Genomic DNA, 57,671 nt, shown 5'->3' with positions numbered 1-57,671 from the left:
TGTCTTACATCACTTATATCTGAGGCTTTTCTGGTCTTTCTTGCATTAATCTGCTTAACCTTTACATCCTCACCTGCTACATTAATCTTAGGCACAGCCTTTACATAATAATAGTATTCGTCATCTTCATACTGTACATACTCTGTTCTTCTGAAATCAACTGCAAAGAACATAACATTACAGATATAACCTGCAAGTGCACCTAATATAACTCCGATTACAATAAGAACTATATTAAATTCAGTCTTAAATACAATCTCGCATACAACAAGAATTATGAACTGTAATACACTTCCTATTCCTATAGCGTAACCCCATGCATAGTCAATCTTAAGTCTTCTTATTATGTATACAACAATTACTGTAACTGCAAGTGCTGCAATTAACACTATCATCTGCTTGTCCTTAACAAGACTTTCTATTAAATAAGAAACCTGTAACATACTCTCTGTTAAAGATTTGTTAGTAACTGCTGCTTCGTAAGCACTGGCTGTATTAATTATATAATAAATTATTACACCAAAGCTTACAGGTATTGCCGCAAGAAATGATGAGCATAAACCTACAGCAACCGGTATAACATAAGGTATCTTAAAACCACACATAATTACTGTTAATATTAGCAGATATCCAAGCTTTGGTGTAAATCTGAAATATAACAGATACATAAGAAGCACTACGCACAATGCAATAAGTGCAAATTCTACTGATATTGCATACAAGTGTGCAATCATAAATATCGAAAGCATTACTATTGTAAAGCCATTAGGCAGAAATGCACATATAACCGATACTAATACTGCTATTATAGGACTATTAAGCTTATCCATATAGCCGATAGAGGCATTAAGCATAAGAAATGAAACCAATGCTGCTATAAACTTAGCCACCGGTACAATATATATATCATATTTGTTGTAAAATCTTTTAAAATTCTCTTTTAGTTCTAATAAAACCGCCATTATATCCTCCATATTTACTTTCTTTTCTTCTGGCTGTTATAAAATCTTTCAAGCTTATTAAGTCTTGAAAAATATTTCTTAAGACCTTTTCTTGAACATTCATACTGGACATTATATACAACAGCTGCTATTACTGTAAATATAACTAACATTCCTATATAGTATATTGCCACTCTCCTGCCAAATGCAAGATAGTCCATTGAATTAATATTCTCAACAAGTCCCTCTGCATTGCATAATACATACATAATTGCAACTATCATAAATGCAAATGTTGTAGTTATTAATGTCTTTAAAATACCGAAAGCAATGAAATCACCTTTGAAATATTTCGCTGTACGAAGCATTTTCCTGCCCTCGTTCTTTTCATATATAGCCATCTTAGTCATCATCTTAACTTTATTCTCATTAAGCACAACTTTCACCTCATTATTCATTTCATAAATATGCTATTGGTTATATAACAGCATTTTATTAAATATAGCATATTTGACATTAATTGTATATTACAATTTGCGAATGTCCTCCGCCTGCTGCTGTTACAATTCTTACTTTTCTTCCCTCAGCAGTAAATGTTCTGTCACTTGAAGCAGAAAGATAATTGCTCCATACCTGACTATATTCTGATGGGAGGAGCTCACTTAATACACTATTAATCTTGCTGTCAAAACCGCCGCTTCTCTGCTTGATATATATAATAGAAACTTCTGGCTGTATTATTATTTCTCCATAATAAGTATCATTTTCTGTATATATGTATACATTAGAATATTCTCTTGTAAATCCCTGATTACCAAGTATGTATGGCAGATCTGTACTCTTCATTCCGTCACTGTTTCCAGTTGATGAACTGCTGCTTCCTGTGTTAGTGCTATTGGTATTCAATGAATTAGAGCCTGAATTGTTAGAGGCATTGCCTGAATTATTGTTATAAGACCCATCTGAATTATTAGATGAATCATCTGCAATATAGCCTCCGTCAGAACTACCATTATCTGTACCACTGCTGTTACCATCATCATAGCTTCCTGCCTCACTGTTATATGAGTAGCCCGTTCTGCCTGATGTGCCACTATTAGAAGCCCCTGATGAGCTGCTGTTAGATGAATTAGAACCCGTAATGCTTCCATTACCTGTGTATACAACATATCCATTGGCTGAACCTGCTGATACACTCTTTATTCCCTCAATAGCTACGGCATCTGACACATCTCCTACTGTCGCTGTAAGTGCCGCAACACCTACATTATTAACAGTTACAACACCATCTGAATCAACCTTCATAATATCCTCATTACTGCTTGACCACACAAGTGCCTTATCAGTATTCTCCGGCTCTACAACTGCAGCTGCTTTAAATGTTGTGCCAACAACAACAGCTGTATCATCCATTAATATCTCAACCTTAGTAAGTGACCTGTCAGCTACACTGTTGTTAGATGAATTATTCTGTGGTTTCAAATTCTTCTCTGTCAATGTCATTCCAACAGTATTATCCCCACTTTTCTTATTATTAGAACTTACAGCTCCTGCTATAATAACTGAAAAAAGAGCAATTACAGCTATTACAATAAGTACAATTGCAATTGGGGACAGCTTAGTTCTTGTATTTGCTGTGCCTTTTGAATTATTATCCTTTTCGTTGTGCATCTTTATCTCCATTCTTAAACTATCTCATCAGGAAGCTTCCATTGCTCTGCCTGATACTTATAATCTTCCGCCATCTGTCTGAACTGTGCTATCTGTTCTATATCTTCTGATGTTTCTGAAAGCTTGTCATAACATCTGCTAAGAGCATACAAAGGCTTATTACCTCCGCTTGTAATATCTAATACGCTTGAAGTTTCATATATTGCATTATAATACCACATTGCCGCTTCTGCATAGTCATTTATATCATAATAATAATTGCCAAGTTCATAACATATCTCTGAGCTTGGATTATCAGCAACACACCTTAAAGCAAGCTTAAAGAATTCTCCCATATCACCTGCTATGCGGTATATTTTAACAAGTACACAGTTCACTTCCTGTCGAATGTCGTCACTTCTGTTCTCATTAATAAGAATATCGGCAAATATATCTTTAAAATCCATAAAATCTTTATCTGAACCAGAAATATAAAGCTCCTTGCATAACATAGTTATAACATAGTCCTCCAACTGTGTTCCCCTGGCAAATGCTTTAATATATGTAGAGAAATCCCTCCTGCTGTGGTCTGATACTGGTCTGTGCAGTATCTCTATATCACTGTCATATACCACAGGTGTAAGCCTTACTGTTTCATGAATTGGTGATGTCCATACGAAAGGCCTTAACCTCTTAAAAAGCTTTGGCCTTAATTCTCTGTGTACATTGTACACAGAGTTATAGTCATTATCATTAACATAATACATCTGTACTATATCTATCTCTGGAAGAAGCATTGATTTCAGGTCTTTTAATGCCTGATTATTGCGTTCATCTAATATCTCATCTGCATCTGCACTGAATATATAATCGCAGGAAGCTAATGAAAATGCGTAATTTCTGGCAGCGGCAAAATCGTCACACCATTTATAATCATATACTTTATCTGTGTATTTATGTGCTATATCTTTGGTTGAATCAGTCGAACCAGTGTCCACTATTATTAATTCATCATAAGTTCCTGCGTATGAAATAAGACAGCGTTCTAATATTGACTGTTCATTTTTTACTATCATACATAAGGTGATTGATATCATTTTCGTGGTCTCCTTATAATTGTTTCCTGTTCATAAGTATACCATATCAGTTTTTATGTGGATAGATTTTTAATTAAAAAAGGAGTTTGTGTTTGATATGTCACCTGTCTACTGGTACGGGTGGCAATCTAGCACAAACTCTTTTTAGGTTTTCATTATTATTTTTTTATCATTTCAATACTTGAATTTATTTATTCCAGCTATTTATTTTAAGCCTTTTTCAAGGTCTGTAAGCATTATGTCTAATGCCTGTATTCCACCTTCGGCTGTGTACCATACATTTGAATGTTCAAGATATATTATATGGTTGTTTTTGTAGGCATCTGTTGTCTTTACAAGTTCATTTTCCACTATTTCTTTAGCAGTCTTAGCACCTGCTGTTGATATTGCGCTATCTCTGTCCATAACAAATATATAATCAGGATTCTGCTGTACTACTGTTTCAAATGAAGATTCATTGCCGTGTGTTGATGTTGAGCCTGCGGCTGTAAGATTGTTAAAGCCTGCTTCTACACCTATTAAAGAGCATCTTCCATCATTTCCAAGAAGATTAAAGCTTCCGCTTGTTGTCATACCTACTAATGCTGTCTTTCCTGATGATATCTTCTTTATTGCATCTATTCTTGCTCCAAAATCAGACATAAGTGAATCAACTTTATCTTCCATTCCGAATATTGAAGCTATTGTCTTTGCATTTTTAGATACGCTATTTACAAGTCCCTCATTAGTATCTGTTGCAAGATATACTACTGGTGCTATTTCACTTAAAGCATCATAGCTCTTTGATAAACGTCCACCAATAAATATAATATCTGGTTCACACTCCATAACTGCTTCTAAATCAGCCTCTTTTATTGTTCCAAGATTTTTAATTGATGCATCATTTGAATATTTTTCAAGGTAATCAATACTTGTTGATGCCATTCCTACTACTCTGTCACCTACGCCAAGTTCATCTATAATATCTAAAGATGCAAGGTCAAGAATTGCTATTCTCTTAGGATTATAAGGAACTTCTAATTCAATTTCATTCTTTGAAGCATCAAGCGAAGTGATTGTCACGCTTGTCTTTTCTTCTTTAGTACTTTCATTATCAGACTTATCAGTACCACACGCTATAAGTCCTACTGCCATTACTGCCATAAGTGCCATTAATAATAATTTCTTAAAATGTTTTTTCATATTTTACCTTTGTGGCTTACTGCCACTTCATCCTTTCTTTAAATTATAATATATCCCAAGCCGTATACATTACTAAACCAATACCAGTAATAAAAGTGAATGGAAAATTCCACTTTTGACATCCTGCCATTATTTAATAAATTTAATAATATATAGACAATGGTTTGCCCTTAATCTGCATAATCTCAAATTCTACATTATATATAGAAGATAAGTTTTCCTTAGTTATAACTTCTTCAACTGTACCAAATGAAGCAATCTTTCCGTCTTTAAATGCACATATATAATCAGAATAAAATGCCGCATAATTAATCTCGTGCAATACAAGTATTACTGTTTTTCCAAGTTCATCACATAATCTTCTTACTATCTTCATAAGATTACTTGCGTGATAGATATCGAGATTATTAGTCGGCTCATCTAAAAGAACATATTCTGTGTCCTGTGCTATAACCATAGCTATATATGCTCTCTGCCTTTGTCCGCCTGAAAGTTCGTCTATAAATCTTTCCCTGAAAGTTTCTAATTCCATATAGTCAATAGCTTTGTCAATCATTTCCTTATCTTTACTATTAAGTCTTCCTCCTGAATGAGGAAATCTTCCAAATGCAACAAGTTCTTCTACAGTAAGCTTCATCTGGATATTATTAGTCTGTGTAAGTATTGCCAGATGCTTTGATAATTCCTTGCTATTCCATTTGTTTATATCTTTCTTTTCTATAACAACTGAACCATTATCCGGTGCAATAAGTCTTGATATTATACTCATAACAGTTGACTTGCCTGCACCATTGGGTCCAATCAGCGATGTCACCTTCCCTTTTGGAAGTGAAAAGCTCACATCATTGACAACTGTCTTTTCATCATATTTTTTAATAATATGGCTAATCTGCATAACTGTAATTCCCTTCAAATTATTTTATGAATTATGCCTGCTTCCCTTTAATATTAAATATAGAAAATATATACCACCTGCAACTGTTATAAATACACTTATTGGAATAGAATACACAAACACTCTTTCAACTATAAACTGTCCTCCAATAAGTGCTATTACACCCATCAACGCCGCACCAGCTATAAGCTGTGTATGCCTGTATGTTTTTAACAGTTGTCTTGAAATATTAGCAATAATCAGCCCCAGAAATGATATCGGGCCAACCATAGCTGTTGCAACTGCTATACACAAAGTTACAGCCAGTAACAATCTTCTTATACATCTGTCATAATCAACACCCAGGTTAATTGCCTGTTCTTTTCCAAGAGTTATTACATCAAGCAGTGCAAGTTCTTTTCTAAAAATCACACCTATAAGTGCAAGTATAATCACCGAAAATATAATTATCTCTGAATTAATATTACTAAAGCTTGCTACAAGTGAAGTCAGAAGCGTGTCATATTCATTAGGGTCCATAACCCTTGTCAATGTACTCTGGATACTTGAGAAAAATGAAGTCAATACTGTTCCAACAAGCAATACATACAGCACATTATGTCCTGTCATCTTAAAAAGCCAGCTATATACAACAGTCGCTATAATTCCCATAAGTACAAGGTCTACAAGAAAACTAAGATTATCATTGGTAAATAATATACTTCCTGAACCTAACACAAAGACAACTGATGTATGTATAAGTGTGTATAAGGCATTCATTCCCAATAGACACGGTGTAACAATTGTATTATTAATAACAGACTGAAATATTATCGTTGCCGCTCCTATTGCAAATGCTGTTATTATCATCGCAATCACTTTAGGTATTCTTAATTTCATTGCATATCTTAGAAGTTTATGATTATGAAACTTAATACCTATAAAAAGAAATGCCGCAACAATAATAATGGCTATTAATGCAATAACAATAAGCTTTATAATATTTTTTCTATAAGCTCTTTTGTTCATAACCTGCTCCATTCGTATCTTTAAATAAAATTTTCTTTATATCAATTGCTTTTCTTCCATATCTTAATCTGTATAAAAGCATTCCTATAAATATAATGCTTCCTAATATTCCAACAATCAGCTCAATTGGTAATTCATATGGTTTAATCACAATTCTGCCAATCATATCGCAGACCAGAACAAATATTGCACCAAATAAAGCGGTATCAATAAGCGTTCCTCTTATTTTGTCACCCTTAAACATTGCCACTATATTAGGAACAATTAAGCCTATGTAAGAAATTGAACCAACGACAACAACAACAGAAGCCGTTATCATTGCGGCAATTGTAAGTCCTCCAAACAACACAATATCATATGGAACACCAAGATTTTTAGAAAAATCTCTTCCCATACCAACTATATTAAAATGATTAGCAAATACAAATGCTAATATAATAAGAGGCACAACCATATAGACTATTTCATATCTTCCTTTAAGTACTAATGAAAAATGTCCAACAAGCCAGGTGGATAACGCCTGTGTCATTTCATACTTATATGCAAGGAAATTAGTTATACCGCCTATAACGTTACCAAACATAATTCCAACGAGAGGAACCATTACCACATCTTTATATTGAACTTTCTGAATAAACCAGACAAATACCCAGGTACCCAGAATAGCCGTTACAAAAGCAAAACCCGCTCTCTGCCATAATGTTGAATTAGGAATAAATAATAATGCCAGAAGAATTCCAAGCTGGGCTGATGAAATTGTTGCCCCTGTTGTTGGTGATACAAACTTGTTCATACAGAGTTGCTGCATTATAAGTCCTGCAACACTCATTCCCATACCTGTACATATAATTGCTAACAATCTAGGTAATCTTGAAACAACAAATATCATCAATGCATTATTATCATTTGTTAATAAATCTTTGATATCTATATCAATAACACCAACAAATATAGATATTAATGATAATGCAAGCAGAATTATTGCAAGAATAATTTCTGTACAGTACTTTTTCAACCCATAGTTCCTCCTTTCCTTACTTTTGTTAGTTATTGCTAACTTGCGACCAGCAAATTATATTACATACTAATTTAGTATGTCTATAACTTACTTTTTTGTAACTTTGAGCTCTATTTTTCATACCTTATATTCTCAGTTGCTATATCATTTCTATTACTATAACCTTTAGCAAATTGTTCTAAATTATCAACTATATCAACAATATCGCTATATTCCTTATTGATTTCATATACTACTATCTTTGGCGGCATTTCCTTTATTACATTTCTGTTAATAAGTCCGCTTGCCTCTAACTCCTTTAACTGTGACATCAATACCTTTGGTGTTATATCATCAATTTTTTTCTGTAATATAGAAAATCTGTTGTCACCGTTTATTATGTGTGCAACTATCCTAAGCTTCCACTTTCCACCTATCAGGTCATCTATAAGATTAAATGGGCAATTATAATTATCTTTTATTTTGGAATAAGTATCTTTCATAAACACCTCCTGAATTAATTCCAATAAAAATATTCTAATAAAAACAAAAAAGCAGTGAGATAGCCAATCTGACATCAGTCGGATTTATGCAAAATGCTACTCACTGTTTAATATCTGTATTATATTTAATTGTATGCTGATTTTTTTCTTTTGTGCTCATTATATCATAATTTTTGTGCAGCTTTTCAGCACATATAAAGTTCTGTAAGGAACTTTTAAGATGAGCACTTTTGTGCTCATTATATCATATGCCCTGCGTTGCTTTTCCACGCATCCGAAGTTTCGAAGAAACTTCTAAGTGACTACGAAGCAGTCATATTATATCATAATTTTTGTGCAGCTTTTCAGCACATATAAAGTTCCGTAAGGAACTTTTAAGATGAGCACTTTTGTGCTCATTATATCATATTCTCAGAATTCTTCCAATTATGCAGTTAATTATGAAAATGAGAATATATATCGTTACGATTGTCGAACCTACTGGAGTTGAGGTAAATATTGATATTATTATTCCAAATACTGCCCCAAATACTGAAAGGATTGCTGAGTATATTATAACTGATTTGAAGCTTGTCATTACTCTCATCGCTGACAAGGCCGGAAATACTAAGAGGGCTGTTATAAGCAGTGAGCCTACGAGGTTCATTGCAAGCACGATTATTACTGCTGTTATAACTGCTATCATAAGATTGTATACATTAGTATTTTTGCCCATTGAGCGTGTAAAATTCTCATCAAATGTCACTGAGAATATTCTGTTATAAAATATTATAAAAAATGCAACGACTACAAGTGAGGCTATTACACACATAATAACTTCTGAGCCTGTAAGTGTAAGGATTGATGTCGAACCAAAAAGTGTGGAACACACATCTCCTGATACATTTGAGGATACTGAGAACACATTTAATATAAGGTAACCAACTGCCATTGAGCCTACTGAAAGCATAGCTATTGCTGCATCACCCTTTAATTTCGTGTTAGTTCCTGTTCTAAGAAGCAATATCGCACACACTATTGTTACAGGCATAATGAATATATTTACATTAGCAATCTTTAACACTGTAGCTATTGCAAGTGCACCAAATGCAACGTGTGACAAGCCATCTCCTATGAAGGAAAATCTCTTTAACACAAGTGTCACGCCAAGAAGTGATGAGCATAAAGAGATAAGCACGCCTACGATAAGCGCATATCTTACAAATGGATATGACATATAAAACTGAAATTCCTGTATAAAGCCACTCATTACTCCTCATCTCCTTCCATCTGTCCAAATACATTGGCTTTGTCGCTTTGCATAAATTCTTTCTTAGTACCATAAAAGCTGTCTTTACTGTCAAGATAAAGAATATGTGTCGCATATGATACCGACTGAAGGTCGTGGGACACCATAATTACTGTTATTCCTTTATCGTTAAGCTCCTTTAATAGCTCGTAAAATTCTGCTGTCACCTTAGGGTCCAAACCTGTAACAGGCTCATCTAAAAGTATTACCTTGGAAGTTGCACAGAGTGCTCTTGCAAGTAAGACCCTCTGCTGTTGTCCGCCTGAAAGATTGCGGTAACATTTTTTCTTAAGTTCTGTAATATCAAGCTCTCTCATCTTCTCAATTGCAAGACTTTTCTCTTTCTTTCCGTAAAATGGCTTAAATCCGCTTCCTGCAAGTGTTCCTGACAGAACAACTTCCCATACAGTAGCTGGAAAATCCTTCTGTACAACTGTCTGCTGTGGAAGATAACCTATCTCATAATCCTTAAGGCCATCACCATATTCTATCCTTCCTGATACTTTATCTATAAGGTTAAGCAGTGTCTTTATAAGTGTACTTTTTCCAGCTCCATTTTCACCAAGCACACATAAATAATCGCCTTTATTGACCTTGAAATTAAGACCTGATACAACTGCCTTGCCCTCATATCCCAAAGCCAAATTCTCACATTCTATATATGACATTTTCTTTTCCTTTCTCAATTCCTATTTATCAATTGTTATTGATAAACATTCTCTTATAAGCATAATAAACACAAAAATTATCGTTCACGTCTGACATTAAAATCTATTGTAAAGCCTGTTTTAATACGACAAGGTTATTACTCATAACATTCAGATATGTATAATCTGCATCATCTATCCCTGCCGACTGCATTGAATCCATAGTAAGTATCTGCTGATTCTTCTGGCTTGTATTGCCCTTAATAGTGTTAGCTATTCTTTTATCGGAACCATCAATTACAAGTATGCTTCCTGTTCCTATCTCGTCTATCTTGCCAGAAAGGAATGTAACTGTCTTAAAACTTGCCTCTGTTTCTGCTGAACAGCCTGCAAATGCGGCATAATAATCAATTCCGTAATCATCAACAAGATACCTGAATGGAAATCTGTCGCCAAATATAACTGTCTTAAGCCTTGAATTCTCACATACATTTTCATAATCACTGTCAAGTCCAGCAAGCTTATTTATATACGCATCAGCGTTATCCTGGTATAACTGCGAATTATCTTTATCCAAATCCTTGACTATATCCGCAAGATACTGTGTTAATACAGCCGCATTTTTTAATGAAAGCCATATATGCTCGTCATATTCAATATCCTCGTCTGTGTGACTGTGCCCTGCCTCCAAACTGTGGTCGTCTGCGTAATTATCTTCGCTATGGTCACCTGCCGTATATTCATCTGCGTGGTCATCTGCTGTATGGTCATCACTATGCTCATCTGCGTGGTCATCACTGTGATCGTCTGCACTATGGGAATGTGTGTGTGTATGCCTGAACTGGAAACGGCTCTCCTGCATACCTTCTATTACCTCTTCCTCTTTAGTCCTGTCGCTTATAAGCTCCATCATATTGACTTTTATCATATCATTATTCTTAGTTTCCCTTACCGCATCAAGAACCCACGCATCAGACTCGCCTCCGACATACACAAACACGTCTGCTGATGAAATCTTAGTCATATCCTTAGCTGAAGGCTGGTAACTGTGTAAATCCACTCCACCATTAATAAGAAGTGTCAGCCTGAATTTATCGGAATTATCACCTATTATCTGACTTAGCCAGTCGTACTGTGGGAATGTTGTACACACAATGCTTATCCTGTCATCATCATACCCTGTATCTGATGAACAGCCTGTTAATAACAGCATTGAAAATGTACCAATCAGAAGAACAGTACTCATAAATAATGCTTTTATTCTTTTTCCTGCCATTTTTATATCTATATTAAAATGCTTATTCTGCATATTATCTTTACTCCATTCTAACCCTGCTCATCTTTGCAATTCCTGCAAAGACCGCTTAAAGTTGAGCCATTACATTCAAGTGTAAATCCATATTGTTTCATAAGATTTTTTCTTATTTCGTCCATAAATGCACAGTCAAGGTGCATAACCTTTCCACACTTACGACACTGCATATGAAGATGTGCATCACAATTATTATGTTCATCTGATATTCTATAATAATAATTACCACTGCTTGCTGTCTTAAAACGCACAAGCACTCCATTATCTGTCATTCTGTCGAGCGTACGGTACACTGTTGACTGGTTTACATCTACATTGTTGCTTTCAAGGTAATGATATACGTCAGCCACGCAGAAGCTCTTGTCTTTCTGGAGTGAAAGATATTGTTCGATTTCCTGGGTAGCTTTGGTGTGGTATGTTTTAGGCATTGTGTACGGCTCCTTTCTTGTGAGGGAGGGCATTAATTGCTAATTTACTTTAATGACTTCCCTTTTTTATAAAAAATGCGAAATGCATTGTAATTTGCATTAAATTTGCAAATCATTTGCATTTCGCATATTATCATTTAACTATTGTTCTGTCAATATGTTTATATTTATTTAACAATATTTACTGGCAAAGAAGTAAACTCTCTCATTCCTGCCAATAAAGTAGATTGAGATTGGGGAGAGCTGGCACAGGCATAAGAAGACGATGGGGAGCCGCCGGCACTTAAGTGCTGTCCTTTAGCACTTTAGTACCGTTGCGAGCGACACTTAAGCGCAAGCGTGTCGCCGTTGCCTGTGCCAGCTCTCCCCAATCCCTCACAACCTACATTCCTCTCTCCCAATTGCCCAATCAAATATTCTTTATCATATTCTTACAACTATTATAAGTTATAACAAAATACCCTCCATATATCAAAAGTATAAACACTCCGGTCATTATTATTGACTGTACCATATATTCCGTACCAAGCAGTTCCATCACCATATAGCTTACCCTCATTCCGAATATTGAGTGTATTATTGCAAGAGACATTGGTATTCCAAAGAATATCGCTGTCTGCTTTAATACTGCGTGATTGATTTTGCTATTGTCTGTTCCAAGATTTTTAAGTATCTTATATCTGCCAAGATTGTCGGCACTTTCTGACAGTTCTTTTAATGCAAGTATTGCCGCTCCTGATATAAGGAATATAAGTCCAATGTACAATGCTATAAATGCTATCATAGCACCAAGTCCCATTGAATTCTCTTTTACTGAAATAAGCGTATTAATATCCATTATAATACCTTCTTTACCAGCACCATTCGCTATCTTTACAATCTTTTTATCAACTGCCTCACGTTCATCCCCCTCTGGTATATTATAATTACCAATATAATATTCACCTGTTGGAAGCATTGTTTCAAGTACTTCGTCTGGCACAACCACAATTCCTATATTTATATGGTTAGATGACATCTGGACAAAACCATCCGAACAACGATTATATTTTGGCTTTAACAATTCCCCATTTAAAGCAATCTTTACTCCCTTATCTAAGGCTTTGTTTCGCACTTCTGCCATCGACTTAAAGTCTGCAACAATTATATATTCATCAGAACTAAGACTGTATTGTTCATTACCATACAGAGCTGCCACCTTGTTATAATCACTAAGTTTCATAATATCTTCAGAATAATATGCATCAAAATATGATGAATCAATATTATCTGCGATATCCGGATTATTAGCCTTCGCTGCTTCTGTATTTCCTAAAGTATCATTAATTGTAAGTTCACTTGTATTGTATACATACACATCTACTATATCTTTAAGAATATCTTCAAGATCAATATCTTTTCTCTTATAATAATCTTTAATCAATTCTGCCTCATCATCTGAATAAAGTTCCTTCTCTATCTGCACATCTGCTGGTGATAGCATATCAATATTGTGTACAAGTGAATTACGCACTGTAAGTCCGCTTGATAATACGCATATTGTTATAAACATCATAAGGCATATAACTGTCATTGCGAACACGTTGCTGTTCATACGGCTGCTCATCTGACGGAACACAAAGCTGTTAAGCCCCTTATAGTACACCTTTTTCATAGAATGTACTGCTGAGAACATAATTCCTGATAATGACCAGAAGAATAAAAATGTGCCTGCACAGCCCATCACTATATATTTGGCAAGGTCAGTAACTAACTCAAGATTCCTGCTATCTGATACCTTATAGTAGGCAAATGCAAGCAGTACAACTGATATTATCCATACAACTGCACATATATATGGATTTTTGTTAGTTGCTTTTTCTGCCTTTCTGCTTCCTGTAAGAAGGTCTATAAGCTTATATTTGTTAATGCAGAACATATTAAAGAGTATTACGATAACATATATAATTGCAAAATATATCAATGTCTTTACAAATGCCTGCTGAGAAAATACAAATCTGTATTTCTCAATGTTAACCCCAAACATATTGGCAACAAATATACTTGTAACCTGTGAAAGTCCTATTCCTGCCACAAGTCCTATTCCTAACGATATAACACCTATAATCAGTGTTTCAAGAAACAGTATAAGTGATATTTTCCTTTTTCCCATTCCAAGAAGAATGTATAATGCAAATTCCTTTTTTCTCTTCTTCATAAGGAAATTACTTGCATATATAACAAGAAATCCAAGTATAAATGCAACAAATACACTTACTCCCGAAAGTGTTGTATTAATAAGCTTTACTATCTCTCTTGTGTCTTCTGATATTTTAAGCATAGTTGTCTGTGTTTCGATTGCATTAAAAAGATAAAATATCACAACACCGAGTATTAACGTGAAGAAATATACCGCATAATCCTTCAGGCTTTTTTTCATATTAGAAAATGATAGTTTAAAGAGCATCGCCCGCGTCACCTCCCAATAATGAAACAACATCTATTATCTTGTTAAATAAGGTCTTCCTGTCATCATCACCACGGTTAAGCTCGTGGAATATCTTACCGTCCTTGATAAATATAATTCTGCTTGCATAACTTGCAGTAAATGAGTCGTGTGTTACCATAAGTATTGTCGCCTGCAATTCCCTGTTAAGCATATTAAACCTTTCAAGAAGAAGCTTAGCAGCTCTTGAGTCAAGAGCTCCTGTCGGCTCATCGGCAAGCACCAGACTTGGACTTGTTATAATTGCCCTTGCAGAAGCAACTCTCTGTTTCTGTCCACCTGACATCTGGTAGGGATATTTATTTAATATCTCTGTTATATCAAGCTGTTCTGCTACATTTTTTACTGCCCTGTCAATTATCTCAGGAGAATCATTTCTGATTGACAATGCAAGTGCAATATTCTCATATGCTGTAAGTGTGTCCAGAAGATTAAAATCCTGAAATATAAATCCCAGCTTATCTCTTCTGAATCTGTTAAGAGCACTTCCTTTAAGCTGTGTGATATTATTGCCGTCTACATATATATTGCCACTTGTAACCTTATCAATTGTAGATATGCAGTTAAGAAGTGTTGTCTTACCGCTTCCCGAAGCACCCATAATAGCAACGAATTCACCCTTATTTACATCAAACGATATGTCATCTATCGCTTTAGTCAGGTTATTCCTGCTGCCATAGTATTTCTCTACATTTTGAATTCTCAAAATATTCTCACTCATATAAAATCCTCCATTTCTGTATACGAAACCTCTAAGGCTCATATCTGCCAATCACTTGACTTCCTCTACATTGTAATAAGGATTTTGTTATCTGTCGTAATTCTAATATTACGCAATGTTACATTTTTGTAATATTAGCTTTCTATAATATTAACTTTTTAAATATCAGTTTTCTATAATATCAACTTTGTGTAATATCAGTCTTTTCAATATTAACCGGGTTGTAATAGCTGTCCCCGTAAAATATTATTTCAACCTCTGTATATTCTCCCTCAATTGACTTTATCTCTATATTATGTCCAAGCTTGCCACACATATTTTTAGCAATATACAAGCCCATTCCTGTTGATTTGGCGTTATTTCTTCCGTTAGAACCTGTATAAGATTTAATGAATACTTTATCTATATCTTTAGCTGGTATTCCAATTCCGTTATCCTTTATATGAAGCACAGCCTGCCCCACTTTGTCTGTGCCACTGTCCTGTCTTTGCTCTGAATATACTTCGATATAAGCCTCTCCTGATGTCTTTTTGTATTTAATACTGTTGCTTATAATCTGGTTGACTATGAATTCAAGCCATTTGGCATCAGTATTAACATAAGTATCTATGTCGTGGACATTAAGACTTATGTTGTTGCTTAATATTATGTCTTTATTCTTAACTGCTGTCTTGTTAATAATTGTTTTGAGATTAACTTTTCCAAATGAGTAGTCTTTCTCTGCATTTTCTGACCTCACATAATAAAGTACATTGTCTGCATAATCATCAAGCCTGTTAAGCTGTGTAATAAATTTCTTATCTATATGCTCTTTGTCATTGTGGCACATAAGCGTAAGGCTTGCTATTGGAAGCTTTATCTCGTGAACCCACATTTCTATGAAATCTTTAAAATCCTGCTGTCCCCTCTCGTACTGGTTAATATGCTCAATCATAGATTTATTAATGTCATACATCGCTGTATACACAAGGTTTCCCTCATAGAATTCCGGCTCATCCAGTGTTTCAATAACAAGATATTTCTTATCAATCCTCTGTGTATTATCAATAAGACTGTTATAGAAATTCCGTTTTCTGCAAAAATCCCATATGAACATTATAATAAAAAATATGGCTGCAAGTACAGCCATAAGTGCCGCCATCTGTACTCCGAAGTTAAATGCACACAGAAGCCCACATATAAGTATTATATATACAATAATAAGTATAATTTTAAACAACTCATCTTTTATATATTCTTTTAATTTCATACAAAACAATACCCCTGTTTCTTTCTTGTTTCTATCGCATCTTCGTATCCGAAATCCGAAAGCTTCGCTCTTAACCTGCTTATATTAACAGTGAGTGCATTATCATTAATATATTCCTCGTTATCCCACAGTGCCGTCATAAGTTCATCTCTTGATACAATCTTTCCTATATTGTTAAGCAGACTTAAGAATATTATCATCTCATTCTTGGTAAGCACGAGCTCTTTCTCCCCACGGCTTAATGTTCCTTTCGCAGTATTAACAGCTGCTTGCCTATACTGGTATATTCCCTTCTCACCTGTATCTGCCTCACTGCTGTCCTGCTTTCTTGTCCTCTTTATTACAGCAGATATTCTAAGCATAAGTATTGTCGGGTTATATGGCTTGGTTATATAATCATCTGCCCCATAACTCATTGACAGCACCTCATCACTCTCTGATGTTCTGCTCGTCACCATAATTACCGGTATATCCGTCTCTTTTCTTAACTTTCTTAATACAAGCTCTCCGTTAAGCTCTGGAATGTTAATATCCAGAAGCACAAGATCTGGCTTTGATTTTATAATCTGTCCTGCCGTATCTGAAAATGTACTTATATATTCTGCCTCATATCCTTCATTACGCAAAAGTTCAATAAGCTCATTTCGTAATACCTCATCATCCTCAACAACTAATATCCTGCTCATTATTCTTCTCCATTTCCGCTCACATTTCTGCCACGCTTATGTCACACTTATATGTGGCTTTTCCCTGCTTTAAAAATGTAATAAATAATCCCTGCCGCATCTGCTAAGAACCAGCCGATAGGAATAGCCACCCAAATTCCAATAACCCCGATTGCTGATATTCCAGATAAAGTGTATGCAAGCACAACTCTTGTTCCAAGTGATATCACTGTAAGCACAACTGACATCATCGGCTTATTGATTGCCCTGTAATAGCCATACAGCATAAATAATATTCCAATTCCTATATAAAATGTTCCCTCTATTCTAAGATACACAGCTCCCGCATTAATTACGTCCACGCTGGAATTATCAACAAATATGCCCATAAATGTGCCTGCAAATCCACATACAACCGCACTTATGCACACGCAGAATATAATAACGCTTACTACTGACTGCTTTATCCCTTTCTTAATACGCTGTCTCTGCCCTGCCCCGTAATTCTGTGCAACAAATACTGAAAACGCATTTCCAAAATCCTGTACCGGCATATATGCTATGGTATCTATCTTTACAGCCACTGCAAATGCTGCCATAATCACTGTACCAAAACTGTTTACTATTCCCTGTACGCATAATATTCCAAAATTCATAACTGACTGCTGAAGACAGGTAAAGCCTGATAAAGAAAATATATTCGTTATATTCTCTTTATTAAACTGCATATCATCTTTATGTATCCTGTATTCAGGATAAGCCGCAATCATATATATAAATATTCCTATTCCAGATATATACTGTGCTATCACTGTTGCTGCTGCCGCACCCTTAATTCCCATATTAAAACCTGCCACAAACAATATATCTAAAAATATATTAAGCACAACAGACACTGATAGAAATACAAGGGGAACTACCGAATTGCCAATTCCCCTTAATATATTAGACACATAATTATATATGTATATTGCAATAAAACCTATAAACACATATATAAGATATTCTTTCATATCTCCGGCAATTTCATACGGAACCTGCAAAAGTAATATAATCTTATCAACTAATATATAGAACAATGCCATAATCACAACAGCAATTGCACCTATCATAGATGATGATAAGAATATTCCATTACGGATAGCCTTAACATCTTTTCTGCCATATGCCATAGACACAAATGAACTGCTGCCAAGACACAAGCCTATAATTACTGATGTAAGAAATGTCATAAGCGTATATGACGAACCTACTGCCGCCAGTGCATTATCACCTACATATCGTCCAACAACCCACGTATCTACAAGATTGTAAAGCTGCTGTAATACATTTCCTAACATAAGAGGAAGTGCAAATCCCCATAAGCCTCTCGTTATATTTCCTTTTGTCAAATCCGTACTTCTTGCCATAATACTGCTCCCTAAGCAATTAATAGTTACCCGAAATCCAAGCCCTTAAATCACTATTCTAAATTTAATTTCTTATCAAGTATATATATTGAGGCAACCACAAACGCAATAAACATAACTACTGACACCACAACCGAACCTGTCATAATATGTCCGAATTCTTCAAACGTAAATGCCACATCACTTCCCGTTACAGATTCCTTAATCATCTCTTCAAACATATTACCATTCCCCTTTATTGGCGTAAGTAAAAGCACAATAACATTCAATATCTGTCCAACAATATACACTGCAATATATGTTACAAATGAGAATGCATCCCTGTTGCCATTGGCTGTATATCCCATACACATACAGAAAAAGAACATTGCATACATATATATCCCTGACAATATAATCAATATAATTATTAATGTGCAGAAACTGCCTTTATATCCTAACACATTTAACTGCTCATTAATACTCTCTGGCACTCTCCATATCCAGTCCACCCTTGCAATTGATATACATACAGAAACAATAATCACTACAAAATTAACAAGATATATAATATATCCTGATATAAGCTTGCATACATATATAAGCCATACAGGAACTGGAAGTGTGTGGGTAAGATAGCCCTCATCTTTTAACGTGCTTCTTCTAAAATATAATATCACAAATACTATGCTTACAATAAATAAAACTACGCATACAATTACATAAACTGCTATCATAACCGGATATGCCACTGGTGTAATGCCATTATCCGGAACATATTCTGACAACATATGTAATGCCCAGCACCCAAATGCTGCAAGTAATGTAACTATATATAATGCAATGTGCTTTTTAAATAATTCTTTCAAATCATATTTTATTAATCTGCCTGCTGTTAATAACATACGAACACCTCCCTGAATAATGCGTCAACACTCTTATTGTATTTGGTTCTTATATCATCAACTGACTCCTTAAGATATACCTCGCCCTGTTTTATAAATACAACCTCGTCAAGAACATTTTCTATATCACTGATAAGATGTGTTGTTATAACAACTGTCGCATCTTCATTATAATTGCTTATTATTGTCCGTAAAATGTAGTCTCTTGCCGCAGGGTCAACACCTCCCATAGGCTCATCTAAAAGATACAGCTTTGCTTCCCTGCTCATAACAAGAACTATCTGCACCTTCTCCCTTGTTCCCTTAGAAAGTGACTTTATCTTATCCTGCTCATTAATTCCGAACTTCTCAAGCATATCAAGTGCTTTCTGCTTGGAAAAGTCCTCATAGAAATCCGCAAAATAATCAACTGCTTCCTTTACCTTCATAGATGGATTAAGGTATGTTCTTTCTGGAAGATATGACACTATCTTCTTAGTATTAACACCAACCGGATACCCATTAATTATAATCTGTCCTGAAGTTGGCTTAAGCACGCCTGCCATCATCTTAATAAGTGTACTCTTGCCACTTCCGTTAGGACCTAATATTCCTACAATCCTGCCACTTTCCAGGGAAAGTGACAGATTATTCATAACCTTTTTCTTGCCATAGCATTTGCCTAATTCTTTAATCTCCACCAAATTGCTCATATATCCTCCATTCCAAGATAAATTAAAGCACTGTTATAATTTCCCTGTTATAACTTTTATTCCTCTATACGGCTGATATATTCCTTATACTCTGCAATTGCTTCTTCTGGAGTAAAACCTATCTTTTTCATTCCATTATGAAAGCTCTCACAAAGCTCCAGAGCCATATCCTGCTTTAACCTGTCTATCTGTTTACCTCTGTCTGCAACGAATCTTCCAGATGTTCTCTGTGATTCAAGATAACCTTCTCTTTCAAGCTCTGATAAAGCCTTCTGCATTGTGTTAGGATTAACTCCTGCCTCCAATGCCAGCTCCCTCACCGGCGGAATCTTATCGCCGACCTCAAGCTTTCCGCTGGCTATCTGAACTTTAAAATGCTCCATTATTTGCAGATATATAGGGACATCGTTACTAAAGTTCCAACTCATAACTTATTCCTCCTGCTTATAATCAATATTGATAATTCCCATATGGTAGTAATGCATAAACAATATATGTGCCTTACATTGTATTATTGTATTACTCTATTAGTACAATAATACACAGTTAATAAAATGTCAATATATTTATTTATCATCTCTGTGCTCTCCGCCCCACTTGCACATTGCAACAAGAACCGGTACTAAAGACTTTCCTCTTTCTGACAGGCTGTACTCTACTTTTGGTGGAATTTGAGGATACTCTTTTCTTACAATAAGCCTGTCCGCCTCCATCTCCTTTAATGTGGCACTAAGTGTCTTATGTGATATATTTCCCATACATCTTTTAATCTCACTATACCTCATAACCTCCTTATGATTAGCCAGCCAGTACATAATCACAAGCTTATACTTCCCACTTATAAGCGACAAAGTATACCCAAAATCCGTATCACCAATCCCCTCCCCCGTCTGACAACACAAACTACACATCTCTTTCATAAATCCAACTCCTTCCTAAGTTATCAAAAAACTTAGCGGCTGTCCTTTAGCCGCTTAGTACCGCTACGGTTTCAAGTAGCGAGAGCGTGCCCAGCGGTAATACAACACGTCCTCCACAACGTCCGTCCGCCATTACCCCTCCCCGGAATTTTTTCACACCACGCTAACCTAAAGGAAAGTATATAACCTAAATATGCGTACTTCCCATTTATACAATTATAAGTTATATTCTAAATTGTAACAAGAATTATTATACAACCACACCTATTAGATGTACCCTATTCATCAGATTGGAGGATTATGAAATTTAGTATTGAAGAACTTCGCCCGATAAGAAATGGTATGACTATCTCAAGAGATTCCAAGCTTGGCAATTCTACCAAAGTAACTTACTTCTCTATGGGAAAGGATACTTCCATAAGTCAGGAAAGCTATGACAGAATGACTATGTATATTGGAGCTTCCGGCTGGGGAGAATTCATTATTGGAGAAGAACCAGAGATTATTAAATTACAGCCAGATGAACTACTTATTGTACCAGCTGGTACATTATGTGGAATGCAGACATCTAACGGAATTGTGTATACAGAAATTATATGTACAGGAAAGGATATTAATATGAACGCTAATGTAAAAACTAATGAAGTATTTGCACTTAAGAACCTTATATCTTACGAAGAAGGCAGTATTGCCAATATGGACGTGGTAAGCACTCCTGATATGAAGTATGTCCTTATGGCATTTGATGAGGGAACAGGTCTTACACCTCACAGAGCACCTGGTAATGCTATTGTATTTGCACTTGAAGGCAAGGCAACTATAGGATATGAAGGTAAAGATTATGAGCTTTCAGAAGGTGAATGTTTCCGTTTTGAAAAAAATGGACTTCATAGCGTGACAGCTAATGGAAAGTTTAAGATGGCGCTTTTACTTGTGTTAGAGTAATTCCAAAAAACAGTGATGAATGACGGACAGCTATTACTAACGGACGTTGCGAGGCTCTGCTATATTACCGCTGGGCACGCTCCCGCTACTTGAAACCGCAGCGGATACTAAGCGGCTAAAGGACAGCCGCTAAGTACCGGCGGCTTCAACAGTACCCAGCTTGCAATATAGCATAGGCTCGCAACTTGGTGCAGATTGTTGTGACGTGTGGACACTGTTCTTTGTAGATGAACTCTGTAGAGTGTTATGACTATATCGTATATTATTCGCTTTGGTATGATATTTAAAAATGCCCCTTTCCAGATGATTGGTGAATTGGGATTTACCTGTTAGCTGGATGGGAGCATTTTTTCATATGTTATATGTGATTTTTTTGTTATTGCTTGACTGTTGGTTTGGTTTTCTTGCGCTTTATTATTATTATTGTGGCAAGGAGTATTATGGCTATAGTGGCGGCGGCTATGTAGTAGATTATTTTGTTGGAGCTCTTGTGTATAAGGGCAAAATCGGCTTCGTATGGGATTACGGCTGTTATGTAACTGCCGTTCTTTTTCGCGTCTGCTTTGACCCAGTTGTTGCCGTCTTTATCTACATACCATATTTCATTGCTGCCATCACTATCTTCTACAAGAAAATGCCCTGTAACAGTATCCTGCTGGCTTGTGTGAGAGCTTAATATCTGCCAGCTATAAGCATATACTACATCTCCTGACAGACCGCTTATGTCACAAGTCCTGGTTACAAGCTTGTCATCGTTGTAGAACTTACCTTCTGCAAGGAATAATATTTTGCCATCTGCATTTTTCTCATTAGATGCAAGACTTTCTGTCCAGAGGTGATATTCTGCCTCAACAACTTTATTCTGTGTTATAGGACTTACTGTAATATCTGCCGGCCATTCGCCATAATATCCGTCTTTCTTTGGTATTGATGGCAGGTCTGATGTTGTAATATTGCCATTGTAGGCTATTACCTTAGTTCCAGCAACGTAATCATCAGCTTTAAATGTTATTGTTATCTGATGAAAGCCTTCTGGAATATTATCAAGTGACATAACATAATCATAAGTCACCTTATCAGCAATACCGCTATAATTAATATCATCTATGCCACCTAAAATGTCACTCACAAATATGTTATTTCTTACGCTTCCTTCTGAATCAGTAGTTCCGGCAATCACACCTTTTTTCTCACCATCACCGCTGATTGTTGCAATGGACACATTATTCTTAACTGTGTATCCCTGTCCGCATATTCCACCTGCATAACTGTCACTTTCAACATTGCAAAGGCTGTAATTATCTGATACTGAACTGACACTGTTACCAGCTATTCCACCTGCGTAATCACCAGTTTCAGACTTAACACTTCCATAGCCCTCGCAGCCATATATAAGTCCTAATTCCTGCAAACCAGTTATTCCGCCTGCACAATCTTTTCTGGAAGTAACCTCTCCATAATTAACACAGTACATTACTATGTCATTGACTGTTGAACGGAGCTTGACATTTGTTGAACTTCTTAAATCCAGATCATACTCAGGGTCTACATCATATTCAATGTTCATAGTTCCTGTTATTCCACCTACATTAAGGTCACCGTATACAGTTCCCCTGTTCACTGATTTAGTTATAACACCGTCTGTATTCTTTGCATTTTCCGCCGTGGAAATATCTTCTATATGACTGTCATCACTTGTAACAAGCTGTGCTGTATCATTCACTGTACTTCCTATATTGTTAATCTGTGAAGAAATGGTATTGATACTGTCAGAAATATTCTGTATCTGTTCATCAAGAACATTTACAATCCCCTGAATATCTCCTGTAATATTGCCTGTTCCAAGCTGGTCTGATACATCTTTCACAAAATCTCCTGCTGTATCACTCGAATCTGCCATTGTGTTACTGATGTCCTTAAGATTATCATTAATGATATCCCACTGCTCATCAATAGCATCTTTCTGGGAGTCTGATAAAATTTTATCATCACCCTGAATGTCTTTTATCTTATTAAGTGCATTATTAATATTGTCAAAATACTCTCTTGTATCAGGGTTATCATGCATAGAGTCAGATACTTCCTTTAAAGAGTCCGATAATACATCAACATCTTCCTTATACTGGTTCGTAATGCTTTCTGCATAATCTCTTGTCTTAGATGAAGCACTGCTCATTGAATCTGACAAGCTGTTTAATGTATTGCTTATATTATTAACAGAGCCCTGAATTGTATCAATTCTGTCCTGTAAATATTCAGACTCTATATAAGGCTCTGCCTGTCCGACAATACCGCCGACATCTTTTCTGCCGTATATATCGCCTTCGTTGGTACAGTTAAGTATCTTTCCATTCTGGCTTCCTGCTATACCACCAACATTATAACCTGTATGGTTATATCCAATTGTTCCATAATTTGTACACGATGAAATAACACCAGATGAATTACCTGCTATTCCACCCATATCGTTACGGTCTACAACGTGCTGTGTAATATTAAATGTTCCAACATCAACTCCACCGACATCAAATGATGAATCTAATTCATCTGTATTAACGCGGCTTCTTGATACACATTCACTTATAAGTCCTTCATTCTTGCCTGCTATTCCACCTGTCTGGTTAGTCGCTGTAACAACAGCATCACTAAGACAGTTAGTTATATTAGCACCCGGCTTATTAATTCCTGCAATTGCACCTACATATGTTGTACCATTGACTTTTCCATAAAATGTGCAGTTAGTTATTGTACCATAATTAACACCGGCAATTCCTCCTATATTCTTCTGTGAACCAGATGTATTAACGCTTCCTGATACACTAAAATTGCATACATAAGCATTTTCTCCAAGGTAACGGAAAAAGCCATAATCTGAACCCTTATAATCGACATTAAAGCTTCTTATAGTATGGTTAGCACCATCAAATGTTCCATCAAAATATGGTATTCCATTAAAATCTGTATTAGATAAATTGATATCTGTAGCAAGTCTTACTGTCCTGCCCCTGCTGTAACTGTCATATTTACAGTTATTGGCAAATTCAATAAGTTCCCTGGCACTGGAAATTACTATAACATCACTGTCAGCTTCCTCTGCCTGTACCACATATGGAATAATATTTCCAAATGCCGCAAAGATAATGAGCAGTGACAGCATTACTGCAAGTATTTTATTAAATTTTGTATTAAGCTTTACCATTACTGCTCATCTCCTTTCTCTGTATTATCATATGTAACCTGTCCCTGACGTCCTGGAATTACTGAATCAACTGATACCTTCATCTGTCCCTGGAATGTTCCCTGTATGTCAGCATCAATCTCACCCTGTACATAACCTTTGACGTGTCCTGTAACTCTTACCCTGCCGGCAACTTCTTTCTGTGGTCTTGCAATATTCATTGTAAGAGCTGTCTTTTCGATAATAATATCTCCAAGTAAAAGTATCTGTGGAAGCACGAATAATACAAGGATAATTGATATTAATGTACCTCGTCCAAGTGCAACACCTATTGAAGCAACTGTCGCATCTGAGGCAATCTCACCTATAAGGAAGCCTGCACAAGTAAGAATTGAACCTGATGTAAATATTGTTGGGAATGACTGGTTAAGTGTCTCAATCATTGCATCTTTAAGCTGCATTTCCTTCTTTAACTGCAAATACCTGTTAGATATAACAATCGCATAATCTATTGTAGCACCCATCTGTATTGCTGATACAATCAGGTATGCAATAAAGAATACTGTCTGCCCCTGCAATGCCGGTACAGCAAAGTTAATCCATATACTTCCCTGAATAGTAAGAACAAGAAGCACTGGAAGTCCTGCTGACTGGAATGTAAAGAACAGAATTATCATAACAAAAAGTGCAGTAAGTACGCTTATAATAATATTATCTGATGCAAATGATGACTCAAGATCGTGGTCACTTGTAGAATTACCAACAAGGACTACATTATCTGTGCCATAATACTGAGCTGCAATACCACGGATTTCCTCCAATGCATCGTATGTTTCCTGACCTTCTACAGGAAGTGAAAGGTTAAGCACAAATCTTGAATAATCGCTTCCCTGAAGCTGTAACTGTGCATCGTGGAGTGTATCATATAATGTATTAAGCTTATCGTCCAAATCTCTATCTAATGTTACATAACCTTCCTTATACTGGTCATAAAGGAATAAGAACATATCAATAATAGGAACCTCATAATCATTAACTCCTGTAAATACAGGACCATACTGCTCCTGATTATAAGCATATGCCATATAAAGCACATCAACTACTTCTCTGTCTATATCAATCAATTCAGCAAATTGCCTTGGATTTAACTTATCCGTAAGCACATAATCATCATTAATTGACACATTTGCAAGACCAAGTGTTGATGTAACATAGCTTAGATTATCTAATTTGCCTAACACTCTCTTCTCTGACTCATAATCGCCCTTTGGCACCATAACAACTAACTGGTTGCTCTTGCCAAATGTATCCTCTATTCTTTCTTCTGCTATTTTAGCATTACTCTTTTTCGCACTCACAATTGAGCTTGTATCATAAATATACTGGCAGTTATTTGAAAATATAGCTGCTGCTATAAGAAATACTATAAATAAAGGTGGAATTATATATTTGGTCTTATTAGCAAATTTACCAACAATTGTAATCTTTGGCACATAACATTTGTGATGTGTATTATCAATTCCCTTGGCAAATATAAGCAGCACTCCCGGCATAAGAAAGAATACTGATATAAGACTTATAATAATGGCCTTAACCAATATAATACCCATATCATAACCAAGCCTGAACTGCATAAACATCATTGCAACCATACCTGATACAGTTGTAAGTGATGATGAACTAATCTCTGGAATAGCCTTTGAGAGTGCAACCTTTACCGCTTCTTCTGCATTAAGCGTTTCGTGCTCCTCCATAAATCTGTCGCAGAGAATAATCGCATAGTCAATAGCCAGTGCAAGCTGTAACACTACTGCTATCGAGTTGGTGATAGACGAAATAGTACCGAACCAGTAATTAGTTCCCATATTAAGAATTGCCGCAACACCAAATGTTATGAGTAATACTGGAATTTGCAGATATGCCTTTGTTGAAAGCATTAACACAACTACTATAATAATTACTGCCAGTACAAGAATAATGTTCATATCCTTTGACAGTGATTCCGCACTATCTTCTTCCGAACCAACCTCCGTTGAAACATATACGTCATAATCTGATAACGTATCCTTGACATCATTCAATGCCTGTTTGCTTATATCCTCATCTTCCGTTCCATCAAATGTAATATCAAACAAAGCATCTGTACCTTTATAATGGTCTGATGAGTCATCAAATGTTACCTGCTTAACTCCATCAATGTCCTCAAGTTCGCTTACAAGCTCGTCTGCCTGATTATAGGTGACATTGGTAAGCATAACCTTAGCACTGCCATATGTAACAAACTGTTCGTCCATAATAGACAATCCCTGTCTTGTCTCACTATCGGCTGGCAGGTATGATGTAATATCCTGATTGACCTGTACTTTATTGATAGATAACACACTATAAATAATCGCAAGAATAAAAAGAATTTCTATTGCTTTACGTTTATTCACAATAAATGTGGCTGCCGTAAGCCAAAAATTACCCTTTTGCTTTTCTTCTTTTTCCTTCATAAATTCTTCTGTACATATAATTCACTAAATATCCTAATAATCTTCAATAAACTTTAATTATTAATCAGTTTCTTAAATGTACCGTCCTTTCTTCATTTTGCTTATTGTGTTTATAAACATAGTGTTGATTATTTTTATAGAATAATTATAATTATCATATAATATTTGCTCAATAATCAGTTTTGCACAAAGTGTTGATTAATAGACATTGTGTTGATATATGTCAATTAATTAAGAAAGATTTAAGAAAGGGTAATATATGGAAAATAATATAGACAGACGTGTAATGAGAACTAAAACACTGCTTATTCACAGCCTTTCCACTCTGATGAAACAAAAAAACATCAAAGACATAACTGTAAAGGAATTATGTGAACTGGCAGATATTAACAGGGGCACGTTTTATCTGCATTACAAAGATATATACGATATGCTCGCCTCTATAGAACAGGAGCTTAGCGACAAGTTCATACAGATATTTCAAAAATATAATGCTAGGAATACAAAGGATTTTCCTTATCCTTTATTCTTAGATATATTTGAATTTGTAAGCGATAATGCCGAACTTTTCCGCGTGCTTATAGGTCCTAATGGTGACATTTCATTTATTATGAAAATACACCAGCTTTATAATATGTACTGCATACAGACCGAAATCAGTAAATTATCGCCTGAACTTTCAATTAACTGTAAATATTACGGTAATTTTATACTTTACGGCTGTGTCGGTCTTATCGAACAGTGGCTCTCAAGCGATAATCCTGAGTCCCCACGCGAAATGGCTAAGCTTGTAACCAAGCTTGTATCAACTGGAGTTTTATCTTTAATAAAATAAATACTTAAAAGGTCTTCTTCTGTAATCAGAAAAAGACCTTTTATTCTTAGTACTCACGAATTCTTCTTTTCTTTCTCAGTCATAACTATTTCGCCCATGTAAGCTCTTCATTATCACTATTGTAATTAAATCTGCCATCGTTCTTTTCTTCAATAGCTTTTATCATATGATAAGTGTACTCATTATATGGTGTAGGAATTCCAAGCTCTTTTCCCATTCTCATTAATGCACCTGAAAACATATCTATCTCCGTATGTCTTTTGGCATCAATATCCTGCAATGTTGAATATCTCGCTGTTGGAAGGACTGCACTGCCCCTGCCGGAAGAACCCTCAACAATGCTTATGTCAATTCCTTTTGCAAGTGCAACTGCCTCAAGCTCCTTACGAAGACCTTCACTGATTGCCTTCATATGAACACTATCCCTGTAACAGCCAACACCTGCCCCAAGAATAGCCTGCGGAAGATTATTGCACACATTAAGTCGGAACTTACACCATATCTCCTCTTTAATATGCTTTGTTACCCGAAAATGTATATTACCTCTTTCAAACAGTTCCTTAACCATACGTACTCTTTCACTGTCAAATGGTGCGTTAAGCTCTCCATATATAATTCCAAGAGTTGTGTCTGGATTAAAGACATACCCATTTCCTTCTTTATATGCTGAAGCTACCTTGATAAGTGAATACAGCATATGTGAAGAACCTATCTTACCAGCAATAATCTCCTCACTGTCCACGCCATTCATAAGGCTCATAACTGTAGTATTATCACCAGTTGCAGCTTTTATATCATCAAGTGCCGCTGGAAGTGCTCCGTATTTTAATGATACTATCAATAAATCAACACCTTTGGCTTCGTCAGGTGTCCATACTTCTGGACGGTATACATTACCATTAATCTTACAGCCATCAGCCTTAAGCTTTTGATTTCTCTCACCTGAGGCTATAACTCCAAGCTTTATATCCTTAACATCTGAAAGTCCCCATATAACATAAGAACCTACCGCACCTGCACCTATAATTCCAACTGACTTAATTGACATAACAACCAACTCCTGCTTTATTACTCACTATAATTCTTATTTACATAGTCTTTAATCTCATTGCTGTCCTCTGGCATTCTACAGCCGACAATATAATTACCCTCATCATTAGAACATCTTATTATACAGCCCTGTATTTCTTTGTCTTTAATAACATCGAAATTATCAATCTCGATAACAATATTCTTACCCTTCATATTTTCAAACGATGAGTCATTAACTGAAAAAGCAAAACCATTAGCACTAATATTAACCATGTGTCCATAATATGTTATATCTGTACCATCAACGCTTATTGTACACTTATTGTCAAGTGGCATTCTTGGATACTTTCTTCTGTTATATACCTGTGGGTTAGTATCAATAGTAAGCTTGAACTGTCCCTTTTCTCCTGCCTTGACATTATGTATTGCTATACCATTCCAGCAATATAATACATTATCTACAACAGCGTTAAATGAACACTTAAGATTTCTTCTCTTATCATCAAATGCTGCTCTGTTATTAATATTTATGTATACATTATTGTCTTTTCTGTCAACAACTTCACCTGTGTATTCTTCCTTGGCATTAGTCTGGTCTTCAATAACCATTCTGAACTTCATACCGCTCTTTATATCGGAAACATTCATAAATCCACCGATACCAAGTTCTTCCATAAGTTCGCCGACAACAGACTCAATATCCGTTGCACTCTTGGCACTTGCTTCATATTTGCTAAGCATCGTCTTAGTTGTCTGTTCTGCATTATTAATGCTCTCTGTCATTATCTGCATTATTTCGCCAACCTGATTCATATTAGCAGTAAGTGTCTCATTAGAATTCTCAACCTGCTTAACTGCACTGTCAACAACCTTTATATTATCACCAAGGCTTGTTGCATCACTCGTTATATCTGATACTGACTTATTAACTGTTGATACCTTCTCAATGTTAAGCTGTATAAGTTCAACTGTTTCTGTAATTGATTGAAGCATTTCATCTGATGTAGCCTCAAGATGTGAAAGTGCTTCCATAATACTGTTAGAAGAGTCTTGAGTTCCACTGCTTAAGCTTCTTATCTGGTCAGCAACAACAGCAAAGCCCTTTCCTGCTTCTCCTGCTCTTGCCGCCTCTATTGAAGCATTAAGTGCAAGAAGATTAGTCTGTGAAGTAATTCCTTCAATAGTACTTGTCTCCTGCTTAACATTTTCAAATTCCTTCTTAAATGTTTCAAGAATAGTCTCAATCTTGCTTGATAATGCTGACATTCTGTTAGTAATTTCAACAACCTCTGTAAGCTCATCAGCACTTAAGTCAGCATGTTCAACTGACTTCTCAATAAGCTTTGAGAATTCCTCCATAAGATCTGATACATCTTTCACCTGAGTATCAATAACCTTAGTCATCTCTATTGATGAAACTGTCTTATCATTAAGGATACCATTGTTCTTTGCAAGTGTTCCCATATCCTTAACTACATTGTTAGCACCCTGTTTATTCTCATCTGCAAGTTCTCTTACAACTGTAACACCATCAACAATTGAATTACTTGCATCTTTAACCTGCTCAACTGTCTGTACAACCTGTGCCAGCTCCGATTCAATCGACCCCGTCAGTGCACCATCTGACTCAACCAGATGTCTTATCGCCATATTAGTACAAGCAAAACAACATAATACAATCGCAAACTGAAGTGCACACTCCTCACTTGCAACAAAATCCATCATTCCCTTAGCCACACCTTTGTAAATATTACTGCTGATTAATACAAACAATGTAAACCACATAATCATCTTTATAAACTTAGGATCTTTGTACAATATAAGAATTGATAATAATGGAAGAATAAATATATAAGAAATCTTATCGAGTGCTGTCCATGCTATAACAGCGTAGAATAAAAGATAACATATACCTAATACCCATTTGTACTCTTTAGCTGCCTTACCCTTAATCATAGATACTATATATCCTGTTATGTAAGTAACCCAGCCTACTACTGTAAATGCTATAAAATATCCCCTTGCAATTTCCCCATTCTTTGTCTTGATACCATAATATATGGTCGCAATAAAAATAAGAGCAAGCCAGGTTATACCTGCTCTTTTGTTGGCTTTCGCCCTGAAAAATGATTCATCATACTCCTGCATATGCATTGTCCTTTCACTGATGTTAGTTTATCATTGATTTCTATATTCTATTGTCGTCACAAATACTTAAATGATGTTTTTATAATACCACATTTTTATCTATATTCATAGTACATTATTGCTTTCACAATTTATATTTTATAATTAGTTGTTGACAGACAATTTGTCCATATACTATTATATTAACAAAGGGAGTAGTTAGCATCTTTAGATGTAATAATAATCGTCATCACGCTGCAAGGCCGGTTATTATTAGTGAGTAACGAGACTTTTATCAATCATTTTTTTGATGTGGTAAAAGGCTTTTTTTGTATAAAGATTAATAAATGTTTCTTTTGCCGCAGGAAAGGACTTAATATGGAATATTTATTACTACTCATTGGATTCGTGCTGTTAATCAAAGGAGCTGACTTTTTCGTAGATGGTAGCTCGTCACTTGCAAGAATTATGAAGGTACCAAGCGTTATTATAGGACTGACGATTGTTGCTATGGGAACAAGTGCCCCGGAAGCTTCTGTAAGTGTTAATGCCGCACTCGCTGGAAGCAACGATATTGCAATAAGCAATGTTATAGGTTCTAACCTTTTTAATGGTCTTGTCGTTGTCGGTGTATGTGCATTTATGGCTGGATTTAAGACTAATCCTGAGATTTTAAAAAGAGATATGCCACTTAACATTATCGTAACAGCAATTCTTTGCATTATGCTTCTTGACAGACATATTAACCATATTGAGGGAATAATCTTACTCATCAGTATGGCTGTATACATTGCAGTTATGGTTATATCAGCACTTAAAAACCGTGAAACTGCTGATGAATGTAAAATACTTTCTCTGCCTAAGAGTCTTATATTTATCATAGGCGGACTTATTGCTGTAATATTTGGTGGAACACTTGTTGTTGATAATGCCTGTCTTATCGCTAAAGATTTCGGTGTCAGTGAGAATTTTATAGGACTTACAATAATCGCTATTGGTACATCACTTCCTGAACTTGTTACCTCTATCACAGCGACACGAAAAGGCGACAGCGGACTTGCACTCGGTAATGCCATAGGCTCTAACCTTTTTAATATACTATTCATATTAGGAATGTCTGCAACAATCTGCCCGCTGAATGTATTATCAGAGTCAATTATCGACTGTATAATACTTCTTGTGTCAGCAGTCATTCTTTATGTATTTGCAAGAACCAAAAAGACTATGAACAGATGGGAGGGAATTGTATGCGTGTTTCTATATGTAGGATACACGGCATATCTTTTAATAAGATAATACCTGTCATTATCTCCTACTCTTCCATAATCATCTTTTTTAATTCTTTTGCCGCTGAATTTAAAGGATGCTGGTAATCATATACCATACACACATTTCTTTCAGGAATCGTTTCTTTTAACGATATCTTTACAATTTCACGCTTGCTAAGGGCTTCCTGTGCCATAAGTTCAGGCACGAAGCCCAGACCAAGCTCATTTTTCACAAGTGGGAGTATCTGGTCTGTTGTAGCTACCTCAGTATCTGGCAGTAATTCAATTCCATTTTTATAGAATAATTCATTATAGAACTGAAATGTCATTGTTTCCCTGCCAAGACATATCAAAGGATAATTCTTTAACTCCTTTAATGATAATTCCTGACTTCCCAATGCAGTAAACGTAGTACCTCCTACAAGAATTTCTTTAAATGTCTTTAACATTATCTGCTTAAGAGGTGCTTCTACATTGACAGGTGAAGATGCAACAGCGAAATCTATAATTCCCGATCTTACAGCTTCTATTGCCTGAGGTGTCGAATGGTTATATATTTTAAGACGTATTCCCGGATATTTAATATGGAACTTTTTAAGCTTATCTAACAGGAATATATTAAGTGCTGTCTCACTTGCACCAATTGATACGCTTCCTGTTGTAAGGCTTGAGCTGTCAGATAATTCTTCCTCTGCTTCTAATAACTGGCTCATCGCAACGGATACGTGTGTATACAACTTCTCACCCTCAGGAGTAAGCTGAATTCCCCTGTTATTTCTTATAAATAACGAACAGCCAAGCTGCTGTTCAAGACAATTCATAGCCCTTGTTATATTCGGCTGGCTGTTACCTAATGCGTGTGCAGCTTTAGTAAAGTTACTGTATTTGGCTACATAATAAAATATCTTATAATATTCGTAATTAACATTCATATAATCTGACCCTTTCACTAGCTATAAGTATCACAGTTATATCAAATAATAATCAAAACCATATCAATTATACTTTTTACTTATCATTGTTTCAATAGTATACTCCTTACTTGGTAATAAAAGCAACTAAAATTTATTATCATTATTAAAAGTTACATTTTACCAACTACAACCTATACTATATTTTAAAGGAGATGCTTATATGCTTACTGCTGTAACAGGAATTAACTGGGGTGATGAAGGCAAAGGCCGCGTAATTGACTTGTTAGCTGAGCAGGCTGATATTGTTGTCCGTTATCAGGGCGGTAATAACGCCGGTCACACTGTAGTCACTGATAAAGGGAAATTCGTTCTTAATCTTCTTCCATCTGGAATACTTCACCCTGATGTTGTATGTGTTCTCGGTGATGGAATGGTAATTGACCTTGAACATCTTTCAAATGAAGCTGAACAAATCAAAGAAAAAGGAATATCTGTAACTCCTGATAATCTGAAGCTTTCAAAACATGCCACTATATCTATGCCTTGGCACAAGGTTCAAGATGAACTTGAAGAAAACCGGTTATCTGCAACAGGCAGTGCATTTGGTTCTACACGCAGGGGCATTGCTTATGCCTATAGCGATAAATACCGCAAGAAGACTCTTCGTCTTGCCGACCTTCTTCATCTTGATAATGAAAATGTTAAAGCAAGGCTTAGAACCATATTAGATGCAAAAAATCTTGAACTTGCCGGCTGTTATCATCAGGAACCAATGTCATATCCTGCCCTCTTATCGTGGTGTGAAAAACAAGCAGATATATTCAGGGATTATATATGTGATACAGGCATTTTCTTAAATAATGCCTTGGCTGATAATAAAAAAGTAGTTCTTGAAGCCCAGTTAGGCGCTATGAGGGATATTGATTATGGTATATTCCCCTACACTTCAAGCTCATCTACAATAGCTGCCTATGGTCCTTTAGGTGCTGGCATACCTTATGCTCCACTTAACCATATTGTCGGTGTCTTAAAAGCTTATTCAACCTGTGTAGGTGCTGGTCCATTTGTTGCAGAAAATGCAATGTCTGAAGAATGGCAGAAGCTCCTTCGTAAATACGGCGGCGAATATGGTGCTGCTACAGGACGACCAAGACGTGTCGGACCATTTGATGCTGTTGCCAGTGCTTATGGTCTTAAATGCCAGAATTCAGATTTAATAGCATTAACCAAATTAGATATCTTAAGCTATATGAGAGAAATCCCTATTATAACAGGTTATAAATATAAAAATACTGTCGTAACAGAATTTGACCCGACAGACAATATAGATATGTACAAGCCTGTTGTTGAACTTATGCCAGGCTGGCTTACAGACATATCAAAATACCGTACATATGATGAACTTCCTGATAATGCAAGAAATTATATTGAAAAGCTTGAAAAGCTGCTTAATCACGAAATCCAGTTCATATCTGTCGGGGCAGAGAGAAACCAATATTTAACAAAGGGAGAATGGCTATGAGAAATTTAATTGACCCTCTTGATTTTACACTTGATGAAACAATAAACATTTTAGACTTAGCTGACAGGATTGCTTCTAATGAAGAAGCCTACAGCCACGTTGCTGACGGCAAAAAGCTTGCTACTTTATTCTATGAACCAAGCACAAGAACTCGTTTATCCTTTGAGTCAGCAATGTTAAGCCTTGGAGGAAAGACCTTAGGCTTTGCCGGTGCTAACCAGTCAAGTGCCACCAAGGGCGAAACTGTCGCAGATACCGCCCGTGTTGTAAGCTGTTATGCCGACATTATTGCAATGCGCCACCCAAAAGAAGGTGCACCTTTAAGAGCTTCTATGTATTCATCAATTCCAGTTATCAACGCTGGTGACGGAGGTCACAACCACCCAACCCAGACATTAATTGACCTGATGACAATACGCCATAGAAAGGGACGTCTTGATAACCTGACTGTTGGTTTCTGCGGTGATTTAAAATTTGGAAGAACTGTACATTCTCTTGTGAACAGCCTTGTACGTTTCAATGACAATAAGTTCTATTTTATATCACCAGAAGAATTAAAAGTTCCCGATTATCTTATAGAAGATACTCTTATTCCTAATAAATCAGTATATAAAGAAGTAAGAAGCCTTGAAGATACACTCCCAGAGCTTGACGTGCTTTATATGACAAGGGTACAGCGTGAGCGTTTCTTTAATGAAGATGATTATATAAGATTAAAAGATACTTATATACTTAATAAAGAGAAATTACAGCTTGCCCCTGCCGATATGCCGGTTCTTCACCCTCTGCCAAGAGTTGATGAAATATCAACTGATGTTGATACCGATAAGCGTGCCGCCTATTTTGAACAAGTGCAGAATGGCAAATATATCCGTATGGCTCTTATTATGAGTTTACTTGAACTTACAGACCCACTCACAGGAAAAAAAGTACTATAGTAAAATAGAATGGAGATTATAATGTTAAATATAGATTCTTTGCAAAATGGTGTAGTAATCGACCATATCCCTGCTGGACAGGGGTTAGATATATACCGCCTTTTAAACCTTGATGCACAGTCACATTCTGTTGCACTCCTTCAATATGTAAAAAGCGAAAAGTACGGCTGTAAAGATTTAATCAAGATAGAAGGAACCAAGCTTCCTGAAAGATTAGATATTGTTGGTTACATTAATAAACAGATAACTCTGATTATAATTAAAGATGGAAAAGTTGATAAAAAATATCATCCTCTTCCACCTAAAATCTTAACCAATGTTATAAAATGTAAAAATCCACGCTGTATTACAAGTATCGAAACAGGTTGTGAACACATTTTCAAGCTATATCCATCAGGCAAATACCGCTGTCTTTACTGCAATGAAGAAATCTCTGTAAGATAGATTGGATTATCCCCTTACTTCTTCTGCGATTTCTTTTACAAGCTTAAGCTTTGCCCACTGTTGTTCCTCTGTAAGCTTATTACCTATTTCACAATATGCAAATCTGCACTGTGGACTTAAGTATAATCTTTCAAGAGGAACAGGCTCTGCCTATAACTTATTTATCTGTTTCTTATTATCTTAGCCGCCTCAACCATATTTCTTAAGCTGGCATCTGTTTCCTTTACACCTCGTGTCTTTAAGCCGCAGTCTGGATTAACCCAGAGTTTGTCCCTGCTGATTTTAGTAAGCATTATATTTAACGCATTAACAATTTCATCAACTGATGGAACTCTTGGAGAATGTATGTCATATACTCCCGGTCCTACTTCTGTCTCAAAATTATTCTCTCTTAAAGAATCTAATATTAAAAGGTCTGAACGTGAAGCTTCAAATGTGATAACATCAGCATCCATATCGTCTATTGCTGGAATTATATCTGTGAATTCTGAATAGCACATATGTGTATGTATCTGTGTATCCTTCTTTACTCCGCTGTGTGTAAGCCTGAAAGCTGGAATTGCAAAATCAAGATATTCATTATACCAGTCTGACTTTCTAAGTGGAAGCTTCTCTCTTAATGCTGCCTCATCAATCTGTATTACCTTAATTCCTGCCGCCTCTAAGTCAAGAACTTCATCTCTTATTGCAAGTGCAATCTGCAATATTGACTCTTTTATAGTTATATCTTCTCTTGGGAAAGACCAGTTTAATATAGTTACAGGTCCTGTAAGCATACCCTTCATCGGCTTATTAGTTAATGACTGTGCATACACTGACCAGTCAACTGTCATTGGCTTCTTTCTGTATACATCACCCCATATTACTGGTGGCTTAACACATCTTGTACCATAAGACTGAACCCACGCCTTCTGTGTGAATAAATATCCCTCAAGTGCCTCGCCGAAATACTCAACCATATCATTTCTTTCATATTCACCGTGTACAAGCACATCAAGACCAATCTCCTCCTGCCATTTTACGCAATCAGCAATCTGCTTCTTAATATACTGTGTATACTCTTCTTCTGATATTTCATTCTTTCTGTAAGCCGCTCTCTCTGCCTTAATCTCCTTAGTCTGAGGAAATGAACCAATAGTTGTAGTTGGAAATTCCGGAAGACCCAGTTTCTCCTTCTGAAGCTTTTGTCTTTCACTTCTTAATGGAAGACGTACATAATCTTCTTCCTTAATATTAGCAAGTCTTTCCTTAACCTCTGCGTTATGGCAGTTTCTTTCTTCCTCAAATACCTTCTGGTTATCAATATAGGCATTTTCACTCTTAACCTTATCCTGTTTCTTATCAGCAAGAACACCTAACTCGGCAAGCTCTGTAAGCTTTTCTTCTGCGAATGAGAAATGTATTTTATAGCTGTCAGCTAATTTATCCTCGTGCTTTAATGTATATGGAACGTGTAATAATGAGCAGGAAGTTGATATAACAACATTTATATTATTGTCACAGGCATTTTTAATACTGCTTATTAAATCTAATGTCTTCTTATAGTTGTTCTTCCATATATTCTTTCCATTTACAACACCAGCAAATAAAAGCTTACCAGCTGGAAAACCATATTTTTCTACTAATTCAAATGTCTTTCTTCCCTCATTAAAATCAAGTCCAACACCTGCAAATGGCTTATTAATAATGTCCTCATATATATCCCTTACATCTCCGAAATATGTCTGAAGAAGTATATTGCAGTTACCCCTTTCCTTAAGAAGTTCATCATATATCTTATTAAATAAAGCCTTGTCAGCATCACTCAAATCATATACAAGTGCAGGCTCATCAAGCTGTAACCAGCTTATGTTATTATCGTTACATAAAGCTATAAGCTCCTTGTAAGCTGCAATAAAATCATCTAAAAAATCATCAATGCCCTTGTTCTCTGTAAATCTGCATAACTTAAGAACTGTATAAGGACCAGCGATTACCGGCTTTGTTGTAATGCCCAGTTCCTTAGCTTCTTTGTATTCATTAAGGAGTTTGTCTGCTGAAAGCCTAATAACTGTATCATCTTCAACCTCTGGTACAATATAATGGTAATTAGTATTAAACCATTTCTTCATTGCCAGTGCCTTAACATCACCAGACTCTCCCTGATAGCCTCTTGCCATTGCAAAATATGTATCAAGACCTGATAAATTAAGCTCCTTATATCTTCTTGGAACAATTCCAAGTGCAGCTGCTGTATCAAGCAATGTGTCATAAAATGAGAAATCATTACTTGGAATGAAATCTATTCCTTCATTCTTCTGTATAGTCCAATGTATCTTTCTTAAATTCTTAGCTGTATCTAATAATTCCTGTGAACTAATCTCACCTCTGAAATACTTTTCACTTGCAAATTTTAATTCTCTTAAAGTTCCAATTCTTGGAAACCCAATAACCGATGTCTGCATATATATCCTCCAAATTAATTAACCTCAGGCTGTTCGACTAATATACTGAACAACCTGAGGTCATATTATCATTATATGAATTTTTAATAAAATACTTAATTTATTACGCTTATCATAGTTTTAAACTATGGATAAGTTATTTTTCAATGCTTTTATATAGAATTCTGCGTATCTGCTAAGCATTATATTCTTCTTTCTGACAAGTCCTATCCTCATAATGCAATCGGATTTTAACGGCTTGGCAATGATTTCTGAGCCATTGAGCTTCTCATCAATAATCCCCGAACTTACGGTAAATCCATTAAGTCCTATTGCGAGATTAAATAAAGTAGCCCTGTCACGCACCTGTATATTCTTAGGGAAATCAAGCACGCTTAAGAATTCTTCTGAGAAATAAAATGAATTTCTCTCGCCCTGCTCAAATACAAGATATGGATACGGTTTTAAATCTTCAATCGTCACAAAATCCATATCTGCAAGCGGGTGCTTCTTGCATATAAATACATGCGGCTTTGCTTCAATAAGCTGTTCGTATACAAGGTCATTTTTCTTAAGAAGCTTGCTTATTACTTCCTCATTATTATCTGACAGATATAGTATTCCAAGTTCACTTTTGCCATAAGCAACATCATCTATAATCTCGCCTGTCTGTGTTTCCCTTAATATAAAACTGTATTTATCTGCATCAAATTGATTAACAACATCAACGAAAGCATTAACGGCAAATGAATAATGCTGGCATGATACTGAGAACTTCGGATCTCTTTTATTAACAACCCCGAAATGCTCTTTCATAATATCCGCCTGCTCTAATAACATTCTTGCAAACGACAATAGTTCTTCACCCTCGTGGGTTACTATAACGCCCTTTTTCGTTCTTATAAAAGCTGTAACACCCATCTCTTTTTCAAGATTGCTTATTGCCGTGCTAAGACTTGGCTGTGATATATATAATTGTTCCGCAGCCTCTGTTATATTGCCGCACTCAGCAACTTTTATAAGATAAGACAGCTGTTGTAATGTCATACCATCTCTCCTTTATAATACAATACGTTTAACTACAGCAACTAATGCATCAACAATAAATATGGCTATCGCAATTGCCCCTGCCGCACCAATTGTTCCAACAAGACTTGATAATGCCTGCTGTGTATCTGATGTGAACAGGTAATATACCGTCTGGTACATTCCAGCTCCAGGAACTATTGTTAATATCGCCGGTATAAGTGTTGTTGTAACCGGTGTCTTTAAAAGTCTTGCCAGTATGTGGGAGATTATTGCAAGAACAAGTCCTGACATAAAGGTTGCCATAAGAACTGATGTGAACTGTTCTGTATACAAATAGATTGCCCAGCCCGCAAGACCTAGTATGCCGTTAACTAGCAGGCATTTTCTTGGGGCTTCTATTATTACTGAAAATGTTATGATTGCGCCGAAAGCGAATAGGCATTGAAATAGCATATGGATGGCCTCCTGAATTTTATCTTTTCCTTGATGTGTGGGTGATATTATTTACGTTGTGGCTGGATTGCCAGCTCCCAGCAAATACAACGGCGACACGCTTGCACTGAGTGTCGCTCGCAGCGGTACTCAGCCGCCAGCTTGTGCGGCCGGCTAAGGACCGGCGGCTCGTTTTTAGGATATTATTACCAGGCCTATGTAGACGCCCAGGGCTATTAGGGCGGCTTCGGTGAAGGCTTGGAGTATATTGGCATTGCCGGAGGCGTAGTCGCCGTGGAGAGTATCTCTTATTGCGTTGGTTATTGCAGCCCCGGGAACAAGTACCATTATCGAACCTATTATTATTAAATCAAGATGGGCAAGGGGATTAAGATGAATGAGTACCCTTGCCACAACTGATAATACAATAGAAGCTGTCAGGTCTTTTATAAGTGAATTAAGCTTCATACTGCCAGCGGCATGTAACCATATAGCCAAGAATACGCCAACTATTCCTGTAAACAGCATATCCACGCCATTGCCGCCGTACATTCCCGTAAAGAAAAGCCCCACGAATACTGTGCATATATCCTTTAACCACCACGGATACTGATTCTTCTTTAAATGCTTTAACTGCGAAAATGCCTCCTCTAATGATATTATTCCTTTATAAAACTTTCTTGATATGTCATTGACCTGAGCTATCATATTAAGGTTGGTTGCCCCTCTGTCCACTCTCCTGACAACTGTCAGTGCATCTATTGACGGATCATCTAAAGAAATCATAAATCCCGTTGATACAACAAATGCCTGTGTAGTCTTTAAACCTGATGTTTTAAGCATATAATCGATTGTTTCCTCAACCCTGTATATCTCTGCTCCATTTTCTAACATAATCATACCCGCAAGAGCCGCTGTATCAATAAGAAGCTTATAATCCATATATTGTTACTCCTTTACACACACCTTCTACGCATTTTCTAAGCATTTTTATCTTTAAATTCATACTTTTTAAGTTCACAGTTCTTAATTCCAAAGCCTGAAAACTCATCATTGCTCATATTTCTGAAATATGACTCGACAATCCTCGAAATACCATTATGCGCAACTAGAAGATATATTTTATCAGAATTGTCATTTCTTATATCATCTATAAGATTATATATCCTCTGGCTCAGATGAAGCATTGTCTCTCCGCCGTCAAAATCATCAACAAAGTTCATCTTAGCCGCGGCAAATTCCCTGCCATCTCTTGGTGTAGACTCGTATCTGCCAAAATTCTGCTCCTTTAACCGTATTTCCATTCTGCACGGTATGCCAGTGGTTTCTGATATATGCTTTGCTGTGTCAGCCGCTCTTATAAGTGGAGAATATAATATCTCATCAATATGTATATTTCCCATTTTGATACACTCACCTAATTCTATTGCCTGCTTATGTCCAAGCTCTGTAAGTGCAATGTCTGTCGCACCACATATTTTATTCTCTACATTCCATATAGTCTGTCCGTGTCTTGTAAAATAAAAATAACTGCTCATATATTATTCCTCTGCTATCAAATATTATATACCTATGCACTGTCACGATATATATCTGTATCATTTATATACACCATGTTTTCACATATCTTGTATATATTTCATATTTTTACACACTATATACGCTCTATTCTTCCCAATTCTTTCAAAGTTTCGTCTGTCATATTGTATACAGCATCAATTATATAATTCCTGTAGCTTGCATTGCCATCCACTTCTGCCATTCTGCGGTATGCAAGCTCTCCGCTTATTCCCATTACGCTAACAGCTGCACATACACTTTCTAATATATGCTCTTTATCCGCTGCTACATATGCTGATGTAAGAGCTGACAGCTGACAACCGGCACCGGTAACAAGGCTCATCATCTTATGACCATTCCTTATTGCATATACGCGGTTCTCATCAGCAACCATATCAATTCCGCCTGTAACCGCAATCACAGCACCTGTCTTTTGGGACAGCTTATTAATAAAATCTGCCATTTCTTTTATATTATCATCTGTAATTTTATCGGCAATCCCCGCCTCAACACCCATAGCAGACTTATTTTTCTGCATAGTTTCATATACTCCAGCTGCTATATTATGAATTCCCTGCTTTGCGGCTATCGCTTTTATCTCGGATACATTTCCTCTTATAACACCAAACTGTACATTGGACATAAGATTTTGGACAGCTTTAATTCTGTAATCTGATGAACCAGCACCAACAGGGTCAAGTATTACTGGTATTCCAAGTTCATTGGCTGTAGCACCTGCTTTAAGCATTGATGATAATTTATTATCATTAAGCATCCCGATATTAATATCAAGTCCCTGGCATATTGATGTTATCTGGCTCACCTCATTAATATCCTCCGCCATTATAGGTGCACCACCGCATGCAAGCACTATATTGGCACAATCATTAATGCTCACATAGTTCGTTATGCAGTGGATAAGCGGATGTCTGTTATGCACATTTTTTATTATATTTTCAAACATTCACTAAAACCCTCTTTTCTATACAGAAAGCTTGTCTTTTTCCATATATGATTATCACTGTATTGAATATTACAACGTCTTTTATCATTGCTTATAATAGCTTGTATTCTCCTATATATGCCTATCGATTTTGCATATTGAATTGTCTATCCTGCAAGATTGTCCTGAATCTTAACTAACAAGCCTGCCTTTTTTATGCTGAATACTATTATTCCAGATATGACCGCACCCATGGCAGTTGATATAAAAAATGGAATTATATACGCATAAAATGCTATTCCTGCGGCACTTTTTCCCATAAGGAATATTGCAACCGGATATGCACATAAACCACCAAGTATTGATGTTCCTGCTACTTCTCCTATCATTGTTGCAATAATATTATGGGTCTTTTTGTATACAATACCGCATATCAATGCACCGAACATACTTCCCGGAAATGCCATAAGGCTTCCCATTCCAAGCAGATTTCTTATAAGTGAGGCAACAAATGCCGCCATTACGCCGTATCCGGGTCCTAAAAGGACGGCACAGAATATATTAACCATATGTTGTACTGGTGCACATTTACTTCCAAATACAGGAAATGAAATCAGGCTTCCAGCTACTGCGACTGCACATAGGACACCAGCAGTGGAAAGTTTTTTAATGTTGTTCATAGTATTTCTCCTAATCTATTAGTCTATTAACCTCTGATTTATTTTAACATAATTTTGTGGGTTGTGTTATATTATATGAGGGAATTATATCAGGTTATGGTTTTAATTTTATGAGGACGGGGAATATTATAATATATACAGAAATGAGGATTTGTTATGAAAGCTTATGAAAGATTATTAAAGTATGTTGTTGTCAGAACTCCTAGTGATGAAGAGAGTGGAAAGTCACCTTCTTCTGAGTGTCAGTTTAAGCTGGCTGGGCTTCTTAAAGACGAGATGACTGAGCTTGGACTTAGTGATGTTAAGCTTGATAAACATTGTTATCTTTATGGCAGACTGCCTGCAACTAAGGGGCTTGAGAAGCTTCCTTCAATTGGTTTTATTGCCCATATGGATACTGTGTCTGATTATTGCAATGGTGATATCAATCCTGTTGTGACTCCTGATTATGATGGTGGAGACTTATTGCTTGGTAACAGCGGACTTATATTAAGTCCTGATACTTTTCCACATCTTGCTTCTTTAAAGGGCAGAACTCTTATAACTTCTGATGGAACAACTATTCTTGGTGCAGATGATAAGGCTGGAATTGCTGAAATTCTTACTATGATTGAATATATCACTGCTAATAATATTGAACACCCTGCAATATGCGTAGCATTTACGCCTGATGAAGAGATTGGTATGGGTACTGAACATTTTGACGTTGAACGCTTCGGAGCTGATTACGCATACACTGTTGATGGCGATACTGAGGGTGAGATACAGTACGAGAATTTCAATGCCGCCAAAGCTGAATATGTTGTGAAAGGTTTTAATGTCCACCCCGGCTCATCTAAGGATACTATGATTAACGCTTCCTTAGTAGCTATGGAAATTAATAATTGCCTGCCGGCTATGGAGATACCAAGGGAAACGGAGAATTACGAAGGCTTCTATCATCTTATAAGTATGTCTGGCGATGTTGCAGAAGCACACCTTAATTATATAATCCGTGACCACGATGCTTCATTATTTGAAGCAAAGAAAGCCACACTGTGCCACATTGAAAAGATTATGAATGAAAAATGGGGTGCTGGAACTGTACAGCTCACTATCACTGACCAGTACCGCAATATGGCTGAGATTATCAAAAAATGTATGTTTCTTATAGAAAATGCTGTGAAAGCCTGCAAGAATACTAATATACCACCCCTTATACTTCCAATAAGAGGTGGCACTGACGGCTGTATGTTAAGTTATATGGGACTTCCCTGCCCTAACCTTGGCACTGGCGGACACGCCTACCACGGTCCTTACGAACACATAACCATCGAAGGTATGGACAAAACTGTTGATATGCTTGTAGAACTCGTGAAAACATTTTCCAAGCCTATAATTAACTAACAGGCATAAGCTTACGCCTTAACTGTTTCAATTCTTGTAAAGAAATATATGTACTTGAATATTATCAAAAATACAATAAATACACGCCCATATATATTAGACATTGCAAGCATTGCCAATATAAGCATTGCTGATGCTGGCAGAAGTATGCACAACTTAGTCTTTAATGTCATTGAACGGCTGGTAACGAAGCTTTCAAGATGTTTTTTGTAAAGCTTTGTTCCAATAAACCACATATGAAATCTGTCAGAGCCTTTGGCAAAGCAGAAAGATGCTAATAATAAAAATGGCGTTGTTGGCAATACTGGAAGTACGACACCTATTGCACCGAGTACCATTGACACAATTCCTATCATAAGCCATAAAAGTTTAATTGAGGATTTAATGATATTCTTCATTAATGTTTCGATGTCCTTTCTTATTGTCTTGTTGTGACTAACTTTAGTTAATCGCGGCTAACTTTGATAAGTATATATGAACATATCATTTTTTGTCAATACACCGGATTAATATACCAAATAATGGCAATACCTCCGCGCCACTTAAGGACAGGAGATATTGCCATTATTTTATAAGTCCATTATTTTCATTTAAACATGCTTTATTTTAAAGAACTCTTGGATATCTACAATATTTATAAATTAAAGCTTTTCATTATTATGTCTTTCAAAGAAGCTCTTAGTTTCCTTAACCACAACTCCGCTCAATGCGAATAACGCAATCATATTAGGCAGTGCCATAAGTCCGTTAAATATATCAGCAATTGTCCATACCGCACTTACTGTCATATAAGGTCCGATAAATACTGCTAATATGTATATCCAGCGGTATATTTTAACGTGCTTCATATTACCACCGCTAAGATATTCAAGACATCTTTCGCTGTAATAGTCCCAGCCAAGAATTGTTGTAAATGCAAAGAATACAAGACAGAGCATAAGCACAAAAGAAGACACCTGTGCCGGGAATGGAAGTCCATTCTGGAATGCATATGTAGTAACTGCTACACCCTCAAGGCCTTCAACCTGCCATGCACCTGTTATTACAATTGAAAGCCCTGTAAGAGTACATATTACAATTGTATCAATAAATGTACCTGTCATACTTACAAGTCCCTGTCTTACAGGTTCGTTAGTCTGTGCTGCAGCCGCTGCTATAGGTGCACTACCAAGACCAGCCTCATTAGAGAAAATGCCTCTTGCAACACCTTTCTGCATAGCAACAAGCATACTTCCGACTGCTCCACCAGTGATTGCCCTAGGAGAAAATGCTGCCTGAACTATAACCTTAAATGCCGCAGGAACTCTAGTAATATTAGCTATTACTAAAACCGCAACAAATAATACATATATAATTGCCATAAATGGCACTACAACCTGACTTACGCTTGCAATTCTCTTAACACCGCCTATAAGCACAAGTGCAACACAGACTGCAAGAATAAGTGAAGCGATTACTACTGACCATGAGTACTCGCCAAGAAATGGAATATTGACACAATGCTCATTATTCGCATCGAAAAAACCATTTACGGCACTTGAAATACCATTTACCTGACTAAATGTACCAATACCAAAAAGTCCAACACATACACCAAAAAATGCAAATAACTTAGCAAGCCATTTCCAGCTCTTGCCCATTCCCTGCTCTATATAATAGAATGGTCCACCAAGACTGTGTCCGTCTTCTCCTATAACTCTGTATTTAACAGCAAGAAGACCTTCTGAATACTTAGTTGCCATTCCGAAAAATGCTGTTATAACCATCCAGAATAATGCACCTGGACCACCTGCACAGACTGCTGTTGCAACACCAACGATATTACCAGTACCAATAGTTGCACTTAACGCTGTACATAGTGCGGCAAAACTTGTAATTTCACCTTCTGCCTCTTCTTCATTTTTAACCATCCATTTTAATGCTAAAGGGAGCTTTCTGATCTGTAATAAACCAAGACGAACTGTCAATAATATTCCGCCAAAAAGGATAATTACCATAAGCGGCACACCCCATACGAAATTATCAATGTTCGCAAGAATCTGATTAATTGAATTCCACATTGTACTTTCTACCTTTCATATCTAAACTACAGCATAGTACAATCCTATACTGTCCCAACACCGCAAATGCCGTACATTACTAAATACTTTGCTAATATGCAGACTTTTACTTAATGCATTGGAATTATAGACAATATTGCCTGAATAAATATAAAAGCAGAAATAACATTTTAGAATATACAACTTATCATATAACAAGTTATATTATACTTTATGCCTTCTCTGTCCTTTTGCCTGAGAGATTCATATACCCTCTTTATAAGAAGTCATAATATTGTCTTGTAATCCATTATTAACTGCTTATAAAGAACTATATGTTGCACCTTCGGCCTCTGTGTTTATCCAGAACTCTCCAGAGAGTCGATCCATTTACAGTTGCGCCAGCAGATGCTGGCACCTGAGAGTGTTACTCCTTCGGCAGGCTTGCGCCGTTTTCCTGCAAACTTCATATCGAAAATTGCCTTATATTAATATAATCTTATTTTCTACATAATTCAACTTATTTTTACATTTTTTAATAATTATAGAATTTCCTATTACATAAAAAGGCAGCCACCGTGATTACACTCCTCCGCTGGATATACCAGAAAGTATGCTGTATCACTTTATGTGACTGCCATTTTATTATCTGCTTATATTATTTACTTATACTATTAGCCTATACTATTAACTTATATTATCCGCTTATATTATTAAGTATATAATTCTAAGCATTTTCTTTTCTTCTATATAATGTAAGACATATAACACCTGCACTAATCATAAGAACTGCAAGAAGAATTATTGTTCTTGTAACTGAGAGAGTATCAGCTGTTGCAGCACTGTCTTCTGCCACATCATTATTATCTGCCGCACTGCCATTTCCTGATACATTGCTCTTATCCTCTGTATTAGAATTAGCAACATCCTCATAGACTACAATATATGTTGAGAATCTATCAGTTGCAAATGTAAGTTCTCCTGTTGCTTCATCAAATGTGGCACTAAGAATATCTGATACCCCATTATGAATTCTTATTACACTATACTTCCTTGTCTTTGAAGAATCTTTATTAATAAGGTCTGAATTTAACTTAACCTTAATATTAATTGCACTGTTAAGTTCATATACATCAGACTTCTGCGAACCTATAATCTTCTGTAACTGAATATCAAGTATGCATCCAGCAGCCTGATTGTCCTTAATGTTACTATTAATAAGTTTCTTCTCATCTTCTGTAAGATTAGAACTCTTATCCTTTACAGTAAGTGCAATATCAACCTTTACACCATCTTCTGCCTGTTTAGCTTCATCTTCTGTAAGGACAGCATTAATAATGTCTTCTGTTGAATCTACAAGTCCTGTTTCCGGTACTCTTTCATCTACCAATACTGAAACTTTAATATCTGTCTTAACATCAGAGTTATCTGAACCCGGCTTGTTGTTATCACCCGGCTTATTATCGTTGTCGCCTGGCTTATTATCGTTGTCGCCCGGCTTATTATCGTTGTCGCCCGGCTTATTATCGTTGTCGCCCGGCTGTGTATTCTCAAGCTTAGGAATAACTGTAATGTCTGCCTTGTCACCACATACTGTACAATGATGTGACTTGCTTCCTTCTTCTGTAGTAGTAGCTTCCTTATCGATAGTCCATTCTGTACTATAATTATGTCCTGCCGCTGGAATTACTTCTGTCTTAGTATCTCCACATACTATACAAGTATATAACTTTGAACCTTCTTCTGTACAAGTTGCTTCTTTCTTTACTTCACCATCATTCCATACATGTTCTGTATGTTCTTGCTTAGCTTCATTGTAAGAAGTCTTCTCCCACTGTAATGTTGTAAGTGTAAGCTTTCCTGCACCTGTATATGGTTTAACTTTAGTATCAAGTTCTGAAGCTGCATATAATGTGTAGCCAGTATAAGGAAGGTCTTTCTTGAATTCATCTTTATCCTGAACTAATGCTACTTCACCTTCTTTATCAGTATTAAGAGCTACCTTTAATTCCTGCTTTACTCCATCCATCATATATATTGTATTAAATGCGTTAATATAACCTGCTGGACTGCTTCCGTTACCACTTATAAGTGCATTAGTTATACCTGACATATAGCAGTTCTCAAGTAACATATGAGCTCCACAGTTAGATGATGCACCATTACTTACAATTTTCTTAGCTAATTCCGGATTTGTCTTTTCTATATCAAGACGCATTTCTCTTAAATCCTGTGCATCCATAATACAATTGTATACATGTGCTGTACCATAACGAAGTCTTGGCATTCTATCCATCGAATTCTTATAGTAGTTATTAGCAAGTGTAAGTTTAATATTCTTAGCTGATGAATCATCATCAGACTGTCCTAATAAATGAGTCTTTTTCTGACCATAAGCATAATTGTATATCTGCTGATCTGTCATACCCTCTTCAAGCAAATGCTTATAATATGGGTAGTTATCTGGATTAGCCTTCATAGCATTCATCATTTCATCAAAGAATACATTATCTTCACTTGCTGGAAGGAATTCACACCATGATATTGTTATATTACTGTCATTAACTGGTGTCTTAACATCAATAACTCCATCATATGACTTATAGAAAGTACAGTGGTCAACCCATATATCAGAGCTTCCCTTTTCTATTGTCATATAATCCCAGTCATTACGATCATAAGCACCTTCTGTATAATCGTCCCACTCCCATATCTCATCAAATTCAATATTTCTTATGATGATATTATTAGAGCCTGTTATATCTATACATGTATGTGTAATCTTAGCTCCATTCTTAGAGTAGATTGTAAGATTACTCATATCTGCAAGCTTAAGCATTGATACACCTGTCTTTAAAAGTGTTGGGTGTGTAAGTGGCTCAAGCTTATGTGCTGTTATAAATGAGCTGTAGCTGTCAAAGTTATTAACTTCCTTATCACCAAGCGCAATATCTGCTGTAAGCTCGATTACTGATGCCTTACCACTCTTCTTTACACTCTGTATTGCATTAAGGAATTCTTCTGCTGTGCCGGCTGTGTAATAGTTATCTGATGTTTCCTTTAATAATCCACCACCTGTTACATTAGCACTCTGTGCATAACCTTCCTGTGCATACTGTGCAAGTCCTGTATCATCACCTTCTGTCTGTGAATAAGTATCTGATACATATTCTTTCTCTACATATCTGTCTATGCTGTCTGTCTTAACAGTACCTGTATACCTTATTGTACCTACTATTGTATATGGATCCCAGCCAAGATATGATGTTGAAGTCATTTCATTGGCTTTCGTAGCAGATATCTGTCTTCTGTTACTGTTAATTGCAAATGCAGGACCATAGCTTCCATATTCGAAAAATCTTGCATTAGCAGCCAAATTACCACTCATATCTGTATATGGATTAGAAGCATTCGGCTTTAATATCTTACCCATATAGCAGTTAATCCAAGTAATATAAGCATCTGCTCCCCAAGGTCTTGCAAGATAATACTTACTTCCTGAGCATCCCTCTTCTGAGAGAACCTGACAGTTAAAGAATGTAAGACCATATGTTGCAGAGGCTGATGCCTTAGGAGCTGATACATAGCCTGAATTCTTATTAGCATTGTAACGGAATACAAGCTTGCAATCATTAAATAATGCTCTAGGCTCATTACCATATATGAAATCCACATTACCAGCTATATAGCACTTGTAATAATACTGGGTGCCACCATTAGCACAAAGTGTATCCTGATAACCAAGTATTCTTAAGTTGATATATGATGTTTCATTGGCATCATTTCTTAAAGCATCTGCTGATTCATTTGACTTAGTACCATCACCAAGATAATTATAAGTATTCTCGATTGTAAGGTTCTCTGCCGAAAAGCCTGTTGCTGTCTTATCTATTCTTACAGCACATCTTAAAGACATATCTCCACCAGCTAATTCCTTAACATCATAATATATTCTTGTCTTCTCGCTATCCTCACCTATAAGTGTTATATAAGGAGATTTAACAACAAGATGTTCTTCATAATCACCTTCTTTAACAAGAATAATTACACGTCTCGTGTTATCAGAAGCAACTGAATCTACTGCCGCCTGAACTGTCTTATAAGTTGGTATTCCATTAACCTCCTCACCATCAGTTCCTGTGTATGCACTATCTACAACCTTGTTGTAATTAGTAAGATATACATAATTAAATGTTTCTCTAGTCTTGTTACCTTTCTTATCTGTGAATATTAATTCAACATCATTTCTTCCTTCTTCAATAGCAATGTCTTTAAATGCAAAGCTTTCTTTTTCTTTAACATCTGTCTTTGCTGCTTCACTGCCATTAACATAAAGCGTTGCTGTTACATTTTCTTCAACTACACCTTCAATTGTAATCTTTCCATTGTATACAGTGTCATATGACTTCTTAGTTATTGTATACTTAACAGCATCATCTTCATATACATATTTACCTGTATGTCCTGCTGTTGGAACAGTCCATAAAGTATCTGATGGGTTACTGTAGTTATCTACTTTTCCATTAACGTGTGAATAAGCTATTATATAATAGTAATATGGCATCTCTGCTGTTACATCTTTATCTTTATAAGCACATTCTGTAACTGTTGCTATCTTTGAAGCATTCTCTGCTGTCTCATCGTATGAATAACGATATACCTCATATTGGTCAGCCTTATCTACTGCATCCCATACAAGATCAACTGTATCTGCACTTGAAGCTATGCTTGCCTTTGGTGAATCCAGTGCTGCTATTACTGTTATTGCATCTGATTCAACATAATCATTAATCTCACCATTAATACCTAACTTACCAGCCACTCTGAACCTATAATCTCCGGCATCCTTAATTGAATACTTATATGTTGGCTCAGTAATGTCTGATGCAACCTTTTCCCAGCTCTTTCCGTTATCTCTTGATACTTCAAGCACATATAAACCATCGCCTTCGGCTGGTACTTCATCTGTCCAGCTTACTGTGATGTAATCTCTTGTATAAGCTGCTTTAGCTGTAACTTCCTTAACAACTGGTGCTGTACCTACTGCATTGTAGCATTTATTCTGGTCGTAAAGAACTGTTCCGTCCTGTGCTATATACTTCATATTCTGGATAGTTGCCTTAACACCTGCTAATACAAATCCATATGATACTGCTGTATTTTTCTTATCTGCATTAAATAAGAGATTATCACTTGCACTATAAGAATATGTAGCTGTCTTAGTCTCTCCACCCTTAGGTGTTGCTGTGATAACAAGAGCATCGTCTGTCTTTTCAACTGTAAATGTCACAACAGTTCCTGCTGGAATAGTTGTATCCACTTTACTTGAAGCACCTGCAAGATCTGATGGCTTCTTTGAGTAAACCATCTTAAGTGCATTAGAATTACGTATTCCTACGGTGTCTATATAATTCTTGTTAAATGCACCAAAGAATATACCATTAGTATTGCTTGAACCACACTCTGTAATTGTTATATCTGCTGTAAGCTTGTTGGCATCTGTAGTCTCATCAAATCCAAAGAAGCTTACTGTATTATTGATATTAGTTGACTTATCAGTGTTTGTAGTTGTATTTAATGTACCACCTGTCTGTGTAAGAACAAGTTTCTGTCCTGTAGGCTGTACAACAAGATTAGAAGCTGTACCATAATCATATGTCTTAGGCATAGCTGGCTGTTCATTATATTCAACATCCTTAGCTGCATATACTATAGATATTGAAACTATGTAAGCTGAACCTGTTGATACAATTTCAACTGTTCCTTCGCTCTCATCTTCATAATTATATACTGTTGTCACATCATCTTTTGATGCCGGCTCACCCGCTATTGTGTAAAGTGCATATGTACTTGCTGGTGCAAATGATTTTACTGATATAGTACACTTTCCACTTACAGGTATTGTTATCTTAGCTCCTGTAGTAAACTGTGCTGAATTAGGGGTTGGTCCATTAGGAACTAACTTACCTTTTGTAGCATCAATAGCTAAACCATTGTAGTAGCCTGTTGTTCCCTGAATATTATCATCATAATAATCACCATCATCACTCTTAACAAAAGACCAGTTTGTAACCTGCTCAAATATAAGCTTATGTGATGCTTCAGCACCCTTTACTGTAACTGTGTTACCTGACTTTACCTTGTATGGAAGTGCAAGGAAATCACCACCAAGTGTAAGTGTATATGAACCCTCTCTTAACTTAATAGCATCCTTATCTGTAAATACATATTCATATCCATCATCATTATTCATATATATGTATTTTACATTCTTGCCTGTTAAATCAGTTTCTTCCGGAAGACTTACTGTAACGGCATATGTTGGCTTAAGTCCTACAGTTATATCTAATTCTGCATCTTCTGAATATTTAATTCCATCTGATACAGAAGTTACTTCATAGTCATTAGCACCCTTTACGGCTACACTATATGAAACACCTTTTTCAAACTTAGCTGTATATTTCCAAGTATCTGTATCAATAGTTACTTCTGGAACATAGTCTGTTTCCTCAGTTGTTGTAAATACAAGTTCAAGACCTTCTGTATAATAACCCTCAGTAATGCCATTAATCTTACCTGTTACTGTGCAGGTATCAAGGCTAATGACAGTTAAATCTGCTGTAATCCTGGCAGCAGTCTCTGTACTTACACTATGTTTATAAATACCACTCTTAATCTGGTATGCCGGATTGCTCAGTGATATCTCATATTCCATAACTTCATCTTCTGCTGGTACTTCAATTGAATATGTACCGCTCTTGCCATTCTCTGCAACTGTTATATCTGATGTATATGTAAGTCCAGTTGTATTATTAGTCGCTACAACCTGCATATCAGATGGAATATCTGATTTAGATGTAATAGTTCCATTTATTACTTTCTTATTAAGTTCTACACATTCGATTGAAAGATTTCTAATGTATGTATTAGTTTTAACATCTAATGTAAGCTCTCCTTCATCTCCTGTAAGATAACATTCAAATTCTACATCAACATAACCGCTGTCAGAATTTGCAACACAGGAAATACATTCCATCTTTCTTAAGACCTTGTCACTTCCTGTTATATTAAGTGTATTTCCTAATATGCTGTCCTTATCTGTACCTACGTTCTTATTGACAGTAAGTTTAATAACAGCCTTATCTCCCGCCGCTGGTATAACTATCTTAGTACCAGTATTAACCTGGATTCTATTAGTTCCATCTGTTTTGGGTTGAAACTTACCTGATGTTGCATCAACATATAATACATCTTTATCACCATTAGTATAAGTTCCTGTATCACTTTGAATTGATGAAGTAGAACCCTTGCTTGATAAAACTGTTTCTGAATATCCCCATTCAGCTTTAGTATCCCCCCCATCTGCGAATGAAGCAGATGTTGTCGCATAACTTGTTGATGAGTCAACCTTTATTGACTGAAAATAATTCTGAACATTTGTTGTAAGTGTTACCGATGAAGCACCTTTATCAACTGTTCCTTCAATTATGTAATATGCCCAGCCATTTCCTGACTGTTCTGTTATTTTAATATTGCTCATTCCTGTAAATGCCATATTATCAGCAGTTACTGCTACATATGCCCTTAATGTTATTGTACAGGTCTTAGCATTATTAACTATTGGAAATGTTAATTCAGTGTTTGGATTAACCAGATAGTCGCTAGACCTTTTAGTTATTTTACCTGAATTTGCATTTATTAATAATTCATCATTATTAGAATTAACCAGCTTACCTGATTTGCCGTTCAATTCCGTAACTGAATTATCATTATCGCCATCTGCGTACATTGTAGAACTTACTGTCCACTCTGCACTGGCTTTTTCTGCCGCTTTGGCTGTAATGCTAAACAAGCCCTCCGGCAATGAAAGTCCAGATATGATTAAAGCTAACGCCATAAACATAGCCGAACTTCTGCGAAACCATTCTCTTCTACGTCTTGATTTCATAGTCCATACTCTCCCTTTCTTAACAATACAATGTTTTGTAACTTTTACACAAAACTAATTGCCTATTTTTTATAAGATTACAACTTTTGACGAAAATGTACTACTGATTTTTATAGTTCTCAGGTACCAATTACTGAAATTTTTAGGTTTTGATGTATTTTTTGTAATACATTGCATAAAATCCGTGTGAACATTTACCAATAATCGTCTATATCACAAAATAATATATATGTATTACTGCTAATTATTTACACGGATGTTATACGCATATATTTAATTATTATCATTCTCTTAGTGTCACATCTATTATCTGCCTGCTTGTCTGGCAATTATATTAACTAATTCATCAGCATCTATTGGTTTTGCTATATGTGTATTCATACCAGCTTTAATGCTCCGTTCTATATCATCATAGAATGCGTTGGCACTCATCGCTATAATTATTACAGTACCCGCATCTTCTCTTCCTGACTTTCTTATCTTCTCTGCGGTTTCCAAGCCGTCCATAACCGGCATCATTATATCAAGGAGTATAACATCATACTCATTAGCATCTGAATTCATATATGTATCCAGTGCTTCCCTGCCATCGCTTACTCCAACAGTCCTTGCACCCGCATTATCAAGAATAAAGCTTACAATCTCCATATTCATCTCGTTGTCTTCTGCAACCAGCACTTTAAGCCCTTCAATTGACATCTGTGCATCATATTTACTATTCTTAGCTTCAGTCACGTTACGGTTAATTTTGAATGGTAATATTATTGTAAACTCTGTTCCAACATTCTGTCTGCTAATAAATTCAATTTCTCCACCCATTATCTCAATAAACCTCTTGGTTATTGCAAGTCCAAGCCCGGTTCCTTTATAAGCTGTTCTTGCATTGCTGCTCTCCTGTGCAAATGGCTCAAAAGCTATCTGCTGGAATTCTTCGCTCATTCCTATTCCGGTGTCTTCACATATGAAAGTAACCTTAACTGTATCGTCATCAGCTGCATTTTCACTATAAGAAAATCTTACAGAGCCATTCTGCACATTATATTTAATCGCATTGGATAATATATTCTGTAATATCTGCCTTAAATGAAGCGAACTGCCTATCAGATTGTCATATTCTATACTACCTCTGTCAACTGAATAATCGATACACTGTTCATCTGCCTGTGTCTCAATAACACTGCTGACCTCATTAATAATCTTCGTAAGCTCAAATGGTTCTTCTTTAATGGCAATCTCCCCCGACTCAAGCTTATTCATATCAAGAACATCATTTACAAGGTCTAATAAAAAGCCTGAGGCTGACATAATCTTATCAAGACATTCTTCTTCCTTTTCCCTGTTGCCAAGATTGAACCTGCATATATCGACCATTCCTCTTATTCCATTAATAGGTGTTCTTATATCGTGGCTCATACGCCTTAGAAAATCTGTCTTTGCAATATTGGCACGTTTCTCCTGCTCTGCCGCCTGTAGAAGCTGTCTTTTATATTCCATTTCCTGTAGCTGCATTTTGCTTTCGTCCTTGGCAATAACAAGCTGTCTTACAAACATGACAACACCTATTACCGCAATATAAACAAATAATGCAGCAGCAACCGCCCTGTTTCTTAAAGAATATACCTGCTTATCCGCAAAGAACGCATATATTGTATAATTCTCTATCTGCTTTCTCTTGCCATAGTAATAATCATTTTTGTATGGTACAGCTATAATACCATTATCATTTTCTTCCCAAGCTCCATCATATCTTTTCCTCAGTGCCTTCATATCAAGCCCCTGAAGCTCCTCGTCATTGGAATTAAGCACCTTGTCCTCATCTGATATATATACAATCCCATCCATATCAAACTCAAAACCTGATATGAGCCTGTCAATGCTTATATCTCCACTATTATCATAGCTTTCCTTCTTCACATATGTAATAACTGCACCTTTTGTATCTTTTCTTGCCGCTACAGCAATATCGGAAAACTCCTCATTCTGGCTTTCGGTATATGTTATGCTCCCTGACCTGGCATTAACTCTTGTTATATATACCTTCTGTGGGTGTTCAATGACATCTTTTACATTACTGTCGTCTATAACTGAATCAATATCCGTATATTCCATTCCCCTGCAAGATTCACATTCACCCTCTCCGTCAAGAACAACTATTCCGTCAAGTCTCTGGTTATACATATATTCATCTAAAAATGTATCAATATCATCTTCATACTGCATACACCTTACTAATTCCTGTGTCTTATCAGAAAGCCTGTACAAGCTTTTCACTTTATCATTCTGTATAAAGTATTCATATGTATTAACTCTTGTCTGCACAAAATCCAGCACCCTGTCTGCTGTCTTATTAACCGTTTCATTGCTTATTTCGGTAAATATAACAGCTACTATTGTCAACAATATAAATCCTGTAATTATTGAAATCAAAAATGCTTTAACATCTGATATGCCCCATATTCTACTCTTATCTTCCATTAGTTCCCCCATACTGCCATACTAACGTCAACCCCATATTTCTCTGCTATGCTCTGTATTGTGCCATCAGCCCTCATTTCGTTAA

46 protein-coding genes, 1 pseudogene and 1 riboswitch (2 of these 48 only partly in view) are annotated in these 57,671 nt (G+C 36.1%); of the genes and pseudogenes, 7 read left to right on the top strand and 40 right to left on the bottom strand.

All coding sequences use genetic code 11. From position 1 onward, the window contains the following. From WMO42_RS05860 to WMO42_RS05755, 22 genes are all read right to left on the bottom strand, one after another. On the bottom strand, positions 1 to 962 hold the 5' portion of the coding sequence (locus tag WMO42_RS05860) for a hypothetical protein (protein WP_022501922.1). 61 nt of this gene lie to the left of the window's left edge; 962 of the gene's 1,023 nt are visible here — the first part of the coding sequence; its start codon is at positions 960 to 962; the stop codon falls past the left edge of the window. Positions 963 to 976: 14 nt separating this feature from the next. Further along, positions 977 to 1,378 carry a hypothetical protein gene (locus WMO42_RS05855; RefSeq protein ID WP_242858614.1) on the bottom strand — a complete coding sequence of 134 codons (402 nt, stop codon included), beginning with the start codon at positions 1,376 to 1,378 and terminating at the stop codon, positions 977 to 979. Between the two features lie 79 nt (positions 1,379 to 1,457). Then, positions 1,458 to 2,624 carry an Ig-like domain-containing protein gene (locus WMO42_RS05850; protein ID WP_055306209.1) on the bottom strand — a complete coding sequence of 389 codons (1,167 nt, stop codon included), beginning with the start codon at positions 2,622 to 2,624 and terminating at the stop codon, positions 1,458 to 1,460. A 2-nt stretch (positions 2,625 to 2,626) separates the two neighbouring features. Then, entirely contained in the window at positions 2,627 to 3,688 is a 1,062-nt protein-coding gene (locus WMO42_RS05845; protein WP_022501925.1) for a glycosyltransferase family 2 protein, read from the bottom strand. Between the two features lie 204 nt (positions 3,689 to 3,892). Beyond that, entirely contained in the window at positions 3,893 to 4,870 is a 978-nt protein-coding gene (locus WMO42_RS05840; protein WP_055306210.1) for an ABC transporter substrate-binding protein, read from the bottom strand. Between the two features lie 142 nt (positions 4,871 to 5,012). Beyond that, positions 5,013 to 5,765 (bottom strand): ATP-binding cassette domain-containing protein, encoded by a 753-nt coding sequence (locus tag WMO42_RS05835; protein WP_022501927.1) that lies wholly within the window; start codon positions 5,763 to 5,765, stop codon positions 5,013 to 5,015. Positions 5,766 to 5,789: 24 nt separating this feature from the next. After that, entirely contained in the window at positions 5,790 to 6,773 is a 984-nt protein-coding gene (locus WMO42_RS05830; RefSeq protein ID WP_055306211.1) for an iron chelate uptake ABC transporter family permease subunit, read from the bottom strand. Next, positions 6,754 to 7,788 carry an iron chelate uptake ABC transporter family permease subunit gene (locus WMO42_RS05825; protein WP_082437070.1) on the bottom strand — a complete coding sequence of 345 codons (1,035 nt, stop codon included), beginning with the start codon at positions 7,786 to 7,788 and terminating at the stop codon, positions 6,754 to 6,756. Before WMO42_RS05825 ends, WMO42_RS05830 begins: the two co-directional genes overlap by 20 nt. 113 nt (positions 7,789 to 7,901) lie before the next feature. Next, the gene (locus WMO42_RS05820; RefSeq protein ID WP_022501930.1) at positions 7,902 to 8,273 is read right to left on the bottom strand and encodes a helix-turn-helix domain-containing protein; all 372 of its coding nucleotides are present in this window, start codon (positions 8,271 to 8,273) and stop codon (positions 7,902 to 7,904) included. A 403-nt stretch (positions 8,274 to 8,676) separates the two neighbouring features. Next, positions 8,677 to 9,522, bottom strand: coding sequence for a metal ABC transporter permease (locus tag WMO42_RS05815; protein WP_055174013.1), 846 nt, complete (start codon positions 9,520 to 9,522; stop codon positions 8,677 to 8,679). Next, on the bottom strand, positions 9,522 to 10,229 hold the full coding sequence (locus WMO42_RS05810) for a metal ABC transporter ATP-binding protein (RefSeq protein ID WP_055306212.1): 708 nt from the start codon (positions 10,227 to 10,229) through the stop codon (positions 9,522 to 9,524). Before WMO42_RS05810 ends, WMO42_RS05815 begins: the two co-directional genes overlap by 1 nt. Before the next feature lie 103 nt (positions 10,230 to 10,332). Next, positions 10,333 to 11,517 (bottom strand): metal ABC transporter substrate-binding protein, encoded by a 1,185-nt coding sequence (locus tag WMO42_RS05805; protein ID WP_055306213.1) that lies wholly within the window; start codon positions 11,515 to 11,517, stop codon positions 10,333 to 10,335. Positions 11,518 to 11,534: 17 nt separating this feature from the next. Further along, the gene (locus WMO42_RS05800) at positions 11,535 to 11,948 is read right to left on the bottom strand and encodes a transcriptional repressor (protein ID WP_022501934.1); all 414 of its coding nucleotides are present in this window, start codon (positions 11,946 to 11,948) and stop codon (positions 11,535 to 11,537) included. Between the two features lie 409 nt (positions 11,949 to 12,357). Next, positions 12,358 to 14,394, bottom strand: a complete 2,037-nt coding sequence (locus tag WMO42_RS05795; protein ID WP_055306214.1) for an ABC transporter permease — start codon at positions 14,392 to 14,394, stop codon at positions 12,358 to 12,360. Continuing rightward, positions 14,384 to 15,154, bottom strand: coding sequence for an ABC transporter ATP-binding protein (locus tag WMO42_RS05790; protein ID WP_055306215.1), 771 nt, complete (start codon positions 15,152 to 15,154; stop codon positions 14,384 to 14,386). Before WMO42_RS05790 ends, WMO42_RS05795 begins: the two co-directional genes overlap by 11 nt. A 181-nt stretch (positions 15,155 to 15,335) precedes the next feature. Then, positions 15,336 to 16,403, bottom strand: a complete 1,068-nt coding sequence (locus tag WMO42_RS05785; protein WP_349191783.1) for a sensor histidine kinase — start codon at positions 16,401 to 16,403, stop codon at positions 15,336 to 15,338. Continuing rightward, on the bottom strand, positions 16,400 to 17,089 hold the full coding sequence (locus WMO42_RS05780; RefSeq protein WP_349191782.1) for a response regulator transcription factor: 690 nt from the start codon (positions 17,087 to 17,089) through the stop codon (positions 16,400 to 16,402). The genes WMO42_RS05785 and WMO42_RS05780 overlap by 4 nt, the downstream gene beginning before the upstream one ends. A 47-nt stretch (positions 17,090 to 17,136) precedes the next feature. Continuing rightward, the gene (locus WMO42_RS05775; protein ID WP_055306218.1) at positions 17,137 to 18,477 is read right to left on the bottom strand and encodes an MATE family efflux transporter; all 1,341 of its coding nucleotides are present in this window, start codon (positions 18,475 to 18,477) and stop codon (positions 17,137 to 17,139) included. 53 nt (positions 18,478 to 18,530) lie between these two features. Next, positions 18,531 to 19,361, bottom strand: a complete 831-nt coding sequence (locus WMO42_RS05770; RefSeq protein WP_055306219.1) for a hypothetical protein — start codon at positions 19,359 to 19,361, stop codon at positions 18,531 to 18,533. Further along, positions 19,352 to 20,053, bottom strand: coding sequence for an ABC transporter ATP-binding protein (locus WMO42_RS05765; RefSeq protein WP_055306220.1), 702 nt, complete (start codon positions 20,051 to 20,053; stop codon positions 19,352 to 19,354). Before WMO42_RS05765 ends, WMO42_RS05770 begins: the two co-directional genes overlap by 10 nt. A gap of 56 nt (positions 20,054 to 20,109) precedes the next feature. After that, positions 20,110 to 20,481, bottom strand: coding sequence for a GntR family transcriptional regulator (locus tag WMO42_RS05760; protein ID WP_055174003.1), 372 nt, complete (start codon positions 20,479 to 20,481; stop codon positions 20,110 to 20,112). A gap of 138 nt (positions 20,482 to 20,619) precedes the next feature. Next, positions 20,620 to 20,973, bottom strand: coding sequence for a helix-turn-helix domain-containing protein (locus tag WMO42_RS05755; protein ID WP_242854082.1), 354 nt, complete (start codon positions 20,971 to 20,973; stop codon positions 20,620 to 20,622). A 300-nt stretch (positions 20,974 to 21,273) separates the two neighbouring features. Here WMO42_RS05755 and WMO42_RS05750 point away from each other — a divergent pair, with 300 nt between their 5' ends. After that, positions 21,274 to 21,918, top strand: a complete 645-nt coding sequence (locus WMO42_RS05750; RefSeq protein ID WP_055306222.1) for a cupin domain-containing protein — start codon at positions 21,274 to 21,276, stop codon at positions 21,916 to 21,918. Positions 21,919 to 22,294: 376 nt separating this feature from the next. On the opposite strand, the gene WMO42_RS05745 is transcribed toward WMO42_RS05750, so the two are convergent. Both WMO42_RS05745 and WMO42_RS05740 read right to left on the bottom strand, forming a co-directional pair. Then, a complete protein-coding gene (locus tag WMO42_RS05745) occupies positions 22,295 to 25,117 on the bottom strand; it encodes a methyl-accepting chemotaxis protein (protein ID WP_055306223.1) in 2,823 nt (940 codons plus the stop codon). Then, positions 25,117 to 27,591 (bottom strand): MMPL family transporter, encoded by a 2,475-nt coding sequence (locus WMO42_RS05740; RefSeq protein ID WP_055306224.1) that lies wholly within the window; start codon positions 27,589 to 27,591, stop codon positions 25,117 to 25,119. The genes WMO42_RS05745 and WMO42_RS05740 overlap by 1 nt, the downstream gene beginning before the upstream one ends. Before the next feature lie 259 nt (positions 27,592 to 27,850). On the opposite strand from WMO42_RS05740, the gene WMO42_RS05735 reads away from it, so the two are divergent. Then, positions 27,851 to 28,426, top strand: a complete 576-nt coding sequence (locus WMO42_RS05735; RefSeq protein WP_055306225.1) for a TetR/AcrR family transcriptional regulator — start codon at positions 27,851 to 27,853, stop codon at positions 28,424 to 28,426. Between the two features lie 85 nt (positions 28,427 to 28,511). Here WMO42_RS05735 and WMO42_RS05730 read toward each other — a convergent pair whose 3' ends face one another. Together WMO42_RS05730 and WMO42_RS05725 are read right to left on the bottom strand one after the other, a co-directional pair. Beyond that, positions 28,512 to 29,474 carry a 2-dehydropantoate 2-reductase gene (locus WMO42_RS05730; protein WP_055306226.1) on the bottom strand — a complete coding sequence of 321 codons (963 nt, stop codon included), beginning with the start codon at positions 29,472 to 29,474 and terminating at the stop codon, positions 28,512 to 28,514. 20 nt (positions 29,475 to 29,494) lie between these two features. Beyond that, complete coding sequence (locus WMO42_RS05725; RefSeq protein WP_055306227.1) at positions 29,495 to 31,606, bottom strand: methyl-accepting chemotaxis protein; 2,112 nt, start codon at positions 31,604 to 31,606, stop codon at positions 29,495 to 29,497. Between the two features lie 357 nt (positions 31,607 to 31,963). Here WMO42_RS05725 and WMO42_RS05720 point away from each other — a divergent pair, with 357 nt between their 5' ends. Beyond that, the gene (locus WMO42_RS05720; protein WP_022501949.1) at positions 31,964 to 32,881 is read left to right on the top strand and encodes a calcium/sodium antiporter; all 918 of its coding nucleotides are present in this window, start codon (positions 31,964 to 31,966) and stop codon (positions 32,879 to 32,881) included. Between the two features lie 16 nt (positions 32,882 to 32,897). Here WMO42_RS05720 and WMO42_RS05715 read toward each other — a convergent pair whose 3' ends face one another. Then, positions 32,898 to 33,785: a LysR family transcriptional regulator gene (locus tag WMO42_RS05715; protein ID WP_055306228.1), complete on the bottom strand. Its 888-nt coding sequence runs from the start codon at positions 33,783 to 33,785 to the stop codon at positions 32,898 to 32,900. A 202-nt stretch (positions 33,786 to 33,987) separates the two neighbouring features. Between WMO42_RS05715 and WMO42_RS05710 the strand changes: the two genes are divergently transcribed. From WMO42_RS05710 to WMO42_RS05700, 3 genes are read left to right on the top strand one after another with little or no spacing between them, the layout of a single operon-like run. After that, the gene (locus WMO42_RS05710) at positions 33,988 to 35,289 is read left to right on the top strand and encodes an adenylosuccinate synthase (protein ID WP_055306229.1); all 1,302 of its coding nucleotides are present in this window, start codon (positions 33,988 to 33,990) and stop codon (positions 35,287 to 35,289) included. Next, entirely contained in the window at positions 35,286 to 36,227 is a 942-nt protein-coding gene (pyrB, locus tag WMO42_RS05705; protein ID WP_349191781.1) for an aspartate carbamoyltransferase, read from the top strand. Before WMO42_RS05710 ends, pyrB begins: the two co-directional genes overlap by 4 nt. Positions 36,228 to 36,248: 21 nt before the next feature. After that, positions 36,249 to 36,671, top strand: coding sequence for an aspartate carbamoyltransferase regulatory subunit (locus tag WMO42_RS05700; protein WP_022501953.1), 423 nt, complete (start codon positions 36,249 to 36,251; stop codon positions 36,669 to 36,671). 6 nt (positions 36,672 to 36,677) lie between these two features. Here WMO42_RS05700 and WMO42_RS05695 read toward each other — a convergent pair. The 8 genes and pseudogenes from WMO42_RS05695 to thiW all read right to left on the bottom strand — a co-directional run. Continuing rightward, a pseudogene (locus tag WMO42_RS05695) lies at positions 36,678 to 36,842 on the bottom strand (5-methyltetrahydropteroyltriglutamate--homocysteine methyltransferase); the annotation flags it as partial. Next, complete coding sequence (metE, locus tag WMO42_RS05690) at positions 36,833 to 39,115, bottom strand: 5-methyltetrahydropteroyltriglutamate--homocysteine S-methyltransferase (protein WP_349191780.1); 2,283 nt, start codon at positions 39,113 to 39,115, stop codon at positions 36,833 to 36,835. The pseudogene WMO42_RS05695 and the gene metE, both read right to left, overlap by 10 nt. Positions 39,116 to 39,235: 120 nt before the next feature. Next, positions 39,236 to 40,141: a LysR family transcriptional regulator gene (locus WMO42_RS05685; RefSeq protein WP_349191779.1), complete on the bottom strand. Its 906-nt coding sequence runs from the start codon at positions 40,139 to 40,141 to the stop codon at positions 39,236 to 39,238. A gap of 12 nt (positions 40,142 to 40,153) precedes the next feature. Further along, the gene (locus WMO42_RS05680; protein WP_349191778.1) at positions 40,154 to 40,576 is read right to left on the bottom strand and encodes a threonine/serine exporter family protein; all 423 of its coding nucleotides are present in this window, start codon (positions 40,574 to 40,576) and stop codon (positions 40,154 to 40,156) included. A 174-nt stretch (positions 40,577 to 40,750) separates the two neighbouring features. Beyond that, positions 40,751 to 41,497 (bottom strand): threonine/serine exporter family protein, encoded by a 747-nt coding sequence (locus WMO42_RS05675; RefSeq protein WP_022501957.1) that lies wholly within the window; start codon positions 41,495 to 41,497, stop codon positions 40,751 to 40,753. A 38-nt stretch (positions 41,498 to 41,535) separates the two neighbouring features. After that, a complete protein-coding gene (locus WMO42_RS05670) occupies positions 41,536 to 42,093 on the bottom strand; it encodes a histidine phosphatase family protein (RefSeq protein ID WP_349191777.1) in 558 nt (185 codons plus the stop codon). Between the two features lie 116 nt (positions 42,094 to 42,209). Further along, the gene (thiM, locus tag WMO42_RS05665; RefSeq protein WP_055173992.1) at positions 42,210 to 43,079 is read right to left on the bottom strand and encodes a hydroxyethylthiazole kinase; all 870 of its coding nucleotides are present in this window, start codon (positions 43,077 to 43,079) and stop codon (positions 42,210 to 42,212) included. Between the two features lie 146 nt (positions 43,080 to 43,225). Next, positions 43,226 to 43,738 carry an energy coupling factor transporter S component ThiW gene (thiW, locus tag WMO42_RS05660; RefSeq protein ID WP_022501960.1) on the bottom strand — a complete coding sequence of 171 codons (513 nt, stop codon included), beginning with the start codon at positions 43,736 to 43,738 and terminating at the stop codon, positions 43,226 to 43,228. A gap of 156 nt (positions 43,739 to 43,894) precedes the next feature. Between thiW and pepT the strand changes: the two genes are divergently transcribed. Beyond that, positions 43,895 to 45,124, top strand: a complete 1,230-nt coding sequence (gene pepT / locus WMO42_RS05655; protein ID WP_090140162.1) for a peptidase T — start codon at positions 43,895 to 43,897, stop codon at positions 45,122 to 45,124. An 11-nt stretch (positions 45,125 to 45,135) separates the two neighbouring features. Here the strand turns inward: pepT and WMO42_RS05650 are convergent, their stop codons facing one another. The 5 genes from WMO42_RS05650 to WMO42_RS05630 all read right to left on the bottom strand — a co-directional run. Further along, positions 45,136 to 45,522, bottom strand: a complete 387-nt coding sequence (locus WMO42_RS05650) for a YbaN family protein (RefSeq protein WP_349191776.1) — start codon at positions 45,520 to 45,522, stop codon at positions 45,136 to 45,138. 243 nt (positions 45,523 to 45,765) lie between these two features. After that, positions 45,766 to 47,184 carry an alanine/glycine:cation symporter family protein gene (locus WMO42_RS05645; protein WP_349191775.1) on the bottom strand — a complete coding sequence of 473 codons (1,419 nt, stop codon included), beginning with the start codon at positions 47,182 to 47,184 and terminating at the stop codon, positions 45,766 to 45,768. Between the two features lie 212 nt (positions 47,185 to 47,396). Continuing rightward, positions 47,397 to 47,550: riboswitch (glycine riboswitch) on the bottom strand. 340 nt (positions 47,551 to 47,890) lie between these two features. Next, positions 47,891 to 55,111, bottom strand: a complete 7,221-nt coding sequence (locus WMO42_RS05640) for a pectinesterase family protein (protein WP_349191774.1) — start codon at positions 55,109 to 55,111, stop codon at positions 47,891 to 47,893. A gap of 306 nt (positions 55,112 to 55,417) precedes the next feature. Then, positions 55,418 to 57,586 (bottom strand): ATP-binding protein, encoded by a 2,169-nt coding sequence (locus tag WMO42_RS05635; RefSeq protein ID WP_349191773.1) that lies wholly within the window; start codon positions 57,584 to 57,586, stop codon positions 55,418 to 55,420. After that, a protein-coding gene (locus tag WMO42_RS05630) for a transporter substrate-binding domain-containing protein (protein ID WP_349191771.1) crosses the window boundary here: on the bottom strand, positions 57,586 to 57,671 show its end. Its footprint extends 733 nt past the window's final position; only the last 86 of its 819 coding nucleotides appear in the window; the start codon falls outside the window, past its right edge; it ends in the stop codon at positions 57,586 to 57,588. The genes WMO42_RS05635 and WMO42_RS05630 overlap by 1 nt, the downstream gene beginning before the upstream one ends.

Source organism: Lachnospira sp. CLA-JM-H23 (genome assembly GCF_040096425.1).
GTDB lineage: Bacteria > Bacillota > Clostridia > Lachnospirales > Lachnospiraceae > Lachnospira > Lachnospira rogosae.
The sequence above is the reverse complement of the archived record's forward strand: the minus strand, read 5'-3'. Positions and strand labels throughout refer to the sequence as shown.

What these genes read in the sequence shown, in the direction of transcription:
- WMO42_RS05700 (WP_022501953.1), top strand. Translation starts at nt 36,249, where the DNA reads ATGTTAAATATAGATTCTTTGCAAAATGGTGTAGTAATCGACCATATC.
- WMO42_RS05830 (WP_055306211.1), bottom strand. Translation starts at nt 6,773, where the DNA reads ATGAACAAAAGAGCTTATAGAAAAAATATTATAAAGCTTATTGTTATT.
- pyrB (WP_349191781.1), top strand. Translation starts at nt 35,286, where the DNA reads ATGAGAAATTTAATTGACCCTCTTGATTTTACACTTGATGAAACAATA.
- WMO42_RS05785 (WP_349191783.1), bottom strand. Translation starts at nt 16,403, where the DNA reads ATGAAATTAAAAGAATATATAAAAGATGAGTTGTTTAAAATTATACTT.
- WMO42_RS05770 (WP_055306219.1), bottom strand. Translation starts at nt 19,361, where the DNA reads ATGTTATTAACAGCAGGCAGATTAATAAAATATGATTTGAAAGAATTA.
- WMO42_RS05780 (WP_349191782.1), bottom strand. Translation starts at nt 17,089, where the DNA reads ATGAGCAGGATATTAGTTGTTGAGGATGATGAGGTATTACGAAATGAG.
- thiW (WP_022501960.1), bottom strand. Translation starts at nt 43,738, where the DNA reads ATGAACAACATTAAAAAACTTTCCACTGCTGGTGTCCTATGTGCAGTC.
- WMO42_RS05760 (WP_055174003.1), bottom strand. Translation starts at nt 20,481, where the DNA reads ATGAGTTGGAACTTTAGTAACGATGTCCCTATATATCTGCAAATAATG.
- WMO42_RS05840 (WP_055306210.1), bottom strand. Translation starts at nt 4,870, where the DNA reads ATGAAAAAACATTTTAAGAAATTATTATTAATGGCACTTATGGCAGTA.
- pepT (WP_090140162.1), top strand. Translation starts at nt 43,895, where the DNA reads ATGAAAGCTTATGAAAGATTATTAAAGTATGTTGTTGTCAGAACTCCT.
- WMO42_RS05650 (WP_349191776.1), bottom strand. Translation starts at nt 45,522, where the DNA reads ATGAAGAATATCATTAAATCCTCAATTAAACTTTTATGGCTTATGATA.
- WMO42_RS05790 (WP_055306215.1), bottom strand. Translation starts at nt 15,154, where the DNA reads ATGAGTGAGAATATTTTGAGAATTCAAAATGTAGAGAAATACTATGGC.
- WMO42_RS05725 (WP_055306227.1), bottom strand. Translation starts at nt 31,606, where the DNA reads ATGCAGGAGTATGATGAATCATTTTTCAGGGCGAAAGCCAACAAAAGA.
- WMO42_RS05680 (WP_349191778.1), bottom strand. Translation starts at nt 40,576, where the DNA reads ATGCTATTTCAATGCCTATTCGCTTTCGGCGCAATCATAACATTTTCA.
- WMO42_RS05675 (WP_022501957.1), bottom strand. Translation starts at nt 41,497, where the DNA reads ATGGATTATAAGCTTCTTATTGATACAGCGGCTCTTGCGGGTATGATT.
- WMO42_RS05805 (WP_055306213.1), bottom strand. Translation starts at nt 11,517, where the DNA reads ATGCAGAATAAGCATTTTAATATAGATATAAAAATGGCAGGAAAAAGA.
- WMO42_RS05835 (WP_022501927.1), bottom strand. Translation starts at nt 5,765, where the DNA reads ATGCAGATTAGCCATATTATTAAAAAATATGATGAAAAGACAGTTGTC.
- WMO42_RS05765 (WP_055306220.1), bottom strand. Translation starts at nt 20,053, where the DNA reads ATGAGCAATTTGGTGGAGATTAAAGAATTAGGCAAATGCTATGGCAAG.
- WMO42_RS05740 (WP_055306224.1), bottom strand. Translation starts at nt 27,591, where the DNA reads ATGAAGGAAAAAGAAGAAAAGCAAAAGGGTAATTTTTGGCTTACGGCA.
- WMO42_RS05815 (WP_055174013.1), bottom strand. Translation starts at nt 9,522, where the DNA reads ATGAGTGGCTTTATACAGGAATTTCAGTTTTATATGTCATATCCATTT.
- metE (WP_349191780.1), bottom strand. Translation starts at nt 39,115, where the DNA reads ATGCAGACATCGGTTATTGGGTTTCCAAGAATTGGAACTTTAAGAGAA.
- WMO42_RS05820 (WP_022501930.1), bottom strand. Translation starts at nt 8,273, where the DNA reads ATGAAAGATACTTATTCCAAAATAAAAGATAATTATAATTGCCCATTT.
- WMO42_RS05810 (WP_055306212.1), bottom strand. Translation starts at nt 10,229, where the DNA reads ATGTCATATATAGAATGTGAGAATTTGGCTTTGGGATATGAGGGCAAG.
- WMO42_RS05795 (WP_055306214.1), bottom strand. Translation starts at nt 14,394, where the DNA reads ATGCTCTTTAAACTATCATTTTCTAATATGAAAAAAAGCCTGAAGGAT.
- thiM (WP_055173992.1), bottom strand. Translation starts at nt 43,079, where the DNA reads ATGTTTGAAAATATAATAAAAAATGTGCATAACAGACATCCGCTTATC.
- WMO42_RS05800 (WP_022501934.1), bottom strand. Translation starts at nt 11,948, where the DNA reads ATGCCTAAAACATACCACACCAAAGCTACCCAGGAAATCGAACAATAT.
- WMO42_RS05685 (WP_349191779.1), bottom strand. Translation starts at nt 40,141, where the DNA reads ATGACATTACAACAGCTGTCTTATCTTATAAAAGTTGCTGAGTGCGGC.
- WMO42_RS05640 (WP_349191774.1), bottom strand. Translation starts at nt 55,111, where the DNA reads ATGAAATCAAGACGTAGAAGAGAATGGTTTCGCAGAAGTTCGGCTATG.
- WMO42_RS05635 (WP_349191773.1), bottom strand. Translation starts at nt 57,586, where the DNA reads ATGGAAGATAAGAGTAGAATATGGGGCATATCAGATGTTAAAGCATTT.
- WMO42_RS05710 (WP_055306229.1), top strand. Translation starts at nt 33,988, where the DNA reads ATGCTTACTGCTGTAACAGGAATTAACTGGGGTGATGAAGGCAAAGGC.
- WMO42_RS05645 (WP_349191775.1), bottom strand. Translation starts at nt 47,184, where the DNA reads ATGTGGAATTCAATTAATCAGATTCTTGCGAACATTGATAATTTCGTA.
- WMO42_RS05730 (WP_055306226.1), bottom strand. Translation starts at nt 29,474, where the DNA reads ATGTCAATTAAGTCAGTTGGAATTATAGGTGCAGGTGCGGTAGGTTCT.
- WMO42_RS05850 (WP_055306209.1), bottom strand. Translation starts at nt 2,624, where the DNA reads ATGGAGATAAAGATGCACAACGAAAAGGATAATAATTCAAAAGGCACA.
- WMO42_RS05845 (WP_022501925.1), bottom strand. Translation starts at nt 3,688, where the DNA reads ATGATATCAATCACCTTATGTATGATAGTAAAAAATGAACAGTCAATA.
- WMO42_RS05745 (WP_055306223.1), bottom strand. Translation starts at nt 25,117, where the DNA reads ATGGTAAAGCTTAATACAAAATTTAATAAAATACTTGCAGTAATGCTG.
- WMO42_RS05735 (WP_055306225.1), top strand. Translation starts at nt 27,851, where the DNA reads ATGGAAAATAATATAGACAGACGTGTAATGAGAACTAAAACACTGCTT.
- WMO42_RS05755 (WP_242854082.1), bottom strand. Translation starts at nt 20,973, where the DNA reads ATGAAAGAGATGTGTAGTTTGTGTTGTCAGACGGGGGAGGGGATTGGT.
- WMO42_RS05720 (WP_022501949.1), top strand. Translation starts at nt 31,964, where the DNA reads ATGGAATATTTATTACTACTCATTGGATTCGTGCTGTTAATCAAAGGA.
- WMO42_RS05715 (WP_055306228.1), bottom strand. Translation starts at nt 33,785, where the DNA reads ATGAATGTTAATTACGAATATTATAAGATATTTTATTATGTAGCCAAA.
- WMO42_RS05775 (WP_055306218.1), bottom strand. Translation starts at nt 18,477, where the DNA reads ATGGCAAGAAGTACGGATTTGACAAAAGGAAATATAACGAGAGGCTTA.
- WMO42_RS05750 (WP_055306222.1), top strand. Translation starts at nt 21,274, where the DNA reads ATGAAATTTAGTATTGAAGAACTTCGCCCGATAAGAAATGGTATGACT.
- WMO42_RS05670 (WP_349191777.1), bottom strand. Translation starts at nt 42,093, where the DNA reads ATGAGCAGTTATTTTTATTTTACAAGACACGGACAGACTATATGGAAT.